This window comes from uncultured Pseudoteredinibacter sp. (assembly GCF_947500695.1).
Classification (GTDB): domain Bacteria; phylum Pseudomonadota; class Gammaproteobacteria; order Pseudomonadales; family Cellvibrionaceae; genus Pseudoteredinibacter.
Genome location: NZ_CANMSS010000002.1, coordinates 230135 through 287805, shown reverse-complemented (window position 1 = coordinate 287805; position 57671 = coordinate 230135). Strand labels below are relative to the sequence as shown.

Genomic DNA, 57671 nt, shown 5'->3' with positions numbered 1-57671 from the left:
CTCGGGGCCTTGGCGCCAGGTGGGTATATTCGGACAAAACAAAACTGTTCATCATGTTCGATACGAACACCAATAATTGATAGGTAATCATCAACCAGTTCTTGGCACTGTAAGTAGCGGTCGTAAAGCGCAGCTTCAATTTGGCTTTCATCACGGTTGATAATGCCATAGTCCAAAAGGCGAATCATTAGCTCTGAAAAGTCTTCCACTCGAATGGCTTTTTCATGTAGAGCCTGTTGTAGCATTTGATTGAACATAAAATTTGTTACTTGTCTGTTGCTGGCGCTGTGCCGCGTAGTTCGATGGTGAATTCGTCAAAGTTCTCGAAGTACTCATTACTCTGTGGATCAGTGCTTAAGTACTGTACGTCGAATTGTAAATCTGAGCTTTGGTTATTGACGGCGCCAATCTCAATGGCGGAAGCCATGCTCATTAAACTGTGAGCATCTTCGATTTGTAACTCGCTGGTGGCGATTTGACGCCCTCCACGTAACGAGTCGACAATGTAATTGCGTAAGTTTTCTTTATTGTTAACAAAGGCTTGATCGAGCAGTTGCTGAATCATTAATTCGCGTTGCGCTTCGCTGTCCAATTCAGGGGCTTCTTGTACCGCGGTGCTTAGCGCGACGGCACTTTTACGCTCTTGCCATTTGATTTGAGCTGGATCTATAAAGGCAAGACGCATGCTGGCGCACTCTTCTGCGGCAGCGCTAAGACGTTGCTGGAAGCTTTCTTCATCAAGGTCCGCGAGCTCACGACAAGTTTCAACTAAGTTATTATCAGCTTGGCTATGCAAATAACTTAGTTGGCGAATAATAATGTCGGCCCGTTTGGTAAAGCCATGTAAGGCGCTACGAAGTGCGGGCAGCATGATATCGGCAGCACTGCGCATGCGTTGTTCTATTTGTTCTAGCAAAAAGTACAAATAAGATTGATCTTCAGAACAAAGATCAGGCACAACGCGGCGCAGCTCAAGCTCTGCCTGTTGTTTAAAGGATTTGGGCTTGCTCCGAATTTTACGAATGATCTTCTTAATGTCATCGCGGTACTTCTCAACGCTGTCGGCTGAAAGGCGAACCTGGATATCGGGCTGAAAGCGTTTTTCCATAAACTCAAAAAACTGCTCGCTGGCTTGTTGTACCAACTGCTCTGCTTCGACTTCACGAACCAGCTCACGTTTACGTTCTTCTAGCTCGGCAATGATGTCCGTAAAATCGGTAATAATTCGTTCTGAGTGATCGAAAGCATCTAATAAATCATAAACTTCAGCGCGGCTGTGAAATGCTTCCAAAGAGTTTAGCGTGTTGCGCGTATTGCGGTGGCGAGTACGAATCTGGCTGCTGTCGGCCTCTAGCAAAGCTTGGGCAAAAACCCGGCCCATACGGCTGAAAGGGAAACTGGTAGCCAAGGTGGCAGGGTCTACTTGACGTTCTATCCAGCCGCAGTCGATAAGTAGCTTAAGTAACCAGCTGGCCTGCTCACGCGGGGTTTTAAAGCGTAATTCTTGATCTGCACCGTCTTCACTATCACTTTCCAAGACCAGCTTGGCGTTACGGGCGAGTGCCTCAGTGAAGATGTCGATGATCAAGTCTCGATCAGGGGCATGTCCGTAGTCTGCCGTAGCGCTGTACTGACGTTGGTAGAGCAAGGTTAGGCAGCCGGCTACCTGTGCTCTGTATTTGCCAGTTAAGGCTTTAAAAAAGTGTAAACGTTCAGCGCTAAAAAACATCGATAACCCTCGGCATTCCCTGCCATAGCGGGGCCAAAAGCGAGGATTTTACGCCTTTGCTGAGGAGCGGTAAATATGAGCTTTCGAATCGGGACTAATGGGCATTATTCAGGCTTGTCTGGCCGGGGTATAATAGAGGCTTCTAATATAAAAAATACACGATATAGCGCTTTTAATAGTACCTAAATAGCAACTAGAGCCTCAACAGGGCCGCCGTAACGCGAGAATAGCAATATGCAAAATACATTTGATCATCCCTTACCCAATGAACACGGTTACTTTGGTGAATATGGCGGAAGCTTTATTCCCCCAGAGCTGCAGCAAATAATGAACGATATTGATGCGGCTTATCGTGAGATTCGCCAGGAGCCTGAGTTTTTAATCCAGCTAGCTAGTCTTTATCAGCATTATGTGGGCCGTCCAAGTCCAATCTTCTTGGCTGAAAATTTATCAAAAAAGTACGGTGCCCAGATTTACCTGAAACGAGAAGACTTGAATCACACTGGTGCTCACAAAATAAACCACTGTCTTGGTGAAGCTTTATTAGCCAAGAAAATGGGTAAGAAAAAGATCATTGCTGAAACCGGCGCTGGGCAACACGGGGTTGCCTTGGCAACGGCAGCGGCCTTGCTGGGCTTGGAGTGTGATATCTATATGGGTGAAGTAGATATTAAAAAAGAACACCCCAATGTTGTGCGCATGCATATCTTGGGTGCCAATGTGATCCCCGCGACTCATGGTCGCAAAACCTTAAAAGAGGCGGTAGACGCCGCATTCGAAGCCTACTTAAAAGATCCGCATAGCCAGCTGTATGCGATTGGCTCTGTAGTGGGCCCGCATCCCTTCCCTATGATGGTTCGCGACTTCCAGTCCATTATTGGAAATGAAGCGCGCCAGCAAATGCAGCAGCAATACGGTGGCCTACCAGATCATGTGGTTGCCTGTGTTGGCGGTGGATCCAATGCGATGGGAATCTTCAGCGCTTTTTTAGATGATAAAGAGGTGGCCTTGCACGGCGTTGAGCCAGCTGGACATACCATGGCAGTTGCCGGTGAACACGCCGCTACCTTAAGCAAAGGCCAGCCTGGTACCATGCATGGCTTTAAGTCTTATATGTTGCAAGATGAGCAAGGTGAACCACAGGAGGTTTACTCAGTTGCTAGTGGTTTAGATTACCCTTCTGTTGGTCCGCAGCACGCCTACTTAAAAGACCTAGGGCGGGTTAATTACCACGCCATTGATGATAAACAGGCAATCGACGCCTTTTTTGAATTGTCCCGCATGGAAGGCATCATTCCCGCAATTGAATCCTCACATGCGATTGCACAAGCCTGCAAGATTGCACAAGGTGGTGGACGTGTATTGGTAAACTTGTCTGGTCGTGGTGATAAGGATATCGATTTTGTAGTGGAGAATTACGGCAAAGATTATGGTTTAGGCAGTAAGCTTTAATCGAATGTGGTGCGGAACTGTTCCGCACCACGGCTGTGCCGTATTCTTATTGTGCAGTAATGAATATGGAGTCTGGTATAGATCGGCTTCTTTGAAAGCTCCTTAATCTAGACCGGGTTGCATCGTTAATTTTAATTCCTTTAGAAAGTAATAAGGCACCGTTTTTGGTTTTCACATCCCGAGACAATACCATGTCATCATCGAGCTCCGAGATGGGCACATGCTGTTCGTCCTTTTGAACAATATACTCTAGGGACTTAACGAATAAATCTAAGATTTTTGGATCGTAATAAATCCCAGCTTTTCCTCTCATTTTGTTGATTGCATATTCACTACTGCCGTGTAGTGCTTCATAGTGATCGAAGTCTACAATAACCTTGAGTAGTCTTGAAGCTACTGGGATATCACTTCCAGCGATTTCGTCTTCTGGGTACCCGCTACCATTGAAGTTTTTATTCTGGTAGCGAATGGAATTTGCGATATCCTCCATGCGGGGTATTCGGCTAATTAGTTGAAACGCTAACTCTGGATGGTAGTGATACATTTGTTCAAAGTTTGCATCAAGCTTTTCCCCTTGGTTTATGGCGCTAATAGCCTCTTCAGGTAAGCTAACTAGGCCTACGAGACACAACATGGATAGAGCCTCGTATCTCCATACTTCCTTTACGCCAAGAATAGAGACGCATCTCGTTACATGATCTTTAAGCCTAGACGTTCGGCCAAAAATATCTGGGCTTGCTAAGGCAAGAGTGTCACTTAGGGCCTCGATACTAGCGCGTAGTGTATTTTCAAGAAGATCCTCTTCCAAGTTGTGAAGAGTATATTGTTGGATTGCTGAATGCAGAACCTCAGCAACGATCTGCGGTGAGGATGGCTTGTTTATAAACTTAAAAATATTACCTTGATTAATAGCATTTATGGCAGTCTCTTGGTCGGCATTTCCGGTTAGCATAACTCTAATAGCATTGGGTTGAATTTCTTTTGACTTCTCTAGAAACTCTATGCCGTTCATCTCTGGCATTTGCATATCAGAAACGATTACCGAAAATGTAGGGCCAGCACTCAGCTGCTTAAGAGCGGCCTCTCCGCTGTCTGCCAGATGAATATCGAATTCACCTCGTAGCGTTCTTCTGAAAGCCTTTAGTACATTGGGCTCGTCGTCAACAAATAACACGGAAGGTTTCATGTTGTCCTCATTGATACTTAAATATTACTGGAAATATCTAGCCAAGATTCGATTTTATCATTGCTAAAGTGGTCGCCTAATGGGCAGCGTTCTGTGTTCAATAATGCTGTATTGTTTAGCAGTTGATATGCAATGTGAATGATTTCGGGTGGAGCCATATGATTGAAATTCAAATGTTGTGGCTGATGTATTAATGCTAAACAGCTGCTGATGTCACCTGGAAGCCCCCAAAGATCCAGTAAATATGCCCCTACTAAACTGCTGTCAAAACCAAAGACCTCGTGTTCAGATTTATAAATTTCAACATCGCTTGTCTCGCTAATGGATACGGCTTTGAGATAATCCTGAGAAAACTCTTGCTGTAATACAATTTCGCCGATTCTATGAAGTAAGCCTGCTGTGAATGACTGGTTAATGGCGCCTGGCTCCAATTTTTCGTGGGAGGCGATCCTTTTCGCTAGGATTGCGGTGTTCTGGCTCTGCTGCCAAATTTTTTCCAAGTTAAAATGTTCACTTTCAGAGCGAGGCAATTGATCAAATACCTTAATTGTCAGTATCAAGCTCTTAATCGTATCAATACCCAGAAAGTTGACCGCTTCACAGGGTGATTCAATTGTCCTTCCAATTCCAAAATATGCAGAGTTACAAATTTGGAGAAGTTTAGCTGTCATGGCGATATCTTGGCTAATCAGCTCTGAGATGGTATCAAGGCTTGAATCCTCTTTACTAAGCTCTTTGTTGATCTCGCTATAAATAGTAGGAAGGCATGGCAAATTGTCGATCTTAGATATTGCCTTGTTTAATACCGGGCATGATAAGAGATCCTTCATTCTAAGGGATTTGTTGATGACAGATTTTAGCGTTTCAGGCTTGGCTGGCTTGGCTAAATACTGGTGCGCGATATTTATGCAATTCAAAATTAACTCTGTTTCACTATAACCGGACAAAACTATTCTAAGGGTTTCAGGGTATAGCTTTTTCACCTGTGTAAGCAGTTCAACTCCATTCATATTTGGCATGCGCATATCGCTTACAATGACATCATAGGAGTTGTTCGACATCTCTTCGAGTGCAGCTGCCCCTGAGCTCGAAAAGCTCATGGACCATTCATTCCTAGTAGAGTGAAGAGCTCGTCTAAGTCCGCTGAGGACATTATCTTCATCATCTACAAACAGTATATTCTTCTTCATCGTTAATCAGATTTTTCATCTATAGGGAGGCTGATGGTAAAGATAGTGCCCTTTCCTACCTCGCTGTTAATATTAATCGTTCCTTTGTGTTTGTCCTTTATTACAGAGTACGAAATAGATAAGCCTTGCCCGGTTCCCTTGCCGACACCTTTGGTGGTGAAAAATGGATCGAAGACTTTGTTGATTATTTCTTGTGGTATTCCACAGCCATCATCTCTGATTTCGATTAAGGCAGATTTATCTTCTACTCTGGTAATGATCTCAATCAGGCCTGTTTTACTGCCTTTGTATTTCTCATCGATAGCATGTGAAGAATTTACGATCATGTTGAGGAATACCTGATTAAGCTCCCCAGGGAAGCAACTAACTAGAGGTAGGCCTTCTTCAAGGTTAAGCTTTAGATCGGCTATGTATTTCCATTCGTTCTTTGAGATGATTGCGGTGCTTTCGATTGCCTTGTTAAGATCAATCTTTTGTTTTTCTTCACCGTCAGGATGTGAGAAGTTCTTCATTGCGCTAACTATTTTGTTGATGCGTTTCAGGCCGTCCTTAGATTGTGTGATTGCATCGGGAAGTTCTTCCTGAAGGAACTCGAAGTCTAAATCTTCTAAGTAGCTTTCATTGATTTCTGACAACTCATTTTCATGTTGCTTGATAAATTCAATCAGCTCCTGGCAGGATGTACCAATAAAATTCAGGTTGTCACCTACAAATTGCGCGGGCGTATTTACCTCATGGGCAATCCCTGCAGCTAGCTGACCTATAGATTCGAGTTTTTGGGATTGTCTTAGTTGAGCCTCAATTTCTTGATTCTTTAATTCCTGTTCTTTTTGCTTGGATATATCAAGATATACACCTCGAAGCTTATGAAGCCTGCCGTTTTTAAAAATTCGACTAATAATGCCCTTTAACCAAATGTTTTTATTATCAATGCGCTTGCTTTGGAATTCGATTTGAAAGCTACTGTTGTATTCTTCGCCTTCTATAATTCTTTGCATGATGTTTTGCTGTCCAGCGCCTTCCATTAAACTACCAATGATAAAGTCGCCGCTTGTAAAGCACTCGGGTGGGTATCCGAGAATACGTTCCACTTGTTCGCTAATGTAGTTATAGCGCATTGTTACAGGATCACCTTCCCAGAGTATACCGTCAATTGAATTTGTTAGAGAAGATAGTTCGCTGTTCGATTCCTGAAGCTTTTCGTAGAGTCCTTGAGATTTTTCTACTTCGCTTTCAAGCTCTAACTTGGCTTCATTCAGCTCTTTTGTTTTGAGATCGACCTTGTGGTTGACGAGCTGAGTCTCGATACTTTGATATCGTACGTAATACAAGAGGATGAGTGTCAAAGTTAGGCTGAAGATAAAAGGTAGAAAATCGGACCAGCTATCAAGTTGATAAAAATCGTTTCCAGGATCAAATGCTATCGATAAGTCTTTGTTGGCATATTTAATTGCATAGGGTAGGAAAATGATGTTTTTATTTGCTGTTCGAAGCTCTTCTAAGCTTGCTGATTGCGCGAAGTCTACCGGGAAGGTGTATAAGCTGTTAAAGCCAGATAATCTATCACCGGTAAAAATATGCGTTTTTTGCCAGTCTTCACTTGATCTTTCGATCACATTGGATAGCATGCTGTTCATACTACAGCATGCAATTAGATGCATGCTGCTAGATTCCGGTATTTTGGTGGCAATGCACATGACGTTTGCAGATTGAACCTTAGGCTTTATTAACATAGAAAACTGATCTGGATAGTTCTTGCTTCCTGATAGGTGCCTTGTAATGTAGGGTTTTAAGTCGAGCTGGCCGTTTTCTCTCAAGGCATATAGATTCTGTGCTTGCTCTGACCTTCCATCATAAATGTAAAACGATTCGTGAATGGCTAGCCCTTTGACTAAGCTTTCTATTTGGCTTTTGTCAAAATCACCTCCCTTGATGATTTCGGAGATTGATCCAACTAAGATTTTTGAATAATTCTCTTTGCTTTTGAATGTGTCCCCGATTATTAGGGTGAGGCTTGATATCTTTGATTCAAAATCAAACTTTTTTTGCTTTATTTGCTCATTAATCTCGGAGTTTTGAATTAAAACCGAAATAATACATCCAATAATAAATATTATTGAAAATACTAAGGCGTCTTTTCTGGTTTCTATCACCTTCATTGCTTAATTGACTCGATATAGCGGATAAGAGAATCAATCTCATGATCAAGAAGTTCTTGTCCCCAAGCTGGCATCTGTTTTGATCTTCCTAGCGGACTTCCTCCTAGGCTGATGATTTTCTCCAGGTAGCTTGTGTTTCTGGTGCTTTTGCGTAAATTATAGGGTGGAGGGTCTGTAATTACCTTCTTTGATAAAACGCCATTTCCCTCGCCGTTTTCACCGTGACATATCTTGCAACGACTTAAGTAAATTGTTCTTCCTAAGAATTTGTTACCTTGTAGCTTTTCTGAGAAAGACTTTATTTCTTCAATCGCACTGTCATAGTTATTTCTCATTTTAATCACAAAGTTGGAAACAGAGCTTATTTGCTGATCACTGAGTTCATCTCTCCAGGGTGGCGAGTAGGGGCTCATTTGGCCTTTGCTTCCGCCGTCACTGACAATGTTAATTATATCTTCTAGGCCTGCCCCATATTTGATATTAAACAAGCTGGCACTAGGGTATTCTTCAATGGATAGAGGGATGTAACCGTCTCCATGTCCGGAGTTGCCATGGCATAGTGCGCAGCGTTTCATATAGATACCTGCTCCTGATATTGAAATCGAGTCATCAGAAGAATAGGCATGACTACATATGCTGATAAGCAAAAAGAAGGTGAGTCTTAACGCATAAGATTCGATCATTCTACTTTTACTTTGAGCTTCATAAAGGGGTGAATAGCGCATTGGACTATGACCTCTCCTTGTTTATCAAATTTAACCGACTTTGAAACTCCTTTTGCATAAGACCCGAGGTCAAATGACTTTGATTCAGACATGCTATAGACGTTATGAAAAAAAGGGTCCTGATTAGGGAATTTGATAGAATCGCCCTTTTTTATGGTGATCGATTTTTTTGTAAATGCTTTGTTTTTCTGTCCAATCACATGCTCGGCAGCCATTACGGATGTAGACATTGAAAGCAGTGCTAATATTGCTGTTATAAAAAATTTCATCTAGGTCCTCACTCTAATGAATTAAGAAAAGCCAGTAGCTTCTCTTTTTCTTCCTTGTTTAAATTTACTGGCAGCAAGCTCGGCGAGAAGTTATGTTCTTTTGCGCCCACTTTTTGGTAATGCTCGACTACCTCCAGAAGTGTTTTGGCACTGCCATCGTGAAAATACGGGGCGGTTCGAGTAGCGAGCCGCAAGCTCGGCGTCTTGAAGGCACTTTTCATTAGGGAAATGGGCGTGAAACGATAACGCCCAGGGTCTTCGAGATGTTGGTTACTTAGGCCAATGTTGTGGAACCCGTCATCGGTAAAATTCGGCGGGTGGTGACACACAGCGCATGCGGCTTTTTGTGGATCTATAAATAATTTGAAGCCTAGAAGCTCTTCGTTATTAAGAGCGGACTCATCACCTTTTAGCCAACGGTCAAAGCGTGTGTTAGATGCTGTAATGCTACGTTGAAATTCGGCTAAGGCGGAGCTGATGCGAGCAGAATCAATGGCGCTGTCACCGAAAGCTTGTGCAAACAATGCCGAATACTCTTGGTTTGACGCTACTTTTGCAACGAGTAGTTTTTCGTTTAAGCCCATTTCCAAGGGGTCGAAAAATGGCATTAATGCCTGCTGTTCAAGGCTGTCTGCTCTTCCATCCCACATGAGCACCTTTGAATAAGCTGTGTTAATGATTGAGGGGGTTGCTCTTTTAAGGGGGGCACCGTCTAGGCCTTGTGCTGTGGACTTGCCATCACTCCAGCCGAGCTCTGGAATATGGCAGCTGGCACAAGAAGTGCTTTTGTCGATACTTAGATCCGTATCGAAGAATAGTTTCTTTCCAAGCTTGCTGAGTTGTTTGTGGCGCGGGTGTAGGGTTGGTGCCGGTAATAGCCATTGCTTCCTTAGCTCGCGAATCTCATCTTTGCTGAAGAGAGCCTCTGCTGCGGACTCAACGCATATTGCGAGTAGAGGTAAAAATATCCAAAGCCTCATAACGTGGGTACCCAGCTAGCATTTAATACTAAATAACCAGATATTTAGTTAGGTTATACTACAAATGTAGTATAGAAATGGCGTTTGGCAATTATTGATAGGGCAATATAGAGCAGATTGCTCTAGTTAAGGAGGCCGCTTGCCTCCTTAACTCGCTTAGCGGGGAGGGTAATGTGGGCTGGGTTCGTCTTATTCAATATTCTGGATCTGCTCACGCATTTGTTCAATCAATACCTTTAACTCAACCGCAGCAGCAGTAGTATCAGTAACGATGGATTTTGACGACAAGGTATTGGCTTCGCGGTTTAGCTCCTGCATAAGGAAGTCTAAACGACGTCCGATGGCACCCTTTTGCTTGAGGGTTCGGCGTACTTCTGTGACGTGGGTATCTAGGCGGTCCAGCTCTTCATCGACATCGGCCTTTTGCGCCAAAATAACAATTTCTTGCTCTACACGATCGGCGTCTAGGTCTGCTTTAAGATCTGATAGGCGCTCTAGCAGTTTGTCTCTTTGAGCTTTTAGTATCTGGGGCATTAGGCCTCTTACAAGGGTAACCTGTTCGCTAATGCCTTGTAGTCTTTGCTCGATCATATTGGCAAGCTCTTCGCCTTCGCGATTACGGCTATCAATCAGCTGGTCGATGGTTTGGCCAAATTGACTTAAGGCGTCTTGCTTGAGCTGCTCGCCGTCGACACGATCTTCGATAATCACTCCTGGCCACTTTAGTAATTCTAATGGGTCCAGTGGGCTGAAATCGCCCAGCCCTTGCAATTGCTGATTGGCGCTTATTAATTGTTCGATGAGCTCTTGATTAAGGCCAATTTGATTGTTTTCGCTACTGCCTAGCTGAATATTTAAACTGATGTCGAGCTTGCCGCGGCTAAGTTTATTACGAATTTGCTCGCGAAGATTAGGCTCTAGGCCGCGATGTGCTTCCGGCAATCGGAAGTTAGGCTCTAGGTAGCGATGATTAACGCTGCGTAACTCCCAGCTAATGCTGCCCCAAGGGTATTGTTGTTCGGAGCGGGCAAACCCAGTCATACTGCGTGGCATAGTGCGTACCTTTTGTTAAATCACATTTTACTGATATGGCTCACGGTCTTATCAGCAACCTAGCTGGGGCAGAATCTTACCATAAAGGGTATACTGGGCGGCTAATTCAACACGAAGGTTTATCTATGAGCAGCATCGAACGCCCTAGCGGCCGTCAACCCCAGGATCTACGTCAAGTCCGTCTCACCCGCAATTTTACCTGTCACGCCGAAGGTTCGGTGTTGGTGGAATTTGGCAATACTAAGGTGATCTGTACGGCCAGTGTTTCTGACGGTGTACCTCGTTTTATGCGTGGTGAAGGACGTGGCTGGGTTACCGCTGAATACGGTATGTTGCCTCGCTCTACTGGTGATCGAATGAATCGTGAAGCAGCACGTGGCAAGCAAGGTGGCCGCACGGTTGAGATCCAGCGTTTAATTGGCCGCTCACTGCGCGCCGCGATTGATATGGAAGCCCTAGGTGAAAATACCATTACTATTGATTGTGATGTTATTCAAGCAGATGGCGGTACTCGCACAGCGTCTATCACTGGTGCCTGTGTGGCCCTAGCTGATGCCATAAATTGGATGAAGGCTAATGGCAAGCTAAAAGACGGCGCCGAGCCTCTAGCTCGCATGATCGCTTCTGTATCTGTAGGCATTTATAAAGGTGAACCGGTTTTAGATTTGGATTACCCAGAAGATTCTAATGCCGAAACCGATATGAATATCGTGATGGCTAACGACGGCGGTATTATTGAAATTCAGGGCACGGCTGAAGGTGAACCATTCAGTGAAACTGAATTTATGGCGATGTTGAATTTGGCTAAACAAGGCATCAAAACATTACATAAGTTACAGAATGACGCCATAGAAGTTTAATTGTAAGCTGCGGAAAAGCTTGTATTTTCCGCAGCTTAATCTATTCCATACCTCCAGGACTATATTGTTAAGGAAAACTACAGTGTTTAAAGTTGCTTTATCCTCTATTTTAATCCTCTCAGTAAGCTCATTTAGTTTCGCAGATCTTGATCGCGATACAGTATGTCGTAGTTATAGCCCGGCAATATCAAAATCAGAATGCCGAGCGCTAGTTGATTTCTACAACGCTACTGGCGGCGATAATTGGAAGAATAACAGTGGTTGGGGAAGCTCGAATATTAGCTCTTGGTTTGGTCTGGAGCTTTATCAATATGGTTCGGTGCACCATGTTGCGAGTATTAGCTTGGGGGGTAATAACCTAGATGGGGAAATGCCCGATGTTCTATCGGCCTGGCCTGAATTAGATCGTCTGATTTTACATGATAATAAACTTAGCGGGGAATTACCGGCATCGTTTTATAGTGCGACTAAAATTCAGCATGTTAATTTGTCTGGAAACAAGCTAAAAGGAAGCCTTAGTCGCAATATTTCTAGGTTAAGAAATTTACTTTACTTGACTCTAGGTTCGAATGAATTTTCGGGATCTATACCTAAAGAGGTATTTGAGCTTCCAAATGCAGAGGCAATATGGTTGTCTGATAACGATTTTTCTGGAAGCTTAGGGGCAGTGACAAAGATCTCTTCATCCATTCGATCTTTGTCATTAAGGGATAATAAACTATCTGGTAAATTACCTATGTCCCTGTTTTTGAGTAGAGATCTAGAGGACTTATACTTATCAAATAACTATTTTAGTGGTGAGATACCTCGACAAATTGGTCAGGCCGTCTCTTTAAAGGTGTTTGAGGCTGGTAGAAATAGACTGTCGGGAATTATACCGAATGAAATTGGCTTGATACGAAACCTAGAATACTTAAATCTAAGTGAAAACAGCTTGTCAGGAATATTGCCTTCTGAGTTATCGAAAGCTCGGGTATTAGAACGCTTGGATTTGTCGAAGAATAATTTTCAGGGCCCGTTACCTGAAAGTTATGGTGATCTTTCCTTCTTAGAGTTTTTAAGCTTACATAGCAATAGGCTAACGGGTAGCTTGCCTGTTAGCTGGAAGAATCTGAGTTCGTTGTCGTATTTAACTTTGAGTGAAAATTTTCTAAGTGGAGAACTGTTGTTAGAGTCGATTCCTGATGGAAACTTACTAAGTTTGTCCTTAAGAGACAATAGACTTTCAGGTCATTTTCCAATGGAAATTTTAGGGGAAGATAAGATCTCTGATGTGGATATTCGAAATAATTTTTTCTCCAATGATTTTGATACCACTAAGCCAGCTCAGGGGCCATTGTTTCAATACCAAACTAGGCCTCCAAGTAAAATGCTTGGTTTTGATGCTGTGCAGTACACAGTAAATAGTAACGATGAGGCTGCCTATATTGCCTTGCCGTCAGCGGACGGTCATGGTGGAGTCGTTTTCCCTGTTTCAATGAATGGTAGGAGGTTAGAAAAAGTATCAGGCTGTGAAGGGATAAAGAAAGGCGGGGCTTATGTGCTTCCAGTTGGCGCATCTGCCTGTGAAGTATCATTGGAGTTCGTAGATTGTGAACTTGGAGATGGGTCCTGTAGGGTTCCTGTAGAAACATCTGAGGGAGTCAGGCTTTTTGCGATTGAAAGCCCAGTTAAAGAGAAGGTGCTATCAGGTGTTTCTCAGTTGCGTGGCTGGAATTACGATCGAGAGTACGTTGACTATCTAGCAATCGATTACAACCTTAATAAAGAACAAAGAATGAAGTTAGTTATTGACGGAGATATCTCTCTTGATGTGGCTGCTTATCAGTATAGGGGTGATGTTATAAGTGGCTTGGGTGTTAATAAAACAAGTGATTTTATTGGTCATCTGGGGTGGGATGTCTTGCTTAATAGTGCCTTGCTTAGTAATGGTAAGCATGTGGCAAGCTTAGTATCTGTCACCGGGGCTGTTTTAGATGAAGTGGAGTTTACGGTATTTAATCCGGAATTAGAGAGTGGGAATGCCGGGTTTATCAATCAGAATTTTCCAGACGCTTGGGTTGAGGATTTTCCCTTTGATGGCTCAAGCGTAAAACTGAGCTTTAATATATCCGAGCAACGATTTTCAATAGTCGACCAGGAGATTAACGGAGCCAGTACAAGAGGCGACCAAAACTTCTTTACTGATGATGGTTTGGTGCATGAAACAGTAAGGAAATATAAGGGCTTACCGGGGATACACATCGAATACCCTAGTTCTTCAGCCCCATTAACAGGGGTGGCTTCTATCAGAGGTTGGGATGTCGAAGCATCAGGAGAGACCGGAAGAACTAATTTTGGTTATGAATTCCGCATTGATAATAACGTTCAACTTTTTCCTAAAGCCGATGATCGGCCTGATATTAAGTCAGCTTTAGATATTTACTATTCGAACTCTGGAAGAAGTTCTTTGATTTACTCGGGACTTTTAAAAAATGGCTTTCATCGACTTAGATACCAGAGAAACTCCGGGTCCTTGCGTTTGCTCGCAGAAGTGATATTTGAATCATTCTCTCCCTTAAATGAGAATGGTGATCAGCAATATATTACAGGTGTAGAAAAGTCGCTGCGTTATAGCGACTTTCCCTTTTCCGGTAGTGATGTCGAGTTAAGCTTTGACCAAGCCTCACAAAGTTTTGTGGTTTCAAAGCAGTGGGTGAATGGCGTAAAAGTCAATTGATATATTAGTAAATCAGGGCCTACTGACAGCTGCTGTCAGTAGGCAAAAAAGGCAGCGAAGAAATCGCTGCCTTTTTTGTTTCTAACATGACATAGTTAGGTTTCAGCTATTTCTATAGACGTTTTATTCAACTAATAAGGAACGCCAGAATGATCGGTTACGTAACTTTGGGAACAAATGATTTTGCAAAAGCGGCAGATTTTTACGATGCCTTATTAGGCTCGATTGGCGCCAATCGTTTTATGGATATGGATACCTTTGTGGCTTGGGCAGTAGATCCTGGTAAGCCTATGATCTGTATTTCCAAACCTTTTGATGGAAATGAGGCAACCGTAGGTAATGGCAGCATGACCGCTGTTGCTATGGATACACAAGATAAGGTAGATGCTTTTCATCAAAAAGCGATGGATTTAGGTGCCAGCGATGAAGGCGCGCCGGGCTTACGTGGTGATGGCTTTTATGGTGCTTACTTTCGTGATTTAGATGGTAATAAGTTGTGTGCTTTTACTATTGTTTCTTAAATTAGTCGCTAGCTTATAAGGCTGGGGTCAGATCCCCGATACAAAAAAGAGCTTGATAAGCTCTTTTTTGTATCGGGGATCTGACCCCTTTTGTTTAAGAATGACTACAGCGCTTTAACCTCTACCGGCACGCCATTGAGTGCTGCATTTCCAGAAACCTGATCGTAAAATTGTTCATCGGTTAAATCGTTACAATTAACGCCCGCTTGTTCATTGGCGATAGTCATTTGAACGCCTGCGCGAGAATTGTGCCCCCAGCCATGGGGTATGCTGACTACGCCAGGCATCATTTCATCGGTTGCTTTAACCGCAACTTTTAGCTCGCCAACCCGTGAGGCAATACTGACGGTATCACCGTCATTGATATTTCTAGCGGCTAAATCCTCAGGATGCATATATAGCTGCCAACGATCTTTGCCTTTAGTTAAGCGGTGGCTGTTGTGCATCCAGGAGTTGCAGTCGCGCACATGGCGGCGACCAATTAATAGTAAACCATCACCGGCTTTACGATTGAGTTGCTGCTCAAGTCGATTGATATCTTCAGGGATTAATTCTGGCAGGCAATGTATTAAGCCATCTTCTGTGCATAGACGTCCTTCGGTGATCGAAGGTTCCAGTGGTCCTAAATCGATACCGTGTTGATGTTTACTCAGCTCATCAACATTTAGCGACCAGTCGTTATCGGCGGCTTCACCATAAGGCCCCATCTGAATCGCGAAATCAATTATTTTTCGCGGTTCTGGTAAGGCTTGAAAATCAATACCTTGCTTGCTGGCTAATGCCGCCGCTAGCGCATTAAAAATTTCCCAATCGTGCTTGGCGCCTTCGCTAGGCTCAAATACTGGCTCATTAAAACGTGCGGTGTTGCGAACCGCTAGGCGTAAAAATGCCAGGTCGTAATGATCATGCTCGAGAGTCGTCGTCGGTGGCAAAATCACATCAGCATGTCGGGTGGTTTCATTAATATAAATATCAACGGCCACCATAAACTCGAGTTTTTCTAACGCCTGATCTAGCTGGCGACCGTTTGGCGCAGAAGACACGGGGTTGCCGGCCATGATGAACAAGCCTTTGGCCTGCCCTTCACCTTCTGTCAGCATTTCTTCGGCCATTACGGCGGCGGGAATCTCACCATTAAATTCTGATAAGCCGCTTACTCGGCTTTTCCAGCGGCCAAAATTTCCGGCGCCGGCTTCACCGGGTTTAACCATTCCTACAGCTGGGTGAGTTAATAAAGTCCCGCCTTGTTTATCAAGGTTGCCGGCCAAAATATTAATAATTTGAATGGCCCAGTTGCACAGTGTTCCGTATTGCTGAGTGGAAATTCCCATGCGACCATAAAAAGCGGCTCGCTCGGTATTGGATAGTTTGCGAGCAAGCTCCCGGCACTGCTCTGCGCTAATACCGGTATGAGCTTCGATCAATTCTGGCTTAAAGGGTTTGGCCAGTGCTTCGATATCAGCAATATCTTTTAGCAGCGGCTCTAAGTGGCCAAGTTTAACTAGGCCTTCTTCGAATAATGTGTGAATAATCGCCATTAACAAGAAGGCGTCGCTGCCTGGTCTAATCGACCAATGTTCACTGGCGACTTCAGCGGTTTCGCTGCGGCGAGGGTCAATTACCAAGACTTCACCGTCACGCTGCTTTATCGCCTTAAGGCGTTTAGCAATATCGGGAACCGTCATCATGCTGCCGTTACTGGCCATGGGGTTGCCGCCCATGATGACAAAGTAGTCGCAGTTATCGATATCCGCAATTGGCACACCGAGCTGATGGCCATACATCCAGTAACACACTAATTGGCAGGGAAGTTGATCTAGCGAGGTTGCCGAGAATCGGTTTTTGCTGCGTAACAGTTTCGACAACATGCTGCCATGTGTCAGGCTTCCGTAATTATGGACATTGGGGTTGCCAGCGTAAATTGCCAGAGCATTTTGGCCATGGGCCTGTTGCAAGTCGATAATCCCTTGCGCGGCCAGTTCAATGGCTTCTTCCCAGCTAATTTCCTGCCATGCACCATCGACCTTCTTTACGGGCTTACGTAAACGCTCTGGATCATTATGCAGGTCTTGCAAGGCGACGGCTTTGGGGCATATATGACCTCGCCCTAAGGGGTCATTTTTATCCCCTTTAATTGACAGGATCTGATCGCCCTGGGTTTTGATTTCAATACCGCAAATGGCTTCACAGAGATTGCAGGCTCGATAATGGCTTTTGACTTCATTGACAGACATAAAACAGGCTCACGATTTTTTATTATGTGATGAATACATTTAAGGGCTAATCGTCTAATGGGGCAAGAGTGAAAAATGACATTTAGCGGCCAGGAACATGGCCAAGACTATTGCCAGGAGAATAGTTAGCAATGATGAGCGTACCGACACTTAAGACAGATCGCCTAATTTTGAGGGCTTGGCAGGAAAGTGATATTGAGCCCTATATTGAAATGTGCGCCGATGAAGAAGTTATGCGCCACTTGAGCGGTAAACCCATGACTCGCCAAGAAGCCTGGCGTCACGCTGCTTATATTATCGGTCATTGGCAGCTAAGGGGCTTTGGTCATTGGGCCATTGAGCACAAAGAAAGTGGTAAGTTTGTTGGGCGCGCTGGCTTCTTTAATCCAGAAGACTGGCCAGGTTTTGAGATTGGCTGGGCGATTCACCCCAACTTTTGGCGCCAAGGCTTCGCCGAGGAGAGCGCCCGCAGGGCATTGGCCTATGCCTTTGAAGATATGGGCCGCAAAGAGGTGATCAGTGTAATCAATCCCGGTAACACAGCTTCTATAGGGCTAGCGGAGAAACTGGGTGAGCGTTATTTGCGCGATGATGAGGTCTTCGGGCAGCCAGTTTCGATTTATGGCATGAGCAAAGAAGAATACTTAGCACAGTAAAACTTTAAGGGAGAGCTGAAGCTCTCCTCTTAACATTAGCTATTCGCCCAAATATCCCGGGCCCAATGCCAAATCGATTCTGCTGCCTCTTCCGAGTCAGATTCAGGCGACCAAAACACAATTTCATCATCTTGGTTGACGGCATAGAAGCCATTAGCGCGTTGGCAAATTGGCAGCAGCTCTCTCGGTAGGCCCAGCTGCCAGGCTTCAGCGGCCATATCGGCTAAGTATGTATGAGAGCTGCTGTCGGCAGCTGTCGCAGGCTCCAAGCCGCCAATAACTAAGTCGCTGGCATACAATAAGAAGTCACGATAAAGAGGTGGGATAGGCAGCAAAATAGCTTCTTCAATATCCACCAAGTCATCATGATCAGGCAGATCCAACGGAACGGGTACCTGCTCGGCGATGTCCTGTAGTTCTTCTAGGACAGCTTCAAAATCTTCACTCAGCGCCATATTTACCACATCAAATCGTCTGGAATTTGGAAGTCGGCATATGGATCTTCCTCATCGGTCACTTCGTTGCTGCGCTCGTTTTGTACTACCACGCGGGCGGCATCGCGCTGTGCGACTTTATCGGCTACAGCTTTAGGCACCAGCTCATAGCTTTCGCCTTCAGCAACAATAGCGATCTGGCCGCGAGCCAATTGAGCTTGCAGGGTTTCATCGACATAGAGCTTTTTGATCTTCTTATTGTGGGTGAATGAATAAGCGATCTCACCTTTTTTGCGAGGGATAGCGTTTTTCTTAATGAGATCTTTAATCTGGGCTTGAATCTCTTTAGCTTCAATCTCTTTTTGGCGCTCTTGATTCATCGCTCGATCGCGTTCAGCCTTATCCGCCAGTTTCTGTTTGGCTGCGGATTTGATCTCATCTTCTTGTTGATGGCCTTTGGGGGTTTGCTTGGCCTTCTTACGCTTTTCTTTGCTAATGGCCTTGGCCTTTTTCTGGTCGACCAGGCCTGCGCCCATCAATTGTTCCTGCAGGGATTTTGCCATGCTAACAGTCCTATCCTGTCATTCACTTTGAAAGGCGGCATTATAACCAAGGCAAGCAGTAGCATGCGATAGAAAATCACTCTGTCACTCACTTGTTATAGCCATTGAGCCTTGCTAATGGGGGCCGTAATATTGTCGCTTAAAGCACTTCGTTTTGCCGTTTTAGGTGTAGTTTTTTGATGCCCAATCATTCAGTCCAAATTGCTAGCTTCGAGCTCGATCTTCAGCTTATTCAGCTTAGCCACAATGGCGAGCTGCTTAGCGAAGACGACAAGCTGATTCGCTTGCTGAAGCTCTTGGCAGAAAGCTACCCAAATGCGCTAACAAAGCAGGATTTGCTCGATCAGCTTTGGGGCGAGGTGGTGGTCTCAGAGGCGTCACTAGCTAAGCTTGTCTCAGAAGCTCGTCGGACACTTTCTGCCCATGAAGAGCGGGATATCATTAAAACAGTGCATGGTAGAGGCTATCGCTTAGCGCTTGAGCCCCACAATGTTCAGCAACCCCCCCGTAATGAATTGCACCAGCTTAAGCAAGAGCAGATTATCGAAGCCAGCAGTGCTTCCGCTAATGGCAGCACTAATGATGTTCCAGTGAGGCGGAGTGATGAAGGTCGGAGCTACGGCTTGCTAATGTTGATTGGTTTGTTAGTGATGGGCTCTTTTGGTGCTGGCGCCTACTTCTTGCCGAGAGAGAAGGAGCCAGAAAGTGTATTGGGGCGCTGGCAATTGATTGATAACAATGTCGTGCTACATACCGAAATAAACTCTGATAACTATCCCTTTTGTGAAGACGCGGTGGAATACCTAAACGCCACCATGACCCAGCGTAATGGGGCCTATATACTGAGCTCGCCATTACTGGAAATAAACCTTGGGCTGAATATCGAATTTGGCAAACCCCTGAATGCCAACTTTAGTTATCGCGATGGCACCGGAACTACCCATACCCAGCTGAAACTGGTCTTTGATGGGCCGCGCAAACTTGCTGGCAAATCAAGCTGGACCTGGGAAATGGATGGTGCCGGGGTTTTATGCAAAGGCATTAGCTCCATGGTAAGTGAGCGCTAACACTTGCCTTTGGCCTTGCTTAGCAGGGGTTCAAAACTTTTCAAAAATCTTCACCTTATATTCAATCAAGCTTTCCACCTGATCGCTACTCTGCACCCGTCGCTTAAACGGCCCTGCTTATCCAGCCTGACAGCAGCACAGCTGGAATCTTAAGTAGAGAGTCCCTGGCCGTTTAAGCGACTTCAACAATTGCTCGTATTAGGTTGCTTGGCAATCGAGGAAATGCAGAAGGTAAGCATCATGAAAAACACCATAAAAGGGTTGGCGTCCGTGCTGGCCTCGGCTTTGGCCTGCTTGTCGGCCAATAGCTATGCCCAAACCCAAGCTTCGGTAGCGGCCTACGATTGTAGCGCTCAAACTCAAATTCCAGCGGCAGAATGTAACGCCCTAAAAGGGCTTTTTGCATCCACGGCGGGTGAATCTTGGACAGATAATAGCAACTGGGGTACAGGCAACCCTGGGGACTGGGCAGGGGTATTTTTGATTGGGGTGGCGCCTAATCAAAATGTTAATTCCTTAGCCATGGACAGTAATAATCTTAGCGGTAGCTTAAACAGCAGTTTGGGGAGTTTAACCTTACTCCGTGAGGCCAACTTCAGTAACAATAATCTGTCGGGGGCGATACCGAGCAGCTTCAGCGCTCTGGTGAACATGCGTCGCCTGTTCTTATTTGGCAATCAATTGACGGGGGGCATTCCCGATATTTTCACCAATTGGAATAACGTGCTATTGGTCTCCATCGCCAACAACCCAGATCTGGGTGGCAGCATTCCTAATTCCTTAGGAGCGAACAATAGTATTGAGCGGATCTTTCTGCAGAATGCGGCCTTAACAGGCGCCATCCCCAGTAACCTAGGTGATCGGACAAACCTTAATTTAATTGACCTATCGGGGAATGCATTAACGGGGCAAATACCTGTGAGTTTAGCCGCTGATCCAGCTACGCCCGCCAATGTGGATTTCAGTAATAATCAGTTAGATGCTGATGGCGCTGGTGTTGCACTTACTCCTGGCGCCTTGGCAACCTGGGCTGCCGGCGGTGTCCAAAGAACCCTGTCAGGCCAAACAGTTCCTGCTGGCCCTGGTGGAGGCGCAAGCTCAGTAGCGGCAGTTCCTGCTACGCCGCTTTGGAGCTTAATGATGATATCCATGGCTTTCTTTCTTTTTCATCGATTCCAAAAATCAGCAGCCAAAGAAAGCTGATCCATTTCAAAGAAAAACAGAGGCATAAGAATGCTTACTTCCATAAGAATGTGGGGGCAATTAATCGTGTTTGCTTTGGGGGTCGCTCTGGTATTGGGCTCCTCAATAGCAAACGCGCAAGACCATTTCACAAGAATGCAGACCCTTGATTGCACAGCCGTTAGCAACGCCAGTGTGGTTGAGTGTGAATCACTACGGGATATTTATTTTGCCAGTGATGGCGCTAACTGGACTGATGCTAGCAATTGGGGCACCACGGATATTAGTACTTGGGCTAGAGTTCAAGTGACCGCAGGTGAAGTCACAGCCCTGCAGTTAGATCGGGGGCAAACTGGACCGCTTTCCCCTTCGATTAGTGGCCTGCAAAATCTAACGCTACTGAGCTTAAACGCTCCATTCACAGGAACAATTCCAGGTTCTCTAGGTGGGCTAACAGGGCTAGAGCAATTAACCATCACCAATACCAATTTTAGCGGCTCTATTCCGGCGGCCTTTTCTACCTTGAGCAGCCTAGATATTTTGGTAATCAGCCAAAACGATGACCTCGGTGGCAACCTACCTCCAGAGTTGGGGCAATTAAATACTCTAGAGATACTTAGAATCGGCGGCGGACAATTTACCGGCACCATCCCTGCTTTGTGGTCTGGCTTAACGGCATTAGAGGAAATCTCCATTATCGATACGGGTATCGGCGGTGAGATTCCCGTGTTTTTTGCCAATATTCCGCGTGCGGTGATCATTCACGATAATCAGTTTAGCGGTTTGATACCTGCTGAGTTTGGCAATGATATAGCTACACCCGATGATTTCAGGGCACAGCATAACCGTTTAACGGCTGATGGAAGTGGCGATGCCTTGATGCATACCGCGGGCCTGCAAGCTTGGTTTGCAAATCAAGGCTTTGTTGGTTCTGCTACACGTCGTTTAATTGGTTTGCAATCGGCCTTGACGAATTCTGGCCCAGGCGGACAACATGCTGTACCGACGACACCTTTATGGGTACTTGTGGCTTTACCGTTAATCATACTGGGGGTGCTTCGAAGGAAAGCATTTGCTAAGCAATTGCTGCCGTTTGGAGGAAAATAATCAAAAGCTCACTAATGGCTTATAGCTCGGCATTCATCTTAGGCTCAGGCTGCTATTGTTAAAAAACAATAGTCGCTGGATGACTTTTTACAGAAAAGTCATCTTTACTGAGTAGCGTGAGGTTAAAGCAGATGAATGCATGGCAATATCAATTAGGCTTAAAGCACAGACCAGCTTTTATATCTGGCCTGTGTTGCGGAATTGCTCTCGGCGCTCTAATGACGTATGTCTTAATATCAATTTAGTGCGTCGAGATAGTAGACCCGCGAGGTCATTAGTTCGCCAGTAAAAACTCACTGATTTTCTCTAATGCCAAATCTGCTTCCGGTAAAAAAGGTGCAAAGCCTTGAAACACATGGGGCATATCCGGCCACAGATCAACTTCCACTTCCGAGCCCTGCTCCTTTGCAGCGTCAGCAAAAATGATACTGTCACCTAATAACACTTCGCGCTCACCGGTTTGAAGAAGGGTTGGCGGCAGTGAGCTGAGATCCCCCTTGGCTGGTGAGACCAAAGGATTGTTAACATCGGCGCCTTGGGTGTAGTTTTCAACCACTAAAGGTAGCAAATCAGCATTAATAATCGGATCTACTGTTTTGTTGCTGCTTATGGTTGGGCTGGCAAAATCTAAGCTGGTGGCGGGTGATATTGCGGCTACGGCATCGGGCTTACGCAGGCCCTGCTCTTGCAATGCAAGCACAAGGCTTAGGCTCAGATTACCCCCAGCAGAATCTCCAGAGACATAAATTTTTTCGGCAGTGCCTTTATCATCACGGCCATTTTCAAGCAGCCATTTATAACTCGCTATACAATCATTCAATCCATTTGGAAACGGAAACTCAGGTGCGAGTCGATATGCAATTGCCAGTACCTCGCAGCCTGTCAATTCTGCCAAGCGGGAGGTTACTGAACGGTGGGTAGCAGGAGAGCCCGCCATCCAAGAGCCGCCGTGAATGTAAAGTAAGCGTTTACCGGGCTGGCTATTTGGAGCAATTACCCATTCGCTAGTGACACTTAACTCGCCGTCGTTAGCAATCACTGGGTAAATACGTGATTTAATGGCGCTGATGCTGGGGTCGGCGGCACAGTACATATCAAGCAGCGCGCGCTTGGCGACAGTTTCACCGCCAGATTGCCGGGTAGCTGCGGAAACAGCTTCCATATGCTCTATGACTTGCTGGTACTTATTATTATCGATTGGCATTGCTAGGCTCCATTTCAAATGCTTTAAGTTTGAATGCTAGCTCAAGGCTATCAGATTCTATATGGCTGTGGCATCAGCTGGTTCGTAAAAAATTTAAGAAGTGATCTAGAAATATCTCTGGCACTTCGATAAAAGGGCTATGCCCAACACCCTCTAAACATACTTCTTGGTGCTTACCATAGCTTTGCAAAAAGGCTCGCGTTTGAGAAACCATCGGCTGAGCCGGGCAGATTTCGTTCCCTGGCCAGGCTGGCACTAAACCCTGTGAGCCCAAAAACGCTAGGTCGGAAAAAGACTGATCGCTAATAACCTTGTCTTCTGAGCCATGTAACCAGAGAATTGGTGCTTTCTTCTCGAGATTAACTAGCTCCTTAGCGTTAAAATACTTAGCACTGATAGCATTGATTGGACCAAACTTTCCGGGTGCAACGTATGGCCAATTTTCGCTCTCAGTAAAATCTCCTGGGTAGCGATCTACCGCTATTTTTTGTTTCAGCGAGGCTCGTAATAATTGCTCCTCCCTCGGCATTATCCATGGCTTAGCAAAGTAGCTATTGCGAATAACATTTCGTGGAGAAAAGTCACTATCGCTGCTGGTATCTTGCAGCTTTATCTGGGCGATAAACTCTTTGGCAACTACCCCGCCGCCACAGCCTGCAAAATCACTATAATTCGGCTCGCCAGCAGTATTTTTACTGCCACCAAAGCCGAATGGACTAACCGGAGCAACCAAGCTTAATGATCGAATGCACTCTGGGTGATCAATGGCGAGCTGTATGATGGCGGCCGCCCCAGCGGACCACCCTAGAAAATGAGCGGATTCAATGTTTAAAGCTTGCATTAGCTCGAATAAATCGTCGCTCCAATCTCGGGCGCCGCGCTCAGCATTTATGACTTTGTCTTCAGTATCCCCATAGCCACGAAGATCTGGCGCCAAGCACAAATACTTACTTGGCATATCCAACATTAGGTCTTCGAAGTAGTCGGCCGCTGAAAAATTACCATGAATAAAAAATACCGGCTCCCCGTCACTGCTGCCACGACTCAAAACATGTTGCTTGAGTCGTGGGGTTGATACAGTGATCGAATCAATGCCGGCCAGGTGAGACGATTGCATCATTCATTTACGCCTAGAAATTATAGCTGGCTGACAGAGCGTAGGTTCTTGGTGCGCTATAGTAGCCCAGCATAACTCCTGGGAAGGCGGAAATGTCGAAGGCATGACTGCGATAGCGTTTGTCCGACAAGTTTTTGCCTCCTAGCATCACGTTCCAGCTATTATCTTCGGCGGCCAAAATAAAGGCGGCATTCACAAGGCTATAACCACTTTGTGCGAGAGTTTCTTGGCTATTTACTTCTAGATAAGTTTTGCTGCGGTAGCTAATGTCAGTTAAAAAGCTGAGCTGGCCCCAATCCCAAGCGGCAAAATCGTAACGCAATCCAAATTGCGTATCCCACTCGGGTGCATTAACAAGTTCGCGCTGATCCGAGATATCGATTAGTTGGTTGCTCAAGGGGTCGCCAGTGATGTATTCGCGATACTCGGCATCCAAATAACCAATGTTTAAGTTAACGGTGAGCGACTCTGTCGCCAAAGCGGTCAATTCAAGCTCGGCGCCTTTCATAATGGCTTCACCCGCATTAGTAAACACCGGCAAAATTGAGCCGCCATCAGCACTGGCTTCAAAACTACTCAGCTGCAGGTCGTCGTATTGATTGCGGAATATCGCTGCATTAATTCGCAGACGATCATCCCAGAGTTGAGTTTTTAACCCGGCTTCCAGGCTGATCAGTGTTTCTTCATCAAAGGGCGTTAAAGCGTCGGAAGTTACCCGGCCATTAAAGCCGCCTGCTTTAAACGCTGTAGAGTAGCTGGCGTACAAATTAGTGTCTTCATTAAGTTGATACTTCAAACCCAGCTTGGGTGAAAAATTACTGAAGTCGGCATCATCTGGATTTCCCGATACCACCGTGCCCTGTCCACGAACAGTTCTTAGTAGATCGCTATCGGGGTTTGCTAAAGCGGGGTTTCCAGTAGCCAGTGCCAGCAGATTAAAACTTTCGGCTATGCGACGATAGGATTTTGTTTCTTTGGTATAACGAAAACCTGCGATGGCGGTGAGTTGCTCATTGATATCATAGTCAAGCTGGCCAAACACGGCATAACTATCAGTTTCAAAAAAACCATCGCCCGAACTGGCGCTGAAAATATTTGCGAAGACACCACCATCAAAGGTTTGCCCTTGTTCATTGAAATAGTATAAGCCGCTGACCAGAGAGACATTATCGTTTTGGTATTGGAGCTGAAACTCCTGGCTGCTTTGCTCTTGCTCATTAAAATAATAGATGCCAAAGGCATTTATCGGAGTGCCATCTAGATCTAACTCTGTGCCATAGTCTAATTCGCGGTAGGAGCTTATCGATTTTAAGCTCCATTGCTCGTTTGGATCCCAGCTGGCGTTTAGGCTAATGCCCTTGGTTTCGGTTTGCTCGACCGTATTGAAGTCGGCATTGACCACGAAGGGATCTTCATCCGCAGCGAAGGTAGGACCCAAAATAATACTGATAGGGGTTTCTTTTGCCGGTGTGCGAGAGCGCTTAGGGTCGCTATCTGAGTAGTCCATTGCTAACTGCAGACTAAAGTTATCACTCGGATCAAACTGTAAAACGGCGCGCGCGAATTGTGTATCGCGATCGCCGTCGCGTTGGCCATCAAAACGGTTCACGCTATAACCCTCATGCTCCATACTGGCTAAGGTTAAACGTCCCTTTACGGTGTCAGAGAGTGGGCCGCTAATACTGGCTTTGATATCTCGGCGATCATAATTTCCAAGGTGAGCACTGATATTACCGCTGAACTCTTCGGTGGGGGCCGCAGATACATATTTGATGGCACCACCAACCGAGTTACGACCGTATAAGCTCCCTTGTGGGCCTCGTAAGACTTCAATTCGCTCAACATCAACGACATCAAGGAAGGCACCTTGAGCTCGCCCTAAGTAAATATCATCGAGGTAAATACCCACGCCTGGCTCAAAAAAGGCGACCGAATCAATCTGCCCGATACCGCGTATATAAACCACTGCGTTGTTGGCATCACCGGAGTGTACGCTCAAGTTGGGCACCATGCTTTGTAAATCGCCGATGGTAGAAACCTGGGCAGATTCTAAGTTCTCTGAGGTAAATGAGCTTACCGCTACTGGAACTTCTTGCAGGTTGGCCTCGCGGCGCTCTGCGGTAACGATAACTTCTTCTATTTGGGCATATAGTGGGGTGCTGGCCAGGGCTATGCTAAGGCCTACGGCATGCGCTAGGGGCTTACGCATCTTACTTTCCTCTCGCTACTATTATTATTTGATGGTTGTCACTATAGGTATTTACGAGCAAGGAAAAAATGACGGATTAGATCGATATGTAGGGTACAATTTCGCTCATCAGGTTTTTATCAAGCGCGCTTTTTAAGTGCTACGTAGATCGTTATACGTCTTTCTGCTTGAGCTGTGGGAATTGTTTTATATAGGTAGCCGGTGATAGATTGTGCCAGCGCTTGAATGCACGTTTAAAACTACGCTCGTCACTATAGCCAAGACGAGTAGCGGTATCACTAATAGCTAAGCCAGATTCCAAATACTGACAGGCTAGATCGCTATTACAGTTATCTAATAGCTGGCGAAAGCTAGAGCCATATTCGCTCAGGCGTCGTCGCAAAGTGGCCACACTCATGCTCAGCTCACTGGCAATCCACTCTTGGTTCACAAGTACTTGTTTAGCGCTGGCTTGTTGAATTTTCTCTTGGCAAAGTTGTAAAAAATTAAGTTCCGCTTTGCTCTCAGCCAACCCCAGAAAGTAAAGATAGTGGCTATAAAGATTGGCTGCAATATCTTCTTTGAAGTCATGTTGCAAAGGTAGTGCTGCCTGTTCTACATCGTAGGCTAACTCGTATTGCTTCTGTTGTAGCTTAAGCGGCGCCTGAAAAATATTTAAATGATGATCGTGCTCAGGCAGCAATATGCGTTTACTGCAAACTCGCTTGAGCTTAAGTGGCTTTTTGCATAGGTAAGACAGTGTGCAATGAATGCTAATTAAAGCAAACTCTATGGCTAGGGGGATGGCCTGGGTTTGATAGTGGAACTCACTATCATCAACGCAATAACTCAAGCTGCGTCCCTGTTTACGGACAATATTAAAGTTGCCGCCATGAATAATATTGTAATTGTCGGCCAAGCTCTGTAGCCCCTGCTCTAGAGTTTCACACTGCTGCAAGCTGGAGAATACTAGGCGTGTACTACCGCGTCTAAGCGGACGGCTAGAGATCAGATGAGATTCTTCATGCACAGCATTTTGACTGGCCAGCATAATTCGCCAGGCATCACCCATATCGATGAGTCTATTGGAATGATCTAACAGATCACTGGGAAGCTTCAGCTGCTTTAAGATATCCGCAACACTGGCGCCAGCCTCAATGGTTTTGGCCATTAGCTCCAGTAGGTCTTCGGCAGCGATGCGGTAATGGATCATTTAGGCAATTCTACTAGCTATTCTAAGTTGCTAAAACTAATGAAAACTCAAGAATAGTAGTAGATTGCCTGATGAATGTAAAAGTAGAGTTTTAAAAGAGCTATTCAGCTTTTTGGGTCTCTATAAGTATGAAGTTCTGATCAGCTTCAGACCATTGCAAAAGACTACTGTCGCCATTGTTTGGGAAATCCGACACGCTCACTTCTCTGCTGAGGCCTTCTTGAAATTCTGCTTTGGTCTGAGCTACGCTAAACAAATGGTCTGTAGCTAAATGACCATCCACCCATAGCCTAAATCTATGTTCCCCAGCGCTGAGTGCATTCCAATTAATAATTGCGCCATAGCCATTAAGGGTTTTACTCGGACTTTCGCTTGTTTGAGAGCAGGCCTCAGCGGTATCCGCACGCTCGGACCCATAGGGGATTTTAAGCTGTTTACTTCCGGAAAGAATGTCTTGGTCATCGATTTGAAACAAAATCTCACCAATATCGCCTTGTTCTTGGCAAGCCCAGCCGCGAATTAGACCTACCCCACTGACAAGCTCTCCAATAGCAGGGGATTCATGATTTATCTTCCTGAATCCCCTATGTTGTTTGTCTAAGACATTGAATGAGAAAGTTTCACTAGTATCTATGTTTTCGTAATCAATTATGACTTCATAGCTACCTGCTGATAATGCAGGAAAAGTGATTTTTGCTCTGCCCATGGAGGATCCGTGAGTGCTTTGCGCCGCTGGAATCTGTCGAGATACAAGCAGCCGAGTACTGCCGCTGCTTATGACGGTAGAATTTGGGGCCACTGCCACTGTATAAACTGAATCGGCGTGGGAGTCTGTTTGAAAATGAAAATTCATGGTGAAGCTCTGATCGTCAAACACGAGATTAGGGCTTGTCCAAAATAAAGTCTCAAAAGCTTCTTGAGCGAAGCTCTGCTGGCTTATAGAAAGGATAAGTATGACGAATACGTTTTTTAGCTTCATTCTATTAATCCTCAGCTATTTGCTTTCTACAATGATGAAATTTTGATTAGCTTCAGACCAGCTTAAGCTTGTTTGTTCGCCTAGACTTGGAAAGTCAGTTACCGAGGTGTTTCTACTTAAGCCTTTTAGAAAAGCGCCACTATGTTTGGCGATAATAATTTCATTCTCTTTTACCTTCCGGCCGTTATACCAGATGGATAAGAGGTGTGTGCCAGGACTATAGTTATTCCAGTTAACGACTGCCCCCCAGCCATTATATTTCTGCGTTCTACCTGCACCGGAGCATCGATCTTCACTATCAACTCGTTCAGACCCGTATGGAATTATATGCTTCTCGCCCCCGTCTATTTGATATTGAAGAAGATGATCCTGACTGTACCAGTCGCATGCCCAACCACGAATTAGACCCACTCCACTGACAGTCTGACCCGTTGTAGGAGATTCATGATTAACAAACTCAAATGTTCTGCTTACTCTGTCGATTACAAGGGTAAATTTTTGATCAAGCTGTCCGTTTACCCTATAAACAGATACCTGATAATTACCTACAGGGAGAGGGCCAACTTGCTGTTGAAAGGTAGTAGATAGCCCAGGAATATGTTGTTCAGTACAGGCGAGATCAGCAGGCTCCTCAAATCGAATCGAGATTTCCTGTTCCTGTATAGTGAGCTGTTGCTGGTATCTCGATCCGCAAGCTGACTCGTGTTGCAACACTGTGTTGAGTATAAATACAGAGCCCTCTTCAAGTGATTCTGGGCTGGTGTATATTCGAGTATCCGCCAGAGTGGCATGACTAATAAGGGCGGAGCAGGTACAAGCAGTAAGTAGTGATATAAATCGAGAACTAGAACTCATCGAAACATTCCCTTGTTAACTAACCGTATGAGGAATGTATAGTATAAGCCGTAAGTTTGAGCTGCTGCTGTGAAGTGATATGTGGTTTTAGAATTAGGATAAAGGGCCTCTATGCAACACTAGAGGCCCAAAGTACTTACTTTTTCTGCGCTTCACCCCAGCGACCTTCCGCCGCTGCAGTAAACACCACATCTGTCGAACTATTTAAAGCAGTCTCTGCGGAATCTTGTACTACACCAATAATAAAGCCGACAGCTACTACCTGCATGGCAACGTCATTTTCGATACCAAATAGGCCGCATGCCAATGGGATCAATAGCAAAGAGCCACCGGCAACGCCAGATGCACCGCAGGCACAGACCGCAGCAACAACACTGAGTAATAGCGCCGAGGCAATATCAACTTCAATGCCTAAGGTATTTACAGCCGCGAGAGTCAACACGGTAACCGTGATGGCGGCACCGGCCATATTGATTGTGGCGCCTAAAGGAATAGAAACGGAGTAGGTATCTTCATGCAAATCCAGCTTTTTACAGAGGTTCATATTCACTGGAATGTTGGCCGCTGAGCTGCGGGTAAAAAAGGCGGTTACCCCGCTTTCGCGTAAACAGTTAAATACCAATGGGTATGGGTTACGACGTGTGCGTACAAAAACAATGATCGGGTTTACGATCAAGGCGATTATTAACATGGCGCTGATCAGCACCATTAATAGTTGAGCGTATTCTGCAAGAGCACTGAAGCCGGTGCTGGCAATTACCCCAGCTACCAAGCCAAAGATACCGATAGGCGCTAAGCGGATCACCACCTTAACAACGGCGGTAACGGCATCGGCACTATCGGCTAGGAACTGCCTTGTCGAGTCACTGGCTTGTCGCAGTGCTAAGCCAAGACCAATCGCCCAAACCAAAATACCAATAAAGTTGCCACTGCTAACAGCATTGATAGGGTTGTCTACCATCTTCATGAGTACACCCTGTAGAACTTGCGCAATACCTTCTGGGGGCGTTAAAGAGGATTCATTGGTCACGAGCGTCAGTGTTACTGGAAAGCTAAAGCTCAACATGACCGCAACAAAAGCGGCTGATACGGTACCAATGCCATATAACACAAGAATCGGCTTCATATGGGTTTGCTGGCCTTTTTGGTGGTTGGCCAGTGATGACATCACCAAAACAAAGACCAGTAGAGGTGCTACAGCCTTTAAGGCACCAACAAAGAGTGAGCCCAATAAAGATAGTTTTTGCCCCATGTCGGGGATTAGGCTACCCACGGCGATACCTAGAAGAATACCTATGGCAATTTGTAAGACCAAGGAGCCCTGCCAAAGGCGTTGAAAAATGGAAGTCATCGCAAACCCTATTATCGTTGTTTAACGTTCAGCCCTGTGTGGGGCATTGTGCACGATTTTGTTCTAATCGATTTGTTTACACAACGATTGGGGGGCAAAATGATTCAATTTGCACTTTTCATTACCACCCAGAAACATACAATGAGGTATGTTTATTAAACTGGCGATCACTACTATGAAAATAATAAAGAACAGCTTAATCGGATTGTTGCTACTGCTTTTGGTTGCAGCACTGTTGATGCGTTTATTTGCACCAGCGGCGATTGAGCGCGAACTCAATAAGGTGAGCCCCCATGAGCCATGGCCTATATCTGCCGAAGCTAAGCGGCTTCATCAGGATATATTGATTGGTGATTGGCACAGCGACTCTACCCTATGGGCGCGGGACCTCAATCAGTGGGCAGATCGTGGACATATGGATGTACCACGTTTGCAGGCCGGTAATGTGGCCATGCAGATGTTTACCAGTGTGACCAAGAGCCCATCAGGTCAGAACTACGATCGCAATGAAACTGAGGCCAGCGATACCATTACCTTGCTTGCCATAATACAGGGCTGGCCAATACGAACTTGGAATAGCTTGGCCGAGCGAGCGCTTTACCAAGCCGAGCGTTTGCAAGCGGTGGCAGAAGAAAACCCCGAGGCAATTCGCTTGGTTCGCAGTCAGCTGGATTTACAAGAAGTCTTACAGCAAAGGGCAAATGGTCAGCAGCAAGTTGCGGCCTTATTGGGTACTGAAGGTTCCCATGCTTTGGATGGCAAGATAGAAAATGTAGAGCGTTTATATAAAGCAGGCTTTCGAATGATGGGCCTGCACCATTTTTTCGATAATAAACTGGGTGGCTCATTACACGGCACTAGCGCTGCGGGCTTGAGCGAGTTTGGCCGCCAAGCCGTACAGGAAATGGAGAGATTGAGTATTATTGTGGATTTAGCGCACTCGTCTGAAGCGGTAGTACGAGATGTACTGGCATTGGCTTCGCGTCCAGTTGTGGTAAGCCATACCGGGCTACACGGCCATTGCCCTGGCCCACGTAATATTTCCGATGAGCTTATGCAAGAGATTGCCCAACAAGGTGGGTTGATCGCGATAGGTTATTGGGATGGTGCGGTTTGCGAAATCACGCCGAGCAATATCGTGAAAGCCATGCGCTACGGTATTGAGTTGCTGGGTGTCGAACATATTGCTTTAGGCTCGGATTATGATGGCTCTACCGAAGTGCAGTTTGATACCTCTGAATTGGCTGTGCTAACCGACGAGATGTTAAAAGCGGACTTTACTGAAGACGAAATTCGCGCGGTAATGGGTGAGAATATGAAGCACTTTTTATTGGCAAACCTGCCCGCACAGGATTAATACTCAATAAACTAGGCTGTAATAAAGTAGAGCGCTCGCTATTTATGTCTGATTCCGTGCCACAAGCTAACCTTCAAGCTCGCGCAGATTATGATGCGCTGATTGTTGGTGCGGGTATTATCGGAGCAGCAACGGCTTGGCGCCTACAGCAATTGCGCCCGGATTGGCGTATCGCCATTATTGAAAAAGAACAAAGCTACGCACAACATCAAACCGGGCGTAACTCCGGTGTTATACACGCTGGCGTCTACTATGCTCCTGGCAGTCTTAAAGCCAAGCTGTGTGTTGAAGGTAATCAGCGCACAAAAGCATTTTGCAAAGAGCATCGTATAGCCTTTGAGGAATGCGGCAAGTTACTGGTGGCCTGCAATGAACAAGAATTAAAACGCTTAGATCAACTGAAGCTGCGGGCTCGCCAAAATGGTTTAGAGGTGGAGCCACAAAGCGCGCAACAACTAAAACAGCGAGAGCCCAATATCGCAGGTTTAGGTGCCCTATGGGTGCCGGCCAGTGGCATTGTGGATTACTCAGAGATTTGTCGTGAGCTATTGAAGCAGTTTGGCGAAGCTGGTGGCGAAATTTATTATGGCCACGAGCTTAAGCAGCTGCGTGAAAGAGACGGTGAGGTACAGCTGCAATGTATATCAAGCCTACCTATTGCCCATACAGATAATCAGCCGCACACTTTTTATTGCAAGCAGCTAATAGCTTGTGCAGGTATCCAAAGCGATCGCCTTGTTAAATCCTTAGGCTTGAGCGTTGATTTTCAGATGATGCCTTTTCGTGGCGAATATTTTCAGTTGCCCAGCAAGCACAACAGCATTATCAATCACTTAATCTACCCTGTACCCGATCCGACTATGCCATTTTTGGGGGTGCACCTTACTAGGATGATCGACGGCTCAGTTACAGTTGGCCCAAATGCGGTGCTGGCCATGGGAAGAGAGGCCTATAAGAAAACCCAGTTCTCTATGGCCGATATACAGCAGATGGTTTCTGAGCCTGGCAGTTATCGTCTATTGGGGCGATTTTGGAAGGCGGGACTAGGGGAGCTGCGTGATAGCTTATTCAAGCAATCTTATCTTAAGCGAGTACAAAGTTACTGCCCAAGCTTAGAAGTCTCGGATTTGTTGCCATATAAAGCAGGCATCCGGGCCCAGGCTGTCGATAAACAAGGCAATATGATTGATGATTTTCTCTTTGCCCAGAGTGAGAACTGTTTGATTGTTTGTAATGCGCCCTCTCCCGCAGCAACCTCGGCCTTGCCGATTGCTGATCATGTTATCGCTAAGCTCAATCTAAATACGCGGGCTTGAGCTAAGAGTTGGTTAAAATAACATCGCTTTTGGGCCCTCTTTCTGATACTGTGCGCGCCCCTTAAAATGGGCAAATCTGATACTTTGCCTATAAGCCCCAAGCCTGAGATAGAACATGAGCCAAGAATTTAAGCAACTTGACCTTCACCCAGAACTGCTGGAAAACCTCGATAGTCTGGGCTATCAGCAGATGACGGATATCCAGGCGGAATGCTTGCCTTTGGCGCTAGCAGGCGAAGATCTTATCGCTCAGGCGAAAACCGGCAGCGGTAAAACAGCGGCTTTTGCTTTGGCCCTGTTGCAGCGCTTAAATGTAAAACGCTTTCGCATCCAGAGCTTGGTACTGTGCCCCACCCGCGAGCTGGCCGATCAAGTGGCCAAAGAGATTCGCCGCTTAGCTCGCAGAATTCACAATATTAAGGTGCTAACTTTGTGTGGTGGCATGCCAATTGGCCCACAAATAGGCTCCTTGGAACATGGAGCTCACATCGTGGTGGGCACGCCGGGGCGCATTCAAGATCACCTTCGCAAAGGCACTATGGATCTTAGCAATATTCACAGCTTGGTCTTGGATGAGGCGGATCGTATGCTGGATATGGGGTTTGCCGATGCCATTGCAGCGATTTTGTCGGAATGTCCGAAAGAGCGACAAACACAGCTTTATTCCGCTACTTACCCTGAAGGTATAGAAGCGATTAGCCGTCAGTATCAGCGCTCACCTAAACGCGTTACGGTGAGTCGCACCCATAGTGAATCCAATATTAGCCAGCAAGCTTATGCCGTTGAAGGTGGCGAGCTAGAAAAGCAGGAGCTTTGTAATCAACTGCTTGCCCAGCATCAGCCAAGCTCTTGTGTGATCTTTTGTGCCACTAAAAAGCAAACGGTCGAAATCGCTCAAAGCTTAAATGAGCAAGGCTGGTTTAGCTTGGCCTTACATGGCGATATGGAGCAGCGCGAGCGAGATTTGAGCTTACTGCGCTTTGCCAATGGCAGTGCCACGGTATTGGTGGCAACTGATGTAGCGGCTAGGGGCTTGGATGTAGATACCGTCGAGTTAGTGATTAACTACGATCTACCCCGTGATGCTGAAGTTTATGTGCATCGCATTGGTCGCACTGGCCGTGCTGGACGTAGCGGTGCAGCTGCAAGCTTGGTGAACGATAAGCAACGTCGCGCCTTTGCGGATATCGAGGCCTACTTAAATAAAGAAATCGAATGGTCTGAGCCTCCGCGCATAGACGATATTAACTCCATCGACCAGCGCCCTAAAATGGTAACCATTGGTTTGGATGCCGGTAAAAAGAACAAGCTTCGCCCTGGAGATATTTTGGGTGCTTTAACCGGCGAGGCTGGCATCGAGGGCAAATATGTTGGGAAGATTAATGTCCTTCAATTTCACGCCTATGTTGCCGTCGCCCGCGCGGTGGCCAATAAAGCCTTAAAGCAATTACAGGAAGGTAAGATTAAGGGCCGAAAGATTAAAGTTCGGAAAATTAGCCGCCCCAACGTCTAAGCTTTTCGAATAATGCTTAGAATGAAACCGATTTAAGAGTGGAGACTGACTATGCCAACTGCATGCGCACGCCATATACTGCTAAAAACAGAAGCTGAAGCTCAAAAGGTCAAAAAACTACTGGCGCAAGGTAAAGACTTTGCTCAACTTGCCAAAAAGCACTCTAGTTGCCCATCCAGTAAAAAAGGTGGCAACTTGGGTGAGTTTCAAAAAGGCCAGATGGTAAAAGCCTTTGATGATGTGGTTTTCAAAAAGCCTATTCTTACCGTGCATGGCCCAGTTAAAACCAAATTCGGCTTTCATTTGATTGAAACAATTTATCGAGATTAATCTGTCATAATGACCACAGAAATAAGACTTGCTGATTATTTAAACGCTAAGGACGCCGATGCGCTTAGTATGCTACTGAACGCCTATGCTACTGATCCAATGGGTGGCGGGGAGCCGCTCAGCCCAGAGGTGCAAAAGAGTCTAGCCTCAAAATTGGCAGAGATTGATGGTGCATTTTCAGTTCTCGCCTGGGTTGATAATAAGCCGGCAGGGTTGATCAATTGCTTTATGGCGTTCTCTACCTTTAAGTGTAAGCCCATCGTGAATATTCATGATGTTGCGGTAATGTCAGAGTTTCGCGGTTTGGGATTAAGCCGCCTGATGATGGCAAAGGTAGAAGAGATAGCTCGTGAGCGAGGTTGCTGTAAGCTTACCTTAGAGGTGCTAGAAGGAAATACCCTGGCCCAGGCGGCTTATCGTAACTACGGCTTTAGTGGTTATGAGCTCGATGAAACCAATGGTAAAGCACTGTTTTGGGAAATGCCTTTGAGCTAATTGGCTATTCCAATAACCCAAACAGACCCCATAATAGAAAAGGCTGTGGCATTTTAAAATTCAGAAGCATATTTTAAAAATCGTTATCATAATAATCAGCATAGTTTACCTAAGCCTCTGCGGCTGTGATTGCCATAGGACTAATCCATAGCTCAGTCTTATGGCGAATCAATAGGGCGAATCAAAAGGACTAGCAATGGACAGACGATTCTTCTTACAAGCCCTCACGATGCTGGGAGGGAGCTATGCTACAGCAGCTATAGCTGGGCTCGCGGGTAGCTCTCAGGCAGCTGCCAAGCCTCTGGCAATAGGCCCATCCATTGACGAGCTTCCCTCTGATTTGTTCTCTGAACAAGAGCGCAAAGATTTATCAGCTATGGCTGAGGTGATTATCCCTAGAACTGAAAGCCCTGGTGCGATTGATGCTGGGGTGCCCAAGTTCATAGAATATATGGTGCAGAATTGGCTCAGTGAAGCGGAGCAACAAATCTTTCTGGAAGGCTTTCGCGCGATTCAAAAATATTGTTTAGCTGATTTTTCAAAAAGTTTTTCTGCACTGCACCCGAATCAACAATTGGATATTTTGGAAGACTTGGAAGACAAGGCCAGTGATTCACCTTGGTATGACTTTGCCAATGTTCAACGCCAATACATTGAGGATGCGCCGTTTATTTGCCAGCTAAAGGAGCTGACCATCTTTGGCTTTTACTCTTCAGAGGTCGGTGCAAAGCAAGTTCTGCGGCACGATCCTATGCCAATGCAGTTCGATGGCGAGTATGCTCTGGGCGAGGAAGATAGTAGTTGGTCGATGATTAGGACTATGTGATTAGGACTATGTGATTAGGACTAGGTAATTACTGGAATGCGAAAATAGCTGACACAAGCTAGGACGAAAAATAACAAAATAGAAAAGCTCAATACAGGAATAACGGTGCAAGAGAATAATAAAAAATACGATGCCATCGTCATTGGTTCTGGAATTTCAGGAGGCTGGGCGGCCAAAGAGCTATGTGAAAAAGGCCTAAAAGTTCTTGTGCTAGAACGTGGTCGTGATATTCAACATGGGGTGGACTATCTGGGTGAACATGCCCCGCCTTGGAAAATCCCCTTTGCCAACAAGGCAGATCGTAAACGTAATGTAGACGATTACCCAATTCAAAGCCAATGTTATGCCTTTGATGCGGCGACCAAAGCGTTTTTTACTAAGGATAGCGAAGCGCCCTACCAGCAGGATGAAAATAAACCTTATCACTGGATTAGGGCAAACGGTGTTGGTGGCCGATCGCTAATTTGGGGGCGGCAAACTTATCGTTGGAGTGAATTCGATTTTAAGGCAAATGTCGAAGATGGCCATGGCTGTGAGTGGCCGATTGGTTATGATGATTTAAAAGATTGGTACAGCTATGTAGAGAAATTTGTCGGTATCTCGGGTGCTAAAGAAGGCCTGCCTGAGTTACCCGATAGTGAGTTTCTCCCAGCTATGGATATGTACACCCTTGAAAAAACCATCAAGGGTCGACTCGATAAGTATATGCCCGAAGTGACTATGACAATGGGGCGCACGGCTATACTTACCGAGAATCTAAATGGTCGAGCAGCTTGCCATTACTGCGGGCCTTGCCCAAGAGGCTGTTCAACAGGAAGTTATTTTAGTAGCCAAAGCTCAACCTTACCGGCTGCACGGGCCACTGGGAACTTAGAGCTTCGCTCAAACAGCGTTGTCGAAAAACTCATATATGATTCAAACAGTAATCGAGTTACAGCAGTGCAAATCATCGATGCTAATAGCAAAGAGCGCCTAAGCTTTTCGGCCGATCTTATTTTCTTATGTGCTTCCACGCTGGCCAGTACGCAGATTCTATTGAATTCAAAGTCGCAGCAGTTTCCTAATGGCTTGGCCAATAGTAGCGGCACTTTAGGTCGCTATTTGATGGATCATTTTAAGATGCAGCATGTGGCGGTATTTGCTGATAATCTCGATCACTATTACAAGGGTTTTCGCCCTACCGGAACCTATATACCACGCTTTAAAAACCTACCTGGAAAAGAGCAAACGGATTACTTGCGTGGCTTTGGTTTGCAGGCTGATCCAGTTCGGCCTGATTGGCGCTTCCACTTCAATCAAAAAGGCTTTGGCAAAAGCCTCAAAGATAACTTGCGTAAGCCAGCGCCCTACTGGGTTTGGGTTTTGGGTGCTTTCGGAGAATGTCTACCTAACGCAAACAATCGCGTTGAGCTTGATGAAAGTAAACACGATGAATTTGGCATTCCCCAAATCAAGGTGTCAATGAGCTTTGGTGCAAACGAACATCGGATGTCTAAAGATATTATAAAGAGCAGTGAGAAAATTTTTAAAGCGGCCGGTGCTGTTTACATAGAGACAACCGATACACTCAGCGTACCTGGCAGTGCGATTCACGAGATGGGAACAGCAAGAATGGGCAAGGATCCAAAAACATCGGTGCTGAATGCTTGGAATCAGAGCCATGATGTGCCTAATCTGTTCGTAACGGATGGAGCCTGCATGGCGTCCAGTTCTTGCGTAAACCCATCATTAACTTATATGGCGTTTACCGCGCGAGCCTGCGACTACGCTGTATCGCAATGGCAGCAAGGTAAAATTTAGATTTTATTAGGAAAGGAAAATGGCTAAGATTTTACGCACAACGCTGCATTTTACCGCAATTGCACTTATTGCGATTGCAGTTTATGTGGCCTATCAGATGTGGCGCTATGAGCTATTCAAGACGCCTGTTTATGAGGAAGTTCCACCTATCCTGCCAGTAATGTCGGGTGGAAGCAAAGTATTGCTGTTCTCAAAAACCAATAGTTTTCGCCATATAGAGGCGATCCCAGCGGTAGAGTCTCTATTTAAAAACTTCGCTGATAAACATGATTGGGGTCTTTTTATTACAGAAAACGGAGCAATACACCAGGCTGATTTATTGGATAAATTCGATTTAATTGTTTGGAATAATGTCACCGGTGATGTGTTGACCGAGGTACAGCGTGAAGCTTTGAAAAATCATATGAATGCTGGCGGCAGCTTCCTTGCGCTGCATGGTACCGGCGGCAATGAAGATTATGATTGGTCTTGGTTTCCAAAACACCTGATAAAAACTCAATTTATTGGGCATCCGATGTTTCCGCAATTTAGGGATGGGACTTTAACAATCGAAGATAGAAGCCATTTGGCGACTAAGCATTTGCCAGCAAGCAAAGCTTGGCATGAAGAATGGTATAGCTTTGATAAAAGTCCAAGAGACGAAGTGACAGTACTAATTAGTGTTGATGAAGCAGAGTATGATGTGCCAGATTCTTTAAAGATGGGTTCGGATCATCCTCTGGTTTGGCACCACAAGGTTGGTGAGGGTACGGTATTTTTCAGTGCGCTTGGCCACCTTGCGGAAGCTTATGAAGATGAAGAATATAAAACCCTGTTAGAGCAAGCGTCAATCTGGCTTCTGGATCAATAAAAGCTTTAGGGCTAAGTTTATTCTTAGCCCGTTTTATTATGCTTCTTCAGCCACAATGAAAATGTCAGAAAAAGGCCAGCTGCGATTGCGCTGAGCTCAAAATAATCCCACCTTGGATAATAAGCCGAAGCTGCCTTGATTGCAGCGTATAGATAATATAATGGCTCAAAGCTTAGGTTGTGATATAGATTCAATAATAGTGAGCTAGTCGAAGGTAATAAGAATAATAAAAACGAGCTCAAAAGAGCACCGTATATTCCTGGTCGAACCCAATCTGTCATATATCCCCCTTTTATTGCATAAGCAAATTCTACGCAGTTTAAGCCAATTTGTCATAAATAATTCATGCATTGCCTGGGCAATTTCATTCTTGTAACGCCTGTCTAATAAGCGTTGAAGTTATGGGGTTTTGTACTACACCTTTAGAAATAGGGTGCAGAGTAAAGTAAAAACTCGGGCGATTGTTTATCTAGAAAAAGTGGACACTGCAATGGAATACTTTCCAATAATGCTTGAAGAAGACTTTGAGCAAACTTATCCAGAAATACATCGAGAAGTCTGCGAAGTTTTAGGTATGGGTTTTGTGCCCAATATCTTTCGTTGTCTAACCAATGTTAGTCCAGAGCTTGCATTGGCTTCTTGGGGGATGGTGAAAAATAACCTATGCGGTGGTGAACTTTCGCGAGTAAGTAAGGAGATTTTGTTTTCTTACATAGCGTTTAAACGAAATTGCCAGTATTGCCATGTGGCCCATCATGCAATGGCTTTAAAGTTTGGGCATGATGATCAGGATATTATTGAAATTGTGAATGACATCGAATCGGTGAGGAATCCGGTGCTAAAAAGTGTTTTGCAATTTGCCGATGTATGTATGGCACATGATTTTAATGCCAGTGTCGAGATGTACGAAGATCTAGAAGACATAGGGCTAGAGAAAGAAGAAATTATAGAGTTGATCGGAATGGTGTCCTGCTCCCTTTATATGGTAAACCTAGCTGATAGCTTATCTGTAGATATTGACAAGCGCTTTACTGACTACACCGAAAATGCGGCCTAGCAGCAAGATCGGAAGGAAATTCTGTGACTATCGAAACCTCGCCGGATAAAAACGGCTCGGAATCTATTTTAGAAGCGGTAGCTACCTTAAGCGACGAAAACCAAGCTAGGGGTAACGAGGCAGTAGAGGCAGCGCTTCGCAATTCTAGCCTGCTAGATCTGAGCGATATGATCAGTGTGGATAGTAATTTCAATCGAGATTTGAAGTTTATTCACAAGAACGTCCGCTTTTCTATTGATATTCATAATCTGTATCTCCTGCGTCAAACGCGAGGTATGTATTGGGAGTATAAATGTGTTCTAAAGCAGCATCGTTTTTGCCGAGAAGAAGGCTGGAAAAGGGTACCCGCTAGCCTGAATAATCGAGTGGAAGTACTTGTCGGCATGAGATTACGCATAGCCGAGCATGCCGCTGCAAATGATGGCGAGCGGGAGCCTCTTTTACAGGAACTCTTTGGTTCTTCCAATATGCATTTTGAAAGTTTTCGCTATGATCGAGGAGGCGTACTGTTCACGCCTAGTGATGAGACCTTATATACTGAATTTGATAAAAGCTACCTCAGTAATATCGCCTCTATTATTTCCTTTTGTGTAGAAAAAGATTCCTCTGGCCGCTTTTTAGCGGATGTCTATCAGCACTTACAAAATACCGCAGATCAAGTTAAGGCGGCTAATGAGGAAGATGTTTCAGCTTCGATTCCAACCGCCTATTTGGAAGAAAGCTCTGGCCTGCCTAATCAGGCAGGTTTGATTCGGTTAATGCATCATCTTATTGATAGTGCTTGCGAAAAATTTTACCTGGTTGTTCTTTCTATCGATAAGTTCGCTTATTTTTGCAATTTATTTGATAGTGAGACTAAGCAAAAACTGCTAGCCAAGACCGTCGCGAGAATACAATCAGTACTTGGCCAAAATAGTAGCCTATCCCATATTGGTCATAGTGAGCTGGCCTTTATCGTTTTGGATACTGACGAATCCTCTGTGGTGCAGTCTATACATGAAATCACTAATGCTTTTTCAGAAGATGTGCAGGTTGATGATGTTCAAGTTCGTTTTGAAATAAGTGCTGGTTTGTGTTCATTCCCTGATTGTGAGCAGTCTGCTGAAACGCTACTGAAAATGGCTAATGTCGCTCTTTATCGTGCAACACAAAAAAGTAGCGAGCGTTTAGTTGCCTATCGTAAAGGCATGGAAAATGCTTTGCGCTTACATGTCGAGCTTGGTCGTTCCATAAGGCAGGCCATAGATCGAGATGAATTTGAGGTTTTCTTTCAGCCGATTGTGGGTGCAGAAGAAGGTTCAAAAGTATGCCACTTCGAATCTTTGGTGCGATGGATTCATCCGGTCGAAGGCATGATATCTCCAGCTTTGTTTATAGAAATTGCTGAGGCCAGTGGTGACATTATCCATCTTGGATATTGGGTGGTAGAGCGAGTTTGTCAGCATCTGGTAAAACCAGAAGTGCCCAACGATATCCAGGTTTCTATTAATCTATCACCAGTACAACTTCGAGAATCCAAACTGGCCGATAGAATGCTCGAGATTCTGCAAAAGTACGAAGTGTCGGCTGAAAGAATCAGCTTCGAAATTACCGAGACCGCCGCAATGTTAGATCCATCCCTAACTCGGCAAAGGTTTGATGAGCTAAATCGAGCGGGCTTTCAGTTATCGGTGGATGATTTCGGTACTGGCCATTCATCCTTAAGCTACCTATTAAACTTTTCTTTTAAGTATCTGAAAATTGATAAAAGCTTTATCGACCAAAGTGGCACTGATGAAGGGTATGCGGTCATAGCAGGCGGCATGATCAATATGGCACATCAATTAGGTATGACGGTTATATGTGAAGGTATTGAGACTCAGGGGCAGCGTGAAATGGTGAGGCGCTGGGGCGCTGATTACATTCAAGGCTACTTAATCGATAAGCCCAGCCCAATAGACTACTACTATCAGAAATGATAACGATGAGCTATACCACGTCAGAGCGTAGCTTTATCGATGATTTATGTGACAAATTTAGAATGCAGGCAAGAAATGGCTTGCAATGTTAATGATAATCATTATTATTAAAAGCAGCTGATAGGTGACTATCAGCTGGAAGCGGCTTATGCCACTTCTCCTTATCAGGCTAATCACGGTTGTCGGTCACCTTCGGGTGGCCGTTTTTTTGCTCTTCGGCAATTATCTGCTGCTTTAAAATTTAAAGCGCAAATTTTAGGCTGACACGCTTGTCGGTTCTTATATGCGCCACGTTCTAGCGTGGCTGCGAGCGAGAGTATATCCCAAGCCCCTACCCTTTGTTAATAAAATTCATCGATACCCGGTATTTAGGCGCTATATTCGGTGGATGATTGATTTTTATGGCTGTTATTTGTACAGGCGGCTGCGGTAATTCAAATCAAATAAAAATAATTATCATTAATACTTGCAATACAAATGAGAATCGTTATTATTGTAACCGTTGTCGCTAAGGCGGCAGCTTGAAGCGGCTTTTCGAGTCACTTCTCCTTATCAGGCTAATCACGGTTGTCGGCTACCCTCGGGTAGCCGTTTTTTTATGCCTGCGTTTTGTGGGGCAAGATAGCATCAGCAGAATAGACCGAATTTTTTGTTGAATCGCTAGGGGTCAGACCCCTATCTAAATAAGAAAGTCAGTGTGATTATATCGGCTTTCTTGCTAAGAATGGGGTCTGACCCCGTGGTTTGCCCCTGCGTCATCAGCAAGGGTTTTTATCAAAACGAAATGTTATCTCTGTAGCACTGCCATCTTCAGTTTCATGCGAGCTCAGTGTCGAGTAAAAACCATTATCTGCGCCTAGATCACCCAGTGCATTGTATAGATGGCAATAAGCAGCACGCATATCGGCTAGGTCGATCTCTTGTTTGAGTTTATCTTGGGCTTCAGTGGGCTGCATCTTTAGGTAGGCTGAGCAGTTGCTGTTGAAATTTATAGTTTTAACATTGTTATTTGGGTAAATGACCTCGAGCTTGATGTCATCGGCAATTTCTTCAAAAGCAAGGCAATACCCAAGAATGGATTTTTTAACTTCCTTATCTAGAGCTAAGCTGTCTGCATGGCTATTATTTATGCTAGCGGATACGAGCAAGAAAAAGGCTAAGTGAGCTAATGGTTTATTCATTTCTTCCCTTAAGTGAAAATAATTTGGGAAGATCATAACGAAAAAATTAGGATGTAATATAAGCCAAAAGTGGGGGCTTTAGTTTCAGAGTGGTACGGGGTCAGACCCCATCTTAAAAAAGAATTTCTCAACTCAATGAATTGGTTTACTTATTTGAGGCGGGGTCTGACCCCTTGTCAGTCGCGTTGTGCTGCCTATGTCATTGAAGCGGGCTGTTAAAGCCGCACTTCAACGCCTTGGTCTCGCATATATTGTTTTGCTTCAGGCACGCTGTATTCACCGAAGTGGAAAATACTGGCGGCGAGTACGGCATCGGCTTTACCGAGTTTTACGCCGTCTACTAAATGTTGCAAATTACCTACACCGCCCGATGCGATTACTGGCACATGAACCGCCTCGCTAATGGCAGAAGTGACATTAAGATCGAAGCCGTTTTTCATTCCGTCTTGATCCATGCTGGTCAATAGGATTTCACCAGCCCCAAAGGCGGTCATTTTCTTGGCCCATTCAACGGCATCAATGCCGGTAGGCTTGCGGCCGCCATGAGTGAAAATTTCCCAGCGCTTAGGCTCGCCTTCAGCGCTGACACATTTCGCATCAATAGCTACAACAATGCATTGAGAGCCAAAGCGGTCGGCGGCTTCTTTTACAAAGTCGGGATTAAAAATAGCTGCTGAATTAATGCTGACCTTATCGGCACCGGCATTAAGCATGGTTCGAATATCGTCGACAGTGCGGATACCACCACCTACCGTAAGTGGAATAAATACTTCGCTGGCAATCTTCTCTACCGTATGTACGGTAGTGTCGCGGCCCTCATGGGTGGCGGTGATATCTAGAAAAGTGATCTCATCAGCGCCCTGCTCGTTATAGCGCTTGGAAACTTCTACCGGATCACCCGCATCACGAATGTCCACAAACTGCACGCCTTTTACCACGCGACCGTTTTCTACATCTAAGCAGGGAATAATGCGTTTTGCTAAAGCCATGGGAAACCTTCTAAATAAATACCAGCTTATTGATCGCAGTAGCTTTGTGCTTCAGCCATATCCAAAGTGCCTTCATAAATGGCACGGCCGGTAATTGCACCGCAGATACCTTTATCGGCAACTTCTTTTAATGCGTGGATATCATCCATATTGGTTACGCCGCCAGAGGCAATGACAGGAATGCTAGATGCTTGCGCCATGGCTACCGTCGCTTCAACATTAACGCCCTGCATCATACCGTCACGAGCGATGTCGGTATAAACGATTGAGCTTACGCCATCTTGCTCAAAACGCTTAGCCAGCTCAGTGGCTTTAACTTCTGAAACTTCGGCCCAGCCATCGGTGGCGACTAAACCATCTTTTGCGTCTAGGCCAACAATAATGTGGCCAGCAAATTGTTTGCACATTTCGGTAACGAACTCAGGCTCTTTTACTGCCTTGGTTCCGATGATGACGTAATTCACACCGGCATTTAAATAATACTCAATGGTCTCGGCGCTACGAATACCACCACCAATTTGAATCGGTAGCTCTGGGTGCGTTTTGGCAATCGCTGTCACCACATCCCCATTAATTGGCTTGCCTTCAAAGGCACCGTTTAAATCGACCAAGTGCAAACGACGACAGCCCTGCTCTACCCATTGGGTGGCCATGGCCGCTGGATCGTCAGAAAAAACAGTAGAGTCTTCCATCAAACCCTGGCGTAAGCGCACACAGGCGCCATCTTTTAAATCAATTGCTGGAATAATTAACATGCTATGGTTCTCGTATATTTGTTATGCGCCAGTATTCCACTGGCTAAAATTCTTTAATAACTGCAAGCCATTACTGTGGCTTTTTTCAGGGTGGAATTGCACGGCGGCTAAATTGTCCTTGGCCAGCACCACATCAAATTCCAAGCCATATTGACAGCTACCAATCACAAGGTCTTTTTTTTCGCTTTTGGCGTAGTAGCTGTGCACAAAATAAAAATGGGCGTTATCTTCAATGCCATGCCAAATAGGATGATCGGCTGTCTGGCTGACGGTATTCCAGCCCATATGAGGCACCTTCAAGCGCTCACCGTTTTCAGTTAAATGCTCGCCGAAAAATTTCACTTCACCAGGCAGCTGATTAATGGCTTCTACCCCACCATTCTCTTCGCTGTGCGTCATCAAGGCTTGCATGCCCACACAAATGCCCAGCACCGGCTTGCCACTGGCAATTAACTCAGGTACTAAACGGTGAAAGTTCAAGCGTTTAATTTCTGCCATGCAATCGCGCATCGCGCCAACGCCAGGAAAAATAATTCGCTCAGCATTAGCGATCACCTCGACCTCACTACTGACCACAATATCGTGATTAGGGGCAACATGTTCTAAGGCGCTAGCGACGGAGTGTAGATTACCCATGCCGTAATCAATAACGGCGATTGTTGCTTTGCTCATGGTTTAATTTTCAATACTTTTTGTTCGGCTCAGTGCCGGGGTTTCGGAGTCTGAGCTTATCGCTCCGACTCCTAATTTAATTCTCTTTACTGGCTTACAGCGATGTCTAAGGTAAGAGTAGGGCACAGCAGCCAGGGGTGTCTTTCGCAGGGAAGCGAAAGGCCAAGCCTACAGGGATGTATTCACGGCGTCCCCTGGTTGCTGTGCCCTGCTCTTACCCCTGCACGTTCTATAGGCTACATCTTATCTATTCAGGGGTTAAGCTCTACAAACTACCCTTAGTTGAAGGCATCATCCCCGCCATACGCGGATCCGTCTCCAAAGCCATACGCAATGCACGACCAAAAGCCTTATACACCGTCTCGATCTGATGATGCGCATTTGCACCGCGCAAACAATCAATATGCAAAGTCACCTGAGCATGATTCACAAAACCATGGAAGAACTCACTAAACAGCTCAGTATCAAAAGCCCCTACACGCTTTTGCGTAAATGGCACATTCATCACCAAACCTGGGCGACCAGAGAAATCGATAACTACACGGCTCAAAGCTTCATCCAAAGGCACATAAGCATGGCCATAGCGGCGAATGCCTTTTTTATCGCCCACAGCCTGAGCAATGGCCTGGCCCAAAGTAATACCGATATCTTCAACCGTATGGTGATCATCAATATGGGTATCACCATCACAAGTGATATCAAGATCGATCAGACCATGGCGGGCAATCTGATCCATCATATGTTCTAAGAAAGGAACCCCAGTATCGAACTGACCCTTGCCAGTCCCGTCGAGGTTGAGGCTTACACTAATCTTGGTTTCTAAGGTGTCGCGCTTAACGCTGGCACAACGATCGGACATCTCGCGATCCTCTTTATCTAAATTGTTCTGTGCTGCTATTTCGTTTTGCTATGGCTTTCACCGACTCAAACCCGCCCGAGCCCGCGAAAAGAGGGCGGATTATAGCCTTTCAGCCCCCGTGTACCAAGGAGGATATCTCCGAGCTTATGCTGTGAAATGGTCAAAATACGGGTTTATTGGTGGTTTACCAAACTAATTGAGTTGTTATAACATAACAGAATGAATGTCCCTGTGCGTAAAACAATTCCCCAATCGATTTGGCTGCTACTGCTTGCCAGCGTATTGCTGTGGGGCCAGATTGTTAATGCTCAGCATATTCACCTAGATCATCACGCTCCCCACGAGTGTATGAGCTGCCAACAGCTCAAATCTTTCGATGGTGCTGTCAGCAAATCAATTTCAATTGAGTGTAGTTTTTCATCGGCAGCACCTGAATCTATAGAATTACCGAAGCCTCAGGCGTTAGTTGCTCGAAAGCTTAAAATTCGCGCGCCCCCTTCTCTATAAGGCATTAGCTGCCAACCAGTTTTATAAAACGTGGCCAAACCTCAAGTTTGTGGTCATTTATTCACCGTGGCGCTTGGCGCCTATAAGATTTTGGAATACCAATGAAAAAGCACCCTTTATCATCAGCTGTTGCTGTGGCAGGAGTTATGGCGTTTGTAAGTGCAAACTTACAGGCAGATGGCGGTTCTCATCATGAGCACAAAGACAGCATTGAAGAAATTATCGTAAGTGCCTCTCCTCTCGATAAAAATCACTTTGATAGCACTCGCCCAGCAGCTGTTTTATCAGGTGATCAGTTACGCCAAGCTGCAGCAGCCACCTTAGGTGAAAGTCTTAAAGGTCAGCTAGGTGTTGCTAGTGCGTCATTTGGTCCAGGTGTAGGTACTCCGGTGATTCGTGGCCAACAGGGAAACCGGATCAAGGTAATGCAGGATAATCTTGCTACTTCTGATGCAGCAAATGCCTCAGCGGATCATGCCAACGCCGTTGAAGCTTTACAGGCTGAGCGAATCGAAATACTACGCGGCCCGCAAACCTTGCGATATGGCAGTGGTGCGATCGGCGGCGTAATTAACATAATCGATAACCGTATCCCTTCAACCGTGCCAGATGAATTGAGTGGCGCCATCGAAACTCGCTATAACAGCGTAAATGAAGAGACAGCGACCGTTTTTAAATTAGATGGCGGCTCAGGAAATCTAGCTTGGCACATCGATGGCTTATATCGTAACAGTGACGATGTCGAGATCCCAGGCTACGCCGATATTCATGGTGATGAGCATCCAGAGGACACCACAAACGGTTTTATAGAAAACAGTGACAGCGAAAGTAAAAGCCTTACCGCTGGCATGAGCTGGGTATCCGATGATGGCAGCTTTTTAGGTTTCAGCGTAAGTCGCCTGGAAAATGAATACGGTATTCCAGCAGGTGCGCATGTTCATGAAGATGAACATGATGAAGACCACGACGATGACCATGATGAAGATCACGACGATGATCATGACGAAGATCACGATGAGGACCACGAGGGCGAGCATGGTCACGGTGAAGAAAATATCCGTATAGACATGGAGCAGACCCGTTACGATGTTAAGGGTCAGTTGCTGAGTCCATTCGCGGGCGTTGAAAAAATGACTATGCGTTTAGGCTATGTTGATTACGAGCATGCCGAACTGGAAGGCGAAGAGATTGGCACTACCTTTGATAGCGAAGCTTTCGAAGGGCGCGTAGAGTTTGTTCACAACAGCTATATGAATGGCAAGGCGCGTGGCGCTTTTGGTTTGCAGTTTCTAGACAAAGACTTTTCAGCGGTTGGTGCTGAAGCGTTTATTCCAGGAAGTACCACCCAAAACGTGGGTGTTTTCTTGGTTGAAGAGTGGGATTTTGACAGTTGGTTATTGGAAGCTGGAGCTCGCTTGGAAAGTACTGAGATCGATGCTGAAGGCCACAGCAGTGTAGATTTCAATACCCACAGCTTGAGCTTAGCTGGTCAATATCGTGTAGATGATGAGCAAAGATTCAACCTCGTATATAGCCGTGCTCAACGAGCACCTTCTGTAGAAGAACTATTTTCTGATGGTGTGCACGTTGCTACCCAAAGTTATGAGGTAGGTGATGCTAATCTAGATGAGGAAACCAGCAACAACATCGAGCTTGGCTATCAGTACCATATGACGACCGGAGGTCGATTCCTGGAGTTTGATATTTCGGTTTTCTATAACGACATCAGCGACTTTATTTACCGAGAAAATACCGGTGAAATTCGTGAAGAAAACGCTGTCTTGGCCTATCGCCAGCAGGGAGCAGAGTTCATCGGTGTTGAAACCAAGCTGACCATACCCGTGTATGAGAAAGATGGACAAACTTGGGATGTGCAACTGTTTGCTGATAGCGTTCGTGCCGAGTTGGATTCTGGTGCAAATGTACCGCGTATCACTCCACGTCGTTTAGGTATCCAGTTTGATTACCATGGCGATATAGCCGGTAATGACTTCGACGCTAAAGTTCGTTACACCCACGTGTCTGAGCAAGATAAGCCAGGGGTTAACGAGGAGTCTACTCCTAGCTATAAACGCTTAGATGCAAGTTTGAACTATCGTATAGCGAGTGGTTCTGGTGCTTGGACAGTTTTCCTCCGTGGTGACAACTTGCTTGACGAAGAAATTCGTAACGCAAGCTCATTCCTAAGAGAGCTTGCACCAGAGCCGGGCCGTGGTGTAACCATTGGTGCGCGCTACGCATTCTAATTAATTCCGATGTGCCTGCTAGAGCCCGCCCTATTTTAGGTGCGGGCCTTTTTTAACGCAGCTTATCTTTTCGCTATCCTGCGACACTCCTGATAAACCACCTTTCTAAATGTGAATTCTTTGTGAATTTTCGACGCTTAAAAAGTTAGCTGAGAACCCGAAACTTCCCTGTGACTTATGGAATTAGCGTTAAATGCCCTGTTTAACGGGCTAAGCTGCAGCAAAATGGCGTTGAAAAATTCATTCTTTTCGAAGTTTTGTAAAGTTAGCAATATCGGTCGATGTGGGTTTACTTTTTTGTGTCGAGCGATTCCTCTAAACTCGCTGCCTATTCCAATAGTCAACACAACAGTGAGCAGCTTAGATGCGCAAAAGAGTTCTTTCTATCGCCATTGTGGCGGTTTTTGCCGTAGCAATTATTCTTGTCAGCATTAATCCGCCTTCGGCAAAACGCCGTAGTGGAAAACCCCCTGCTGATATAGCGGTCGATACTCAGTTGATTCAAGCTGGGCCATATTCCATTAAATTAGACAGCTATGGATTGATTCGCCCGCGAACTCAGAGCCAATTATTGCCGCAGGTTTCGGCTCGGGTAAGCTGGGTTAGCCCGCAATTCCGTGCCGGAGGTTTTTTTGAACAAGGTGAAGAGTTATTGCGATTGGACGATAGAGATTATCAGTTTGCCTTGATACAGGCTGAAGCAAATTTAGCTTCAGCGCAGCAATTGCTAAATGAAGAGCAGGCCAGAGTAAAGCAAGCTAAAGCAGATTGGCGCCGCTCCGGTAAAAAAGGCGCGGCTCCTGATATCGTCATTCGCAAGCCCCAGCTGATGGCCGCTGAAGCCAATGTTAAGTCTGCACAGGCCAGTTTGGATCAAGCCAAGCTTAATGTTAAGCGCACCCATATTAGAGCACCATTCGCCGGGCGAGTATTATCCAAGTCGGTAGATTTAGGTCAGTTTGTGAATAGCGGAACGACCCTCGCGACGATATACGGTGTCGATACTATTGAGGTGAGATTGCCAATAAAAAGCCGCGATTTAGCGTTTATCGATTTGCCAGAGCGCTATCGTTTTAATCAAGTTTTTCAACAAAAACCCGCGGTAGAATTTATCTCAACATTAATTCGTCCTGAGCATTGGTTCGGACAAATCATTGAGACTGAAGGTGCAATTGATTCCGGGAGCCGTCAACTGTATGTCATTGCCGAAATTAAGGACCCCTATGGGGCAGCTGCCCTAAGCGATGGTGAACGAACAAAAGCACCTTTAAAGATTGGCCAGTATGTGCAGGCAAAGATAAGCGGGAGAACACTTACTGATGCGATAGTGATTCCTAATCGAGTCATTTATCAAGGCAGTTATGTTTATGTGGAACTTGATGGCAAGCTTCAACGCCGCGACATTCAAATCTCCTGGCAAAATGAAACTGAAGCGCTTATTAGTGAAGGCTTACAGTCTGGCGACAAACTTATCATGACCAGCTTAGGGCAACTGCCTTCTGGAACAGCGGTAAGATCGGTGAAGGATAAAGCTGGGCTGAATAAGCAAAATGCAACACGTCGAGCGACCAATGGCGCTGGCAAGGCAGAGCGCAAAGCCAAGAGCCGAGGTGAGTCATGATTGCTTGGTTTACCAAAAACCACGTTGCTGCCAACCTTCTAATGGTCATTATTGTCATTGCTGGCGTGGTCTCCTTAAAGACTCAAGTACCCTTGGAAATTTTTCCCAGTGTTGAACCCAATATGATCAATGTGTCGGTCAGCTTGCGAGGTTCCAGCCCAGAGGATGCCGAACAAGGCTTAGCAATGCGAATTGAAAACGCTGTAGCCGATTTAGAGGGCATTAAAGAACTGAGCAGTCGGTCGGTAGAAGGTGGTAGCACCGTTAGCATTGAAGTTGAGGACGATTATGATCCGCGTGAATTGCTGGCGGATGTGAAAGCGCGAGTTGATGAAATCAATACCTTTCCTGTAGAAGCAGAGCAGCCGATTGTTGCATTGGCGATTCGTAAGCGAGAAGTTATCACGGTTGCCGTTTCAGGTAAGTTAAGTGAGCAAGAGCTGCGCCGTTATGCTGAAAAGGTGCGCGAGGACCTGCTACAGATTTCTGGTATTACTCAGCTAGAGCTGGTGGGTGTTCGTAATTATGAAATGACCTTAGAGGTTAGCAAAAATACACTAAGAGAGTTTGATCTTACCTTGAATGATATTGCCGGAAAGGTTGGTGATGATTCATTAGATCTATCGGCGGGCAACGTAAAAACAGATGCTGGCGAGATTTTAGTGCGTTCAAAGGGGCAAGCTTATGTTCGTGATGAATTTGAAGGGATTCCGGTAAAAACGAACAGTGATGGCAGTGTTATTCAATTGAGCAGTGTGGCTACTGTTCGTGATGGCTTCGAAGAGACGCCTTTACGCAGCCGTTTTAACGGCGAGCTGGCGGTTATGATCGAGATCTATCGTGTCGGTGATCAAAGTGCCATCGAAGTAGCCGAAAAAGTACGTGAGTACATTGCGGCTCAACAAGATCAACTGCCAAATGGTTTGGCGCTAAGTTACTGGGATGACGATTCGGAAATTGTAAAAGGTCGCTTAAGTACCTTGCTAAGTAATGCTATGCAAGGCGGCATACTGGTACTAGCATTGCTGAGTTTATTCTTACGCCCTTCAATTGCGTTTTGGGTTTTTCTTGGAATTCCTGTGAGCTTTATGGGCGCATTTATATTGATGCCGTTCTTTGGTGTCACCTTAAATGTAATGTCTTTATTCGGTTTTATCTTGGTGCTGGGTATTGTTGTCGACGATGCAATCGTAACAGGGGAGAATGTGTATAGCCATCTTGAGCGAAGCGACAGCGGCTTAGAGGCTGCTATTCAAGGTACTCGCGAGGTGGCAGTGCCGGTGACCTTTGGTATTCTAACCACGGTTGCCGCATTTATGCCGATTGCCTTTATGGAAGGCCGTCGAGGTGCTTTCTTTGCGCAGATTCCGTTTATTGTTGTTCCTGTTCTTATCTTCTCATTAATCGAATCAAAATTTGTACTGCCAGCCCACTTGAAAAATGTGCGTTTTCGAAAAGATCCGGGTCGAATCTCCCGTTGGCAGCAAAATTTTGCCAAGGGCTTTGAACGCTTTATCTTGACCTCTTATAAACCAATGTTGGCTGTTGCTCTGCGTAATCGCTTGAATACTTTGCTGCTGTTCTGTGGGGTGTTTGGCTTAATTCTGGCCCTGATCATGACAGGTTGGACGCGCTTTGTATTCTTCCCGAGAATTCAAAGTGATACCGCCAGAGCGTCAGTAGCAATGCCTGCTGGTACAGCATTCGAAGTTACCGATCAGGTTGTTCTGAAAATGGTGAACGCTGCGATTACTATTCAAGACCGCTATCGTGATGAAGCTACTGGTGAAAGTGTGGTAAAGAATATTTACTCCAGTACTGGTCACAGAGGCAGCGCTGAAAATGGTAATGTGCGTTTTGAGCTGGTGCCATCGCAGGAGCGGGATCCTGATTTGAGTACGGCGCGTTTAGTAAGAGAGTGGCGAGCTTTGATTGGAGAAATTCCAGGAGCTGAATCACTAACGTTCCGCGCGGAAATTGGCCGCAGCAGTGATCCGGTTGATGTACGCTTGAGTTCTAGTAACGTCGCCGACCTAGAGCAAATGGCTGAGCAGCTAAAGCAACGCCTAGCAACATACTCCACTGTTTTTGATATTTCGGATAACTTATCAGATGGTAAGGAAGAGTTGCGCCTAGAGCTAACTCAGCAGGCGAAAACGCTCGGTATCAGCCGCAGTCAAATTATCCGTCAAGTAAGGCAAGGTTTTTTCGGAATCGAAGTGCAGCGTATTCAACGTGGGCGCGACGAGGTTCGTGTTATGGTTCGCCTGCCTGCTAATGAGCGACGCGCAATTAGTGATTTGCGCAATATCGATATTCAAACCCCAGCCGGTTTAGTACCTCTGGATGAGCTTGCCCGTCTTGTGCCAGATCGAGGTGCATCGGCGATCTATCGTATTAACCAGCGTCGCACGGCTAGTGTTATCGCGGATTTCGATAAAAATAATACCAATGCCACGGTGTTATACAGAGATCTTGGCGAGTTTTTGGACGAGCTAAGTGCGCAATACCCTGGGGCCAGTTATAGCTTAGTGGGTGAGGCCCAAGAGCAAAGAGATTCTTTTTCGTCTCTTGCTATGGGCTTGGCCTTGGTTTTATTTGCTATCTATGCCTTGTTGGCGATTCCTTTTGGCTCCTACTCGCAGCCATTTATTGTAATGTCGATTATTCCCTTTGGTGCGATTGGTGCGATTGTTGGCCACTGGATCATGGGCATGGATTTAACCATTATGAGCCTATTAGGCTTACTAGCACTCATCGGTGTTGTGGTAAACGATAGCTTGGTTTTGGTGGAGTTCTGCAATCGCCGCAGGCAGGAACTAGCGGCAACTATGTCTTCTGCCGAAGCACTTATGGAATCGGTATTGCAAGCGGGTTCGGCACGCTTTCGCCCAGTAATGCTAACCTCTCTGACCACTTTCTTAGGATTAATGCCGTTATTATTTGAGAAAGCGGTGCAAGCTCAGTTCCTAATACCAATGGCGGTTTCTCTGGGCTTTGGGATTTTGTTTGCCACCCTGGTGACATTAGTTTTGGTGCCGGTGAATATTCTATTACTTGAAAGTGCCAAGCTGTGGATTCGTGGTGAAGAAAAGGCTCCGGAGGGAGCCTTATAGATCGAGCTGATGTAGGCAATGAGCCGCCGCGATTAGCTTTGCGAGCGGCCACCGTCAACCACTAGGGTGTGGCCAACCACATAACTGGATTGATCTGAGCACAACCAACAGATCGCATTGGCAACCTCATTGCTGCGCGCCATGCGCTTCAAGGGAATGCGGGATTCAATTTCTTTTAAGCGATTCTCAGGACTAGGAGCGCCGTCGATCTGTTGCTGTACCCTTGGCGTTAAGGTTGCGCCAGGTGCGACAGAATTGATGCGAATACCTTGCTGGATGTATTCCAATGCCAGCGATTTTGTAACGCCCTCTAGACCAAATTTGGCCGCGCTAAACGCCGCTGCGCCAGGGGTCGCTGAGAGTCCATTTACGGAAGAAACATTGACGATCTTTCCGCCGCTAGCCATTAAGCCAATCTCCTTTTGCAGGCAAAACATTTGCGACCATAAATCGGCATCAAGAGTCTCCTTAAGCTTGGCAGTTGGTACATTGCCAAACAAACCATGAGAAGCAACGGTTGGCGAGGCATTGTTCACTGCTAAGTCCAGGCGGCCGTAATTCTGTTCGATTCGCTTAAATAGAATATCGGTTGCGTGTTCGTTATTGAGATCTGTGGCGATAAACTCGACCTTTTCCTTGAGCTCTGGGTTGTCGACTACCGCCTTATCCCAGTTTTTCTGGCTACGGCTACAGCAAATGACGGTTGCGCCTTGCTTTGCCAACTGGGTAACCGTCGCCAAACCAATGCCTTGGCTGCCACCTGTTACTAGGGCGATTTTGTCTTGAAATTGCATCTCACTCGCATTGTTCATAAATGGGTCCGATTCAAATATTGGGACAATTCAGGGGGGTTAATACAAATATAGCTCAAGCCTGTGAATTTGCTTGAGCAAGCAAGCCGCTAAAGCCAAGGCTTGGACTTTAACGGACTATTAAAGCTTGGGATGGTATGTGTAGGCTAACTATGAAGAGGCTTAGTCGTTTTGCCACTTAATCTGAAACTCGATTTCTTCCTCATTGCCTTCGCGTTCGTGCTCTATATTGTAGATGGCGCGAACGGGCACATAGATACGCTCGCCAGCGATTTGAATCTCAAACTTGTCTCCGCTTTCTAAGGCATCGGCTAGACGACGTAGTTTGGATACGAATTCGGCGGTTGAATAGGCTTTTTCAATGTCGCGATCGCTTTTATTACTCATAGCATTACTCACTGTCTGATGAAGTTGGTTCTTCATTAGACGAGTCTTTTGAGCAAAGGGGAAGTTTTTCTAATACTGGGCGCAATATACGCAATTCCTCTAGGGCTTTGCCATTTTGCATAATTTCACGGCTTACTATATGCCATTCGCCAGCAGACAGTTGCTCATGGAATGTGTCCATCACACATTGGCAATGCTGCCATGCTTGCAGGAGCGACTGGCTATCACGATATTCGGACTCCATACAGCCAGCTCGAATGCCCACTTTAAAGGTGAATAGCTGCCAGCTACTTGCCGGCTCGGCACTAATATGGTGACTAAAAAGAGTACTCATCAGAATGATGAGGCTAAGCTGTAGCTTCATTGCTCTGCTCAAGGTTGAATGATTTGGAAGGCATTAAAGCATAGATATGAGTGGCAAACTACGCATTGATAGAGTGGGGGCATAAGCCCCCAGTAAAGCTTTAAGGTTTATTAATTCTCTGTTCTTTTTATTCTCTGTTCTTTGCTGAGATAAATGGCCTCACCATCGACTTCCAAATTCGCGGAGCTGTGAACAGTGATCTCACCTTGGAAATCTGGATTTAGCTCAAAAGCTTGCCTGAAACTTTTGGTTTCGTAAGGGGCGATACTTACTTCTTGTGACTTGACGCTACCCAAAACAGCGTGGCTTGGCATAATTTCAATACGCAATTTACCATTGGTTTTTCCAGAGTAAGGGCCAGTAAGTTTGATTAAGCTTTGCAGCTGTCCATCACGTAAGTTATTTCTATCGACCAAGCAAACTCCGTCAAAGCCTGGCTTTTCAAATTCCTGTGATAGAGAAAATGTTTTACCACGCCAACCAATGTTTTGTTGTAGTAGCAGTTTCTCGGCTTTTACGCTATGTAACTCTGATACCGATTGCTTGTTTAGATCTATAGCTAGCTGCTGATCTAAATTTTTTCCTTGCTGTACCCAACTTAACTGGCTCTGCACTTTAGCCTTGCCAGAGATTTTACTAAGCAATTGTGGTTTGCCATGGTTGTAACGCAAATGGTTTTGAATGCCGGAAAGCTGTTGGAGCGTATTGTCGTTAGTGCTATTTAATAAGTTATTCTCGATTGCCAAGAGTTGCTCAGAAGCATTGCCGTGTTGAGTATTGTCTGCGACCAAAGGATAAGCCGACATCAAGTCTTTGTCGCAGTTTGTTTCGGCGCCTGATTCTTGTTCCGCTAAGCAAGCTCTAAATACTCTTTGCAAGAGTGTGATATCCGAAAACTGCCAGGGGTTGCTGAGCTGCAATTCGGCCTTAGGGTTAGCTTGAACATCATACTTCGGGAACTGTAAATAAGGAGTTAAGCGGTGGCTAACATCATTTGCCAACAAGCTAATTCCTTGCTGTTTAATGGATTTATATTCCTGTTCGCTAAGTTGAATTTGTTCTTTTTGGCTAATGACACTGCCGGCATCTAAACTTCGAAGCTCAATATCGATGGACTTATTGTTAAGGGTTACATTGAGCCCAAGCTGCGATCCTTGTTCATCTTGTTTTTGCAAAGCCGATAATAACTCTGGGCTAAAGGCAAAAGCTTGATGGTTTGCGCCTTCAAAAATTAAATAGCGCCCCTCTTTAATCCAGAGTGGCTGATAGCTATCTTTGCTGTAGTCAGGGCGTTTAACTTTGTCGTCTTTTTTGCTGGCTTGATAGTTTTTGCGATAGGCAAGGTTCACGTCACTCAACTCTAAGCCAAGAGCTAAGCCAACTTGGCCACGATGCAGTTGGCCTTCTTGGTAATCAACAAGAAGACCAAATTGAGAACCACTCGGAGAGTCAATTAAGGGGCTCGCCTGCGGGCTCGGAAAGTCCACGGCATTGCTCATTTTACTCAGTAGCTTACCCTGGGGGTTGATGCCAATATCTAGACGCGGTTGCTGTTTTTCTTCTTGCACGCGAATCCAATAAGCGCTGCCGTCTTGCTCCCAAGGGCCCGAGGCAATATGAAAACTGCTATGTTGGCTTTTGACGTAACTAGCAAACGCTTTTTCTAG

At 45.6% G+C, this 57671-nt stretch carries 50 protein-coding genes (2 of these 50 running past the window's edge); 22 read left to right on the top strand and 28 right to left on the bottom strand.

Features of this window, described 5'->3' with window-relative positions; all coding sequences use genetic code 11:
* Together Q1A08_RS05020 and Q1A08_RS05015 are read right to left on the bottom strand one after the other, a co-directional pair.
* Positions 1 to 257, bottom strand: the beginning of a protein-coding gene (locus Q1A08_RS05020) for a DUF4194 domain-containing protein (protein ID WP_299770434.1). 406 nt of this gene lie to the left of the window's left edge; the window shows 257 of its 663 coding nt (coding positions 1-257); it begins with the start codon at positions 255 to 257; its stop codon lies beyond the left edge, outside the window.
* 8 nt (positions 258 to 265) lie between these two features.
* Positions 266 to 1729 carry a Wadjet anti-phage system protein JetA family protein gene (locus Q1A08_RS05015; protein ID WP_299770432.1) on the bottom strand — a complete coding sequence of 488 codons (1464 nt, stop codon included), beginning with the start codon at positions 1727 to 1729 and terminating at the stop codon, positions 266 to 268.
* Between the two features lie 234 nt (positions 1730 to 1963).
* Here Q1A08_RS05015 and trpB point away from each other — a divergent pair, with 234 nt between their 5' ends.
* The gene (gene trpB, locus Q1A08_RS05010) at positions 1964 to 3181 is read left to right on the top strand and encodes a tryptophan synthase subunit beta (protein WP_299770430.1); all 1218 of its coding nucleotides are present in this window, start codon (positions 1964 to 1966) and stop codon (positions 3179 to 3181) included.
* Between the two features lie 46 nt (positions 3182 to 3227).
* Here the strand turns inward: trpB and Q1A08_RS05005 are convergent, their stop codons facing one another.
* From Q1A08_RS05005 to Q1A08_RS04980, 7 genes are all read right to left on the bottom strand, one after another.
* Positions 3228 to 4367, bottom strand: a complete 1140-nt coding sequence (locus tag Q1A08_RS05005) for an HD domain-containing phosphohydrolase (protein WP_299770428.1) — start codon at positions 4365 to 4367, stop codon at positions 3228 to 3230.
* Between the two features lie 17 nt (positions 4368 to 4384).
* Entirely contained in the window at positions 4385 to 5557 is a 1173-nt protein-coding gene (locus Q1A08_RS05000; RefSeq protein WP_299770426.1) for a response regulator, read from the bottom strand.
* A gap of 2 nt (positions 5558 to 5559) precedes the next feature.
* A complete protein-coding gene (locus Q1A08_RS04995) occupies positions 5560 to 7716 on the bottom strand; it encodes an ATP-binding protein (protein ID WP_299770424.1) in 2157 nt (718 codons plus the stop codon).
* Positions 7713 to 8441, bottom strand: coding sequence for a c-type cytochrome (locus Q1A08_RS04990; protein WP_299770422.1), 729 nt, complete (start codon positions 8439 to 8441; stop codon positions 7713 to 7715). The genes Q1A08_RS04995 and Q1A08_RS04990 overlap by 4 nt, the downstream gene beginning before the upstream one ends.
* Positions 8396 to 8656 (bottom strand): plastocyanin/azurin family copper-binding protein, encoded by a 261-nt coding sequence (locus Q1A08_RS21485; RefSeq protein ID WP_363323497.1) that lies wholly within the window; start codon positions 8654 to 8656, stop codon positions 8396 to 8398. The genes Q1A08_RS04990 and Q1A08_RS21485 overlap by 46 nt, the downstream gene beginning before the upstream one ends.
* 62 nt (positions 8657 to 8718) lie before the next feature.
* Positions 8719 to 9690, bottom strand: a complete 972-nt coding sequence (locus Q1A08_RS04985; protein WP_299770420.1) for a cytochrome c peroxidase — start codon at positions 9688 to 9690, stop codon at positions 8719 to 8721.
* A gap of 189 nt (positions 9691 to 9879) precedes the next feature.
* Positions 9880 to 10743 (bottom strand): YicC/YloC family endoribonuclease, encoded by an 864-nt coding sequence (locus tag Q1A08_RS04980; RefSeq protein ID WP_299770418.1) that lies wholly within the window; start codon positions 10741 to 10743, stop codon positions 9880 to 9882.
* A gap of 134 nt (positions 10744 to 10877) precedes the next feature.
* Between Q1A08_RS04980 and rph the strand changes: the two genes are divergently transcribed.
* The 3 genes from rph to Q1A08_RS04965 all read left to right on the top strand — a co-directional run bounded on the left by rph (position 10878) and on the right by Q1A08_RS04965 (position 14843).
* The gene (gene rph, locus Q1A08_RS04975) at positions 10878 to 11603 is read left to right on the top strand and encodes a ribonuclease PH (RefSeq protein ID WP_299771101.1); all 726 of its coding nucleotides are present in this window, start codon (positions 10878 to 10880) and stop codon (positions 11601 to 11603) included.
* A gap of 82 nt (positions 11604 to 11685) precedes the next feature.
* Positions 11686 to 14322 carry a hypothetical protein gene (locus Q1A08_RS04970; RefSeq protein WP_299770416.1) on the top strand — a complete coding sequence of 879 codons (2637 nt, stop codon included), beginning with the start codon at positions 11686 to 11688 and terminating at the stop codon, positions 14320 to 14322.
* A gap of 149 nt (positions 14323 to 14471) precedes the next feature.
* On the top strand, positions 14472 to 14843 hold the full coding sequence (locus tag Q1A08_RS04965; protein ID WP_299770414.1) for a VOC family protein: 372 nt from the start codon (positions 14472 to 14474) through the stop codon (positions 14841 to 14843).
* A gap of 104 nt (positions 14844 to 14947) precedes the next feature.
* Here Q1A08_RS04965 and Q1A08_RS04960 read toward each other — a convergent pair whose 3' ends face one another.
* Positions 14948 to 17077, bottom strand: a complete 2130-nt coding sequence (locus Q1A08_RS04960) for a molybdopterin-dependent oxidoreductase (protein WP_299770412.1) — start codon at positions 17075 to 17077, stop codon at positions 14948 to 14950.
* Positions 17078 to 17208: 131 nt separating this feature from the next.
* Here Q1A08_RS04960 and Q1A08_RS04955 point away from each other — a divergent pair, with 131 nt between their 5' ends.
* Positions 17209 to 17733, top strand: coding sequence for a GNAT family N-acetyltransferase (locus Q1A08_RS04955; protein ID WP_299770410.1), 525 nt, complete (start codon positions 17209 to 17211; stop codon positions 17731 to 17733).
* Positions 17734 to 17768: 35 nt separating this feature from the next.
* Here the strand turns inward: Q1A08_RS04955 and Q1A08_RS04950 are convergent, their stop codons facing one another.
* Entirely contained in the window at positions 17769 to 18188 is a 420-nt protein-coding gene (locus Q1A08_RS04950) for an SMI1/KNR4 family protein (protein WP_299770409.1), read from the bottom strand.
* A 2-nt stretch (positions 18189 to 18190) separates the two neighbouring features.
* Positions 18191 to 18730 (bottom strand): DUF2058 domain-containing protein, encoded by a 540-nt coding sequence (locus tag Q1A08_RS04945; protein ID WP_299770407.1) that lies wholly within the window; start codon positions 18728 to 18730, stop codon positions 18191 to 18193.
* A 179-nt stretch (positions 18731 to 18909) separates the two neighbouring features.
* Between Q1A08_RS04945 and Q1A08_RS04940 the strand changes: the two genes are divergently transcribed.
* From Q1A08_RS04940 to Q1A08_RS04930, 3 genes are all read left to right on the top strand, one after another.
* A complete protein-coding gene (locus Q1A08_RS04940; RefSeq protein ID WP_299770404.1) occupies positions 18910 to 19797 on the top strand; it encodes a winged helix-turn-helix domain-containing protein in 888 nt (295 codons plus the stop codon).
* A 240-nt stretch (positions 19798 to 20037) separates the two neighbouring features.
* Positions 20038 to 21000, top strand: coding sequence for a hypothetical protein (locus Q1A08_RS04935; RefSeq protein ID WP_299770402.1), 963 nt, complete (start codon positions 20038 to 20040; stop codon positions 20998 to 21000).
* A 30-nt stretch (positions 21001 to 21030) separates the two neighbouring features.
* On the top strand, positions 21031 to 22086 hold the full coding sequence (locus Q1A08_RS04930; RefSeq protein WP_299770401.1) for a hypothetical protein: 1056 nt from the start codon (positions 21031 to 21033) through the stop codon (positions 22084 to 22086).
* A gap of 274 nt (positions 22087 to 22360) precedes the next feature.
* Here the strand turns inward: Q1A08_RS04930 and Q1A08_RS04925 are convergent, their stop codons facing one another.
* From Q1A08_RS04925 to sstT, 7 genes are all read right to left on the bottom strand, one after another.
* The gene (locus Q1A08_RS04925) at positions 22361 to 23290 is read right to left on the bottom strand and encodes an alpha/beta hydrolase (RefSeq protein ID WP_299770399.1); all 930 of its coding nucleotides are present in this window, start codon (positions 23288 to 23290) and stop codon (positions 22361 to 22363) included.
* 73 nt (positions 23291 to 23363) lie between these two features.
* Positions 23364 to 24410 (bottom strand): alpha/beta hydrolase, encoded by a 1047-nt coding sequence (locus Q1A08_RS04920; protein ID WP_299770397.1) that lies wholly within the window; start codon positions 24408 to 24410, stop codon positions 23364 to 23366.
* 10 nt (positions 24411 to 24420) lie between these two features.
* The gene (locus tag Q1A08_RS04915) at positions 24421 to 26616 is read right to left on the bottom strand and encodes a TonB-dependent receptor (RefSeq protein WP_299770395.1); all 2196 of its coding nucleotides are present in this window, start codon (positions 26614 to 26616) and stop codon (positions 24421 to 24423) included.
* 151 nt (positions 26617 to 26767) lie between these two features.
* On the bottom strand, positions 26768 to 27808 hold the full coding sequence (locus Q1A08_RS04910; RefSeq protein ID WP_299770393.1) for an AraC family transcriptional regulator: 1041 nt from the start codon (positions 27806 to 27808) through the stop codon (positions 26768 to 26770).
* Between the two features lie 100 nt (positions 27809 to 27908).
* Positions 27909 to 28787 (bottom strand): hypothetical protein, encoded by an 879-nt coding sequence (locus Q1A08_RS04905; protein ID WP_299770391.1) that lies wholly within the window; start codon positions 28785 to 28787, stop codon positions 27909 to 27911.
* A 15-nt stretch (positions 28788 to 28802) separates the two neighbouring features.
* The gene (locus Q1A08_RS04900) at positions 28803 to 29642 is read right to left on the bottom strand and encodes a hypothetical protein (protein ID WP_299770389.1); all 840 of its coding nucleotides are present in this window, start codon (positions 29640 to 29642) and stop codon (positions 28803 to 28805) included.
* Positions 29643 to 29778: 136 nt separating this feature from the next.
* A complete protein-coding gene (gene sstT / locus Q1A08_RS04895) occupies positions 29779 to 30984 on the bottom strand; it encodes a serine/threonine transporter SstT (RefSeq protein WP_363323496.1) in 1206 nt (401 codons plus the stop codon).
* A 184-nt stretch (positions 30985 to 31168) separates the two neighbouring features.
* Here sstT and Q1A08_RS04890 point away from each other — a divergent pair, with 184 nt between their 5' ends.
* The 10 genes from Q1A08_RS04890 to Q1A08_RS04845 all read left to right on the top strand — a co-directional run bounded on the left by Q1A08_RS04890 (position 31169) and on the right by Q1A08_RS04845 (position 42495).
* Positions 31169 to 32350 (top strand): dipeptidase, encoded by a 1182-nt coding sequence (locus Q1A08_RS04890; RefSeq protein WP_299770385.1) that lies wholly within the window; start codon positions 31169 to 31171, stop codon positions 32348 to 32350.
* Positions 32351 to 32394: 44 nt separating this feature from the next.
* Entirely contained in the window at positions 32395 to 33666 is a 1272-nt protein-coding gene (lhgO, locus tag Q1A08_RS04885; RefSeq protein WP_299770383.1) for an L-2-hydroxyglutarate oxidase, read from the top strand.
* 115 nt (positions 33667 to 33781) lie between these two features.
* Entirely contained in the window at positions 33782 to 35179 is a 1398-nt protein-coding gene (dbpA, locus tag Q1A08_RS04880; protein WP_299770381.1) for an ATP-dependent RNA helicase DbpA, read from the top strand.
* 51 nt (positions 35180 to 35230) lie between these two features.
* Entirely contained in the window at positions 35231 to 35509 is a 279-nt protein-coding gene (locus tag Q1A08_RS04875; RefSeq protein ID WP_299770379.1) for a peptidylprolyl isomerase, read from the top strand.
* A 9-nt stretch (positions 35510 to 35518) separates the two neighbouring features.
* Positions 35519 to 36004, top strand: coding sequence for a GNAT family N-acetyltransferase (locus Q1A08_RS04870; protein ID WP_299770377.1), 486 nt, complete (start codon positions 35519 to 35521; stop codon positions 36002 to 36004).
* Positions 36005 to 36200: 196 nt separating this feature from the next.
* On the top strand, positions 36201 to 36830 hold the full coding sequence (locus tag Q1A08_RS04865) for a gluconate 2-dehydrogenase subunit 3 family protein (protein ID WP_299770375.1): 630 nt from the start codon (positions 36201 to 36203) through the stop codon (positions 36828 to 36830).
* A gap of 105 nt (positions 36831 to 36935) precedes the next feature.
* Complete coding sequence (locus Q1A08_RS04860; protein ID WP_299770374.1) at positions 36936 to 38630, top strand: GMC family oxidoreductase; 1695 nt, start codon at positions 36936 to 36938, stop codon at positions 38628 to 38630.
* Positions 38631 to 38649: 19 nt separating this feature from the next.
* Positions 38650 to 39480, top strand: coding sequence for a ThuA domain-containing protein (locus Q1A08_RS04855; RefSeq protein ID WP_299770372.1), 831 nt, complete (start codon positions 38650 to 38652; stop codon positions 39478 to 39480).
* Between the two features lie 490 nt (positions 39481 to 39970).
* A complete protein-coding gene (locus Q1A08_RS04850; RefSeq protein ID WP_299770370.1) occupies positions 39971 to 40537 on the top strand; it encodes a hypothetical protein in 567 nt (188 codons plus the stop codon).
* Between the two features lie 23 nt (positions 40538 to 40560).
* Positions 40561 to 42495, top strand: coding sequence for a bifunctional diguanylate cyclase/phosphodiesterase (locus Q1A08_RS04845; RefSeq protein ID WP_299770368.1), 1935 nt, complete (start codon positions 40561 to 40563; stop codon positions 42493 to 42495).
* A gap of 758 nt (positions 42496 to 43253) precedes the next feature.
* Here the strand turns inward: Q1A08_RS04845 and Q1A08_RS04840 are convergent.
* From Q1A08_RS04840 to hisB, 5 genes are all read right to left on the bottom strand, one after another.
* The gene (locus Q1A08_RS04840) at positions 43254 to 43676 is read right to left on the bottom strand and encodes a hypothetical protein (protein ID WP_299770366.1); all 423 of its coding nucleotides are present in this window, start codon (positions 43674 to 43676) and stop codon (positions 43254 to 43256) included.
* Positions 43677 to 43891: 215 nt separating this feature from the next.
* Positions 43892 to 44665, bottom strand: a complete 774-nt coding sequence (gene hisF, locus Q1A08_RS04835) for an imidazole glycerol phosphate synthase subunit HisF (RefSeq protein WP_299770364.1) — start codon at positions 44663 to 44665, stop codon at positions 43892 to 43894.
* 26 nt (positions 44666 to 44691) lie between these two features.
* Complete coding sequence (hisA, locus tag Q1A08_RS04830; protein ID WP_299770362.1) at positions 44692 to 45420, bottom strand: 1-(5-phosphoribosyl)-5-[(5-phosphoribosylamino)methylideneamino]imidazole-4-carboxamide isomerase; 729 nt, start codon at positions 45418 to 45420, stop codon at positions 44692 to 44694.
* 21 nt (positions 45421 to 45441) lie between these two features.
* Positions 45442 to 46092, bottom strand: a complete 651-nt coding sequence (gene hisH, locus Q1A08_RS04825; RefSeq protein ID WP_299770360.1) for an imidazole glycerol phosphate synthase subunit HisH — start codon at positions 46090 to 46092, stop codon at positions 45442 to 45444.
* Between the two features lie 265 nt (positions 46093 to 46357).
* On the bottom strand, positions 46358 to 46951 hold the full coding sequence (gene hisB, locus Q1A08_RS04820) for an imidazoleglycerol-phosphate dehydratase HisB (protein WP_299770358.1): 594 nt from the start codon (positions 46949 to 46951) through the stop codon (positions 46358 to 46360).
* 231 nt (positions 46952 to 47182) lie between these two features.
* Between hisB and Q1A08_RS04815 the strand changes: the two genes are divergently transcribed.
* From Q1A08_RS04815 to Q1A08_RS04800, 4 genes are all read left to right on the top strand, one after another.
* Positions 47183 to 47458: a hypothetical protein gene (locus Q1A08_RS04815; RefSeq protein WP_299770357.1), complete on the top strand. Its 276-nt coding sequence runs from the start codon at positions 47183 to 47185 to the stop codon at positions 47456 to 47458.
* 101 nt (positions 47459 to 47559) lie between these two features.
* Positions 47560 to 49704 (top strand): TonB-dependent receptor, encoded by a 2145-nt coding sequence (locus Q1A08_RS04810; protein ID WP_299770355.1) that lies wholly within the window; start codon positions 47560 to 47562, stop codon positions 49702 to 49704.
* A gap of 364 nt (positions 49705 to 50068) precedes the next feature.
* Positions 50069 to 51325 (top strand): efflux RND transporter periplasmic adaptor subunit, encoded by a 1257-nt coding sequence (locus Q1A08_RS04805; protein WP_299770353.1) that lies wholly within the window; start codon positions 50069 to 50071, stop codon positions 51323 to 51325.
* Entirely contained in the window at positions 51322 to 54441 is a 3120-nt protein-coding gene (locus Q1A08_RS04800; RefSeq protein WP_299770351.1) for an efflux RND transporter permease subunit, read from the top strand. The genes Q1A08_RS04805 and Q1A08_RS04800 overlap by 4 nt, the downstream gene beginning before the upstream one ends.
* A gap of 32 nt (positions 54442 to 54473) precedes the next feature.
* On the opposite strand, the gene Q1A08_RS04795 is transcribed toward Q1A08_RS04800, so the two are convergent.
* From Q1A08_RS04795 to Q1A08_RS04780, 4 genes are all read right to left on the bottom strand, one after another.
* Complete coding sequence (locus Q1A08_RS04795) at positions 54474 to 55253, bottom strand: SDR family oxidoreductase (protein WP_299770349.1); 780 nt, start codon at positions 55251 to 55253, stop codon at positions 54474 to 54476.
* Positions 55254 to 55415: 162 nt separating this feature from the next.
* Positions 55416 to 55640 (bottom strand): amphi-Trp domain-containing protein, encoded by a 225-nt coding sequence (locus Q1A08_RS04790; protein WP_299770346.1) that lies wholly within the window; start codon positions 55638 to 55640, stop codon positions 55416 to 55418.
* 4 nt (positions 55641 to 55644) lie between these two features.
* Positions 55645 to 56004, bottom strand: a complete 360-nt coding sequence (locus tag Q1A08_RS04785) for a hypothetical protein (RefSeq protein WP_299770344.1) — start codon at positions 56002 to 56004, stop codon at positions 55645 to 55647.
* 110 nt (positions 56005 to 56114) lie between these two features.
* Positions 56115 to 57671, bottom strand: the 3' portion of a protein-coding gene (locus tag Q1A08_RS04780; RefSeq protein WP_299770343.1) for a hypothetical protein. It continues 1122 nt past the right edge of the window; the window shows 1557 of its 2679 coding nt (coding positions 1123-2679); its start codon lies beyond the right edge, outside the window; the stop codon is at positions 56115 to 56117.

Coding starts and splice junctions, on each gene's coding strand:
- Q1A08_RS05015 (WP_299770432.1), bottom strand. CDS start 1,729: ATGTTTTTTAGCGCTGAACGTTTACACTTTTTTAAAGCCTTAACTGGC.
- trpB (WP_299770430.1), top strand. CDS start 1,964: ATGCAAAATACATTTGATCATCCCTTACCCAATGAACACGGTTACTTT.
- Q1A08_RS05005 (WP_299770428.1), bottom strand. CDS start 4,367: ATGAAACCTTCCGTGTTATTTGTTGACGACGAGCCCAATGTACTAAAG.
- Q1A08_RS05000 (WP_299770426.1), bottom strand. CDS start 5,557: ATGAAGAAGAATATACTGTTTGTAGATGATGAAGATAATGTCCTCAGC.
- Q1A08_RS04995 (WP_299770424.1), bottom strand. CDS start 7,716: ATGAAGGTGATAGAAACCAGAAAAGACGCCTTAGTATTTTCAATAATA.
- Q1A08_RS04990 (WP_299770422.1), bottom strand. CDS start 8,441: ATGCGCTATTCACCCCTTTATGAAGCTCAAAGTAAAAGTAGAATGATC.
- Q1A08_RS21485 (WP_363323497.1), bottom strand. CDS start 8,656: ATGGCTGCCGAGCATGTGATTGGACAGAAAAACAAAGCATTTACAAAA.
- Q1A08_RS04985 (WP_299770420.1), bottom strand. CDS start 9,690: ATGAGGCTTTGGATATTTTTACCTCTACTCGCAATATGCGTTGAGTCC.
- Q1A08_RS04980 (WP_299770418.1), bottom strand. CDS start 10,743: ATGCCACGCAGTATGACTGGGTTTGCCCGCTCCGAACAACAATACCCT.
- Q1A08_RS04965 (WP_299770414.1), top strand. CDS start 14,472: ATGATCGGTTACGTAACTTTGGGAACAAATGATTTTGCAAAAGCGGCA.
- Q1A08_RS04960 (WP_299770412.1), bottom strand. CDS start 17,077: ATGTCTGTCAATGAAGTCAAAAGCCATTATCGAGCCTGCAATCTCTGT.
- Q1A08_RS04955 (WP_299770410.1), top strand. CDS start 17,209: ATGATGAGCGTACCGACACTTAAGACAGATCGCCTAATTTTGAGGGCT.
- Q1A08_RS04950 (WP_299770409.1), bottom strand. CDS start 18,188: ATGGCGCTGAGTGAAGATTTTGAAGCTGTCCTAGAAGAACTACAGGAC.
- Q1A08_RS04945 (WP_299770407.1), bottom strand. CDS start 18,730: ATGGCAAAATCCCTGCAGGAACAATTGATGGGCGCAGGCCTGGTCGAC.
- Q1A08_RS04940 (WP_299770404.1), top strand. CDS start 18,910: ATGCCCAATCATTCAGTCCAAATTGCTAGCTTCGAGCTCGATCTTCAG.
- Q1A08_RS04935 (WP_299770402.1), top strand. CDS start 20,038: ATGAAAAACACCATAAAAGGGTTGGCGTCCGTGCTGGCCTCGGCTTTG.
- Q1A08_RS04930 (WP_299770401.1), top strand. CDS start 21,031: ATGCTTACTTCCATAAGAATGTGGGGGCAATTAATCGTGTTTGCTTTG.
- Q1A08_RS04925 (WP_299770399.1), bottom strand. CDS start 23,290: ATGCCAATCGATAATAATAAGTACCAGCAAGTCATAGAGCATATGGAA.
- Q1A08_RS04920 (WP_299770397.1), bottom strand. CDS start 24,410: ATGATGCAATCGTCTCACCTGGCCGGCATTGATTCGATCACTGTATCA.
- Q1A08_RS04915 (WP_299770395.1), bottom strand. CDS start 26,616: ATGCGTAAGCCCCTAGCGCATGCCGTAGGCCTTAGCATAGCCCTGGCC.
- Q1A08_RS04910 (WP_299770393.1), bottom strand. CDS start 27,808: ATGATCCATTACCGCATCGCTGCCGAAGACCTACTGGAGCTAATGGCC.
- Q1A08_RS04905 (WP_299770391.1), bottom strand. CDS start 28,787: ATGAAGCTAAAAAACGTATTCGTCATACTTATCCTTTCTATAAGCCAG.
- Q1A08_RS04900 (WP_299770389.1), bottom strand. CDS start 29,642: ATGAGTTCTAGTTCTCGATTTATATCACTACTTACTGCTTGTACCTGC.
- Q1A08_RS04890 (WP_299770385.1), top strand. CDS start 31,169: ATGAAAATAATAAAGAACAGCTTAATCGGATTGTTGCTACTGCTTTTG.
- lhgO (WP_299770383.1), top strand. CDS start 32,395: ATGTCTGATTCCGTGCCACAAGCTAACCTTCAAGCTCGCGCAGATTAT.
- dbpA (WP_299770381.1), top strand. CDS start 33,782: ATGAGCCAAGAATTTAAGCAACTTGACCTTCACCCAGAACTGCTGGAA.
- Q1A08_RS04875 (WP_299770379.1), top strand. CDS start 35,231: ATGCCAACTGCATGCGCACGCCATATACTGCTAAAAACAGAAGCTGAA.
- Q1A08_RS04870 (WP_299770377.1), top strand. CDS start 35,519: ATGACCACAGAAATAAGACTTGCTGATTATTTAAACGCTAAGGACGCC.
- Q1A08_RS04865 (WP_299770375.1), top strand. CDS start 36,201: ATGGACAGACGATTCTTCTTACAAGCCCTCACGATGCTGGGAGGGAGC.
- Q1A08_RS04855 (WP_299770372.1), top strand. CDS start 38,650: ATGGCTAAGATTTTACGCACAACGCTGCATTTTACCGCAATTGCACTT.
- Q1A08_RS04850 (WP_299770370.1), top strand. CDS start 39,971: ATGGAATACTTTCCAATAATGCTTGAAGAAGACTTTGAGCAAACTTAT.
- Q1A08_RS04840 (WP_299770366.1), bottom strand. CDS start 43,676: ATGAATAAACCATTAGCTCACTTAGCCTTTTTCTTGCTCGTATCCGCT.
- hisF (WP_299770364.1), bottom strand. CDS start 44,665: ATGGCTTTAGCAAAACGCATTATTCCCTGCTTAGATGTAGAAAACGGT.
- hisA (WP_299770362.1), bottom strand. CDS start 45,420: ATGTTAATTATTCCAGCAATTGATTTAAAAGATGGCGCCTGTGTGCGC.
- hisH (WP_299770360.1), bottom strand. CDS start 46,092: ATGAGCAAAGCAACAATCGCCGTTATTGATTACGGCATGGGTAATCTA.
- hisB (WP_299770358.1), bottom strand. CDS start 46,951: ATGTCCGATCGTTGTGCCAGCGTTAAGCGCGACACCTTAGAAACCAAG.
- Q1A08_RS04810 (WP_299770355.1), top strand. CDS start 47,560: ATGAAAAAGCACCCTTTATCATCAGCTGTTGCTGTGGCAGGAGTTATG.
- Q1A08_RS04805 (WP_299770353.1), top strand. CDS start 50,069: ATGCGCAAAAGAGTTCTTTCTATCGCCATTGTGGCGGTTTTTGCCGTA.
- Q1A08_RS04800 (WP_299770351.1), top strand. CDS start 51,322: ATGATTGCTTGGTTTACCAAAAACCACGTTGCTGCCAACCTTCTAATG.
- Q1A08_RS04795 (WP_299770349.1), bottom strand. CDS start 55,253: ATGAACAATGCGAGTGAGATGCAATTTCAAGACAAAATCGCCCTAGTA.
- Q1A08_RS04790 (WP_299770346.1), bottom strand. CDS start 55,640: ATGAGTAATAAAAGCGATCGCGACATTGAAAAAGCCTATTCAACCGCC.
- Q1A08_RS04785 (WP_299770344.1), bottom strand. CDS start 56,004: ATGAAGCTACAGCTTAGCCTCATCATTCTGATGAGTACTCTTTTTAGT.